The sequence below is a fragment of the Anaeromyxobacter diazotrophicus genome (assembly GCF_013340205.1).
GTDB classification, from domain to species: Bacteria; Myxococcota; Myxococcia; order Myxococcales; family Anaeromyxobacteraceae; genus Anaeromyxobacter_A; species Anaeromyxobacter_A diazotrophicus.
Map to the genome: position 1 here is coordinate 1 of NZ_BJTG01000016.1, position 55,597 is coordinate 55,597.

Annotated in this window: 53 protein-coding genes; 18 read left to right on the forward strand and 35 right to left on the reverse strand. The window is 74.8% G+C overall.

The window, feature by feature from the left end; genetic code table 11:
* Positions 1-462: 462 nt before the first annotated feature.
* A complete protein-coding gene (locus tag HWY08_RS21310) occupies positions 463-1,614 on the reverse strand; it encodes a sensor histidine kinase (protein WP_176069066.1) in 1,152 nt (383 codons plus the stop codon).
* Between the two features lie 181 nt (positions 1,615-1,795).
* On the opposite strand from HWY08_RS21310, the gene tkt reads away from it, so the two are divergent.
* A complete protein-coding gene (gene tkt, locus HWY08_RS21315) occupies positions 1,796-3,787 on the forward strand; it encodes a transketolase (protein ID WP_176069068.1) in 1,992 nt (663 codons plus the stop codon).
* Between the two features lie 84 nt (positions 3,788-3,871).
* Here the strand turns inward: tkt and HWY08_RS21320 are convergent, their stop codons facing one another.
* Positions 3,872-4,219 (reverse strand): LuxR C-terminal-related transcriptional regulator, encoded by a 348-nt coding sequence (locus HWY08_RS21320; RefSeq protein ID WP_176069070.1) that lies wholly within the window; start codon positions 4,217-4,219, stop codon positions 3,872-3,874.
* A gap of 233 nt (positions 4,220-4,452) precedes the next feature.
* Complete coding sequence (locus HWY08_RS21325; protein WP_176069072.1) at positions 4,453-5,400, reverse strand: type 2 periplasmic-binding domain-containing protein; 948 nt, start codon at positions 5,398-5,400, stop codon at positions 4,453-4,455.
* 28 nt (positions 5,401-5,428) lie between these two features.
* Between HWY08_RS21325 and HWY08_RS21330 the strand changes: the two genes are divergently transcribed.
* From HWY08_RS21330 to HWY08_RS21340, 3 genes are read left to right on the forward strand one after another with little or no spacing between them, the layout of a single operon-like run.
* Positions 5,429-7,132 (forward strand): NAD+ synthase, encoded by a 1,704-nt coding sequence (locus HWY08_RS21330; RefSeq protein ID WP_235969745.1) that lies wholly within the window; start codon positions 5,429-5,431, stop codon positions 7,130-7,132.
* Positions 7,133-7,136: 4 nt separating this feature from the next.
* The gene (locus HWY08_RS21335; protein WP_176069076.1) at positions 7,137-7,955 is read left to right on the forward strand and encodes a polyphosphate kinase 2 family protein; all 819 of its coding nucleotides are present in this window, start codon (positions 7,137-7,139) and stop codon (positions 7,953-7,955) included.
* 14 nt (positions 7,956-7,969) lie between these two features.
* Complete coding sequence (locus HWY08_RS21340; protein WP_176069078.1) at positions 7,970-8,413, forward strand: hypothetical protein; 444 nt, start codon at positions 7,970-7,972, stop codon at positions 8,411-8,413.
* On the opposite strand, the gene HWY08_RS21345 is transcribed toward HWY08_RS21340, so the two are convergent.
* The 12 genes from HWY08_RS21345 to bcp form a co-directional block, all read right to left on the reverse strand.
* On the reverse strand, positions 8,414-8,614 hold the full coding sequence (locus tag HWY08_RS21345) for a hypothetical protein (RefSeq protein WP_235969746.1): 201 nt from the start codon (positions 8,612-8,614) through the stop codon (positions 8,414-8,416).
* Positions 8,611-9,174, reverse strand: a complete 564-nt coding sequence (gene frr / locus HWY08_RS21350) for a ribosome recycling factor (protein ID WP_176069080.1) — start codon at positions 9,172-9,174, stop codon at positions 8,611-8,613. The genes HWY08_RS21345 and frr overlap by 4 nt, the downstream gene beginning before the upstream one ends.
* Positions 9,175-9,204: 30 nt before the next feature.
* Positions 9,205-9,963, reverse strand: a complete 759-nt coding sequence (gene pyrH, locus HWY08_RS21355; protein ID WP_176069082.1) for a UMP kinase — start codon at positions 9,961-9,963, stop codon at positions 9,205-9,207.
* A gap of 128 nt (positions 9,964-10,091) precedes the next feature.
* Positions 10,092-11,618, reverse strand: a complete 1,527-nt coding sequence (gene pcnB, locus HWY08_RS21360) for a polynucleotide adenylyltransferase PcnB (protein ID WP_176069084.1) — start codon at positions 11,616-11,618, stop codon at positions 10,092-10,094.
* A 146-nt stretch (positions 11,619-11,764) separates the two neighbouring features.
* Positions 11,765-11,974: a hypothetical protein gene (locus tag HWY08_RS21365; protein ID WP_176069085.1), complete on the reverse strand. Its 210-nt coding sequence runs from the start codon at positions 11,972-11,974 to the stop codon at positions 11,765-11,767.
* Between the two features lie 3 nt (positions 11,975-11,977).
* A complete protein-coding gene (gene rnhB, locus HWY08_RS21370; RefSeq protein ID WP_176069087.1) occupies positions 11,978-12,820 on the reverse strand; it encodes a ribonuclease HII in 843 nt (280 codons plus the stop codon).
* 123 nt (positions 12,821-12,943) lie between these two features.
* Positions 12,944-14,101 carry an MYXO-CTERM sorting domain-containing protein gene (locus HWY08_RS21375; RefSeq protein ID WP_176069089.1) on the reverse strand — a complete coding sequence of 386 codons (1,158 nt, stop codon included), beginning with the start codon at positions 14,099-14,101 and terminating at the stop codon, positions 12,944-12,946.
* 148 nt (positions 14,102-14,249) lie between these two features.
* Positions 14,250-14,765 (reverse strand): hypothetical protein, encoded by a 516-nt coding sequence (locus tag HWY08_RS21380; RefSeq protein ID WP_176069091.1) that lies wholly within the window; start codon positions 14,763-14,765, stop codon positions 14,250-14,252.
* Positions 14,762-15,592 carry a bifunctional DNA-formamidopyrimidine glycosylase/DNA-(apurinic or apyrimidinic site) lyase gene (gene mutM / locus HWY08_RS21385; protein WP_176069093.1) on the reverse strand — a complete coding sequence of 277 codons (831 nt, stop codon included), beginning with the start codon at positions 15,590-15,592 and terminating at the stop codon, positions 14,762-14,764. The genes HWY08_RS21380 and mutM overlap by 4 nt, the downstream gene beginning before the upstream one ends.
* Positions 15,593-15,669: 77 nt before the next feature.
* Positions 15,670-17,574, reverse strand: coding sequence for a S41 family peptidase (locus tag HWY08_RS21390; RefSeq protein ID WP_176069095.1), 1,905 nt, complete (start codon positions 17,572-17,574; stop codon positions 15,670-15,672).
* Positions 17,575-17,786: 212 nt separating this feature from the next.
* Complete coding sequence (locus HWY08_RS21395; RefSeq protein WP_176069097.1) at positions 17,787-19,157, reverse strand: RsmB/NOP family class I SAM-dependent RNA methyltransferase; 1,371 nt, start codon at positions 19,155-19,157, stop codon at positions 17,787-17,789.
* A gap of 33 nt (positions 19,158-19,190) precedes the next feature.
* Positions 19,191-19,646: a thioredoxin-dependent thiol peroxidase gene (gene bcp / locus HWY08_RS21400; protein ID WP_176069099.1), complete on the reverse strand. Its 456-nt coding sequence runs from the start codon at positions 19,644-19,646 to the stop codon at positions 19,191-19,193.
* A 44-nt stretch (positions 19,647-19,690) separates the two neighbouring features.
* Between bcp and HWY08_RS21405 the strand changes: the two genes are divergently transcribed.
* From HWY08_RS21405 to tsf, 3 genes are all read left to right on the forward strand, one after another.
* A complete protein-coding gene (locus HWY08_RS21405; RefSeq protein ID WP_176069101.1) occupies positions 19,691-20,692 on the forward strand; it encodes a competence protein CoiA family protein in 1,002 nt (333 codons plus the stop codon).
* A 324-nt stretch (positions 20,693-21,016) separates the two neighbouring features.
* Entirely contained in the window at positions 21,017-21,955 is a 939-nt protein-coding gene (gene rpsB / locus HWY08_RS21410) for a 30S ribosomal protein S2 (RefSeq protein ID WP_176069175.1), read from the forward strand.
* Between the two features lie 111 nt (positions 21,956-22,066).
* Positions 22,067-22,726, forward strand: coding sequence for a translation elongation factor Ts (gene tsf, locus HWY08_RS21415; RefSeq protein WP_176069104.1), 660 nt, complete (start codon positions 22,067-22,069; stop codon positions 22,724-22,726).
* 78 nt (positions 22,727-22,804) lie between these two features.
* Here the strand turns inward: tsf and HWY08_RS21420 are convergent, their stop codons facing one another.
* A complete protein-coding gene (locus tag HWY08_RS21420; RefSeq protein ID WP_176069106.1) occupies positions 22,805-24,433 on the reverse strand; it encodes a CAP domain-containing protein in 1,629 nt (542 codons plus the stop codon).
* Positions 24,434-24,469: 36 nt separating this feature from the next.
* The gene (locus HWY08_RS21425) at positions 24,470-25,198 is read right to left on the reverse strand and encodes an energy transducer TonB (protein ID WP_176069108.1); all 729 of its coding nucleotides are present in this window, start codon (positions 25,196-25,198) and stop codon (positions 24,470-24,472) included.
* Positions 25,199-25,739: 541 nt separating this feature from the next.
* Here HWY08_RS21425 and HWY08_RS21430 point away from each other — a divergent pair.
* The 5 genes from HWY08_RS21430 to HWY08_RS21450 all read left to right on the forward strand — a co-directional run bounded on the left by HWY08_RS21430 (position 25,740) and on the right by HWY08_RS21450 (position 30,745).
* Complete coding sequence (locus tag HWY08_RS21430; protein WP_176069110.1) at positions 25,740-27,050, forward strand: TonB-dependent receptor plug domain-containing protein; 1,311 nt, start codon at positions 25,740-25,742, stop codon at positions 27,048-27,050.
* Positions 27,047-28,837 (forward strand): TonB-dependent receptor, encoded by a 1,791-nt coding sequence (locus tag HWY08_RS21435; protein ID WP_176069113.1) that lies wholly within the window; start codon positions 27,047-27,049, stop codon positions 28,835-28,837. The genes HWY08_RS21430 and HWY08_RS21435 overlap by 4 nt, the downstream gene beginning before the upstream one ends.
* Before the next feature lie 211 nt (positions 28,838-29,048).
* Positions 29,049-29,816: a MotA/TolQ/ExbB proton channel family protein gene (locus HWY08_RS21440; RefSeq protein ID WP_176069115.1), complete on the forward strand. Its 768-nt coding sequence runs from the start codon at positions 29,049-29,051 to the stop codon at positions 29,814-29,816.
* A gap of 39 nt (positions 29,817-29,855) precedes the next feature.
* Positions 29,856-30,272 (forward strand): ExbD/TolR family protein, encoded by a 417-nt coding sequence (locus tag HWY08_RS21445; RefSeq protein ID WP_235969747.1) that lies wholly within the window; start codon positions 29,856-29,858, stop codon positions 30,270-30,272.
* Positions 30,273-30,274: 2 nt separating this feature from the next.
* Positions 30,275-30,745 (forward strand): ExbD/TolR family protein, encoded by a 471-nt coding sequence (locus tag HWY08_RS21450; RefSeq protein WP_176069119.1) that lies wholly within the window; start codon positions 30,275-30,277, stop codon positions 30,743-30,745.
* Positions 30,746-30,760: 15 nt separating this feature from the next.
* Here the strand turns inward: HWY08_RS21450 and HWY08_RS21455 are convergent, their stop codons facing one another.
* Entirely contained in the window at positions 30,761-31,690 is a 930-nt protein-coding gene (locus HWY08_RS21455) for an RluA family pseudouridine synthase (RefSeq protein ID WP_176069121.1), read from the reverse strand.
* 156 nt (positions 31,691-31,846) lie between these two features.
* On the opposite strand from HWY08_RS21455, the gene HWY08_RS21460 reads away from it, so the two are divergent.
* A complete protein-coding gene (locus tag HWY08_RS21460) occupies positions 31,847-32,434 on the forward strand; it encodes a fumarate hydratase C-terminal domain-containing protein (RefSeq protein ID WP_176069123.1) in 588 nt (195 codons plus the stop codon).
* 9 nt (positions 32,435-32,443) lie between these two features.
* On the opposite strand, the gene HWY08_RS21465 is transcribed toward HWY08_RS21460, so the two are convergent.
* Positions 32,444-33,082, reverse strand: coding sequence for a putative metallopeptidase (locus tag HWY08_RS21465; protein WP_176069125.1), 639 nt, complete (start codon positions 33,080-33,082; stop codon positions 32,444-32,446).
* A gap of 94 nt (positions 33,083-33,176) precedes the next feature.
* On the opposite strand from HWY08_RS21465, the gene HWY08_RS21470 reads away from it, so the two are divergent.
* Positions 33,177-33,446 (forward strand): hypothetical protein, encoded by a 270-nt coding sequence (locus HWY08_RS21470; protein ID WP_176069127.1) that lies wholly within the window; start codon positions 33,177-33,179, stop codon positions 33,444-33,446.
* Between the two features lie 34 nt (positions 33,447-33,480).
* Here HWY08_RS21470 and yhbY read toward each other — a convergent pair whose 3' ends face one another.
* The 5 genes from yhbY to HWY08_RS21495 form a co-directional block, all read right to left on the reverse strand.
* Positions 33,481-33,909 (reverse strand): ribosome assembly RNA-binding protein YhbY, encoded by a 429-nt coding sequence (gene yhbY, locus HWY08_RS21475; RefSeq protein WP_235969748.1) that lies wholly within the window; start codon positions 33,907-33,909, stop codon positions 33,481-33,483.
* A gap of 5 nt (positions 33,910-33,914) precedes the next feature.
* Entirely contained in the window at positions 33,915-35,606 is a 1,692-nt protein-coding gene (locus tag HWY08_RS21480) for a J domain-containing protein (protein WP_176069129.1), read from the reverse strand.
* A 101-nt stretch (positions 35,607-35,707) separates the two neighbouring features.
* Complete coding sequence (locus tag HWY08_RS21485; protein ID WP_176069130.1) at positions 35,708-37,351, reverse strand: acyl-CoA mutase large subunit family protein; 1,644 nt, start codon at positions 37,349-37,351, stop codon at positions 35,708-35,710.
* 74 nt (positions 37,352-37,425) lie between these two features.
* A complete protein-coding gene (locus tag HWY08_RS21490) occupies positions 37,426-37,938 on the reverse strand; it encodes an acyl-CoA carboxylase biotin carboxyl carrier protein subunit (protein WP_176069132.1) in 513 nt (170 codons plus the stop codon).
* Positions 37,935-39,467, reverse strand: a complete 1,533-nt coding sequence (locus HWY08_RS21495) for an acetyl-CoA carboxylase biotin carboxylase subunit (RefSeq protein WP_176069134.1) — start codon at positions 39,465-39,467, stop codon at positions 37,935-37,937. The genes HWY08_RS21490 and HWY08_RS21495 overlap by 4 nt, the downstream gene beginning before the upstream one ends.
* Positions 39,468-39,646: 179 nt before the next feature.
* Here HWY08_RS21495 and HWY08_RS21500 point away from each other — a divergent pair, with 179 nt between their 5' ends.
* Complete coding sequence (locus HWY08_RS21500; RefSeq protein ID WP_176069137.1) at positions 39,647-40,849, forward strand: 3-phosphoglycerate dehydrogenase family protein; 1,203 nt, start codon at positions 39,647-39,649, stop codon at positions 40,847-40,849.
* 12 nt (positions 40,850-40,861) lie between these two features.
* Here the strand turns inward: HWY08_RS21500 and HWY08_RS21505 are convergent, their stop codons facing one another.
* From HWY08_RS21505 to HWY08_RS21520, 4 genes are read right to left on the reverse strand one after another with little or no spacing between them, the layout of a single operon-like run.
* Positions 40,862-41,605, reverse strand: a complete 744-nt coding sequence (locus HWY08_RS21505) for a lysophospholipid acyltransferase family protein (RefSeq protein WP_176069139.1) — start codon at positions 41,603-41,605, stop codon at positions 40,862-40,864.
* A 54-nt stretch (positions 41,606-41,659) separates the two neighbouring features.
* Positions 41,660-42,757, reverse strand: a complete 1,098-nt coding sequence (locus tag HWY08_RS21510) for a porin family protein (protein WP_176069141.1) — start codon at positions 42,755-42,757, stop codon at positions 41,660-41,662.
* Positions 42,758-42,759: 2 nt separating this feature from the next.
* Positions 42,760-44,346, reverse strand: a complete 1,587-nt coding sequence (locus HWY08_RS22115) for a methyl-accepting chemotaxis protein (RefSeq protein WP_176069143.1) — start codon at positions 44,344-44,346, stop codon at positions 42,760-42,762.
* 7 nt (positions 44,347-44,353) lie between these two features.
* Positions 44,354-44,830: a type 2 periplasmic-binding domain-containing protein gene (locus HWY08_RS21520; RefSeq protein ID WP_176069145.1), complete on the reverse strand. Its 477-nt coding sequence runs from the start codon at positions 44,828-44,830 to the stop codon at positions 44,354-44,356.
* 276 nt (positions 44,831-45,106) lie between these two features.
* Between HWY08_RS21520 and HWY08_RS21525 the strand changes: the two genes are divergently transcribed.
* The 3 genes from HWY08_RS21525 to HWY08_RS21535 all read left to right on the forward strand — a co-directional run bounded on the left by HWY08_RS21525 (position 45,107) and on the right by HWY08_RS21535 (position 47,535).
* Positions 45,107-46,276, forward strand: coding sequence for an NAD(P)H-dependent flavin oxidoreductase (locus HWY08_RS21525; RefSeq protein ID WP_176069148.1), 1,170 nt, complete (start codon positions 45,107-45,109; stop codon positions 46,274-46,276).
* Positions 46,277-46,493: 217 nt separating this feature from the next.
* Entirely contained in the window at positions 46,494-46,697 is a 204-nt protein-coding gene (locus HWY08_RS21530) for a cold-shock protein (RefSeq protein WP_176069150.1), read from the forward strand.
* A gap of 169 nt (positions 46,698-46,866) precedes the next feature.
* Positions 46,867-47,535: a DUF2231 domain-containing protein gene (locus tag HWY08_RS21535; RefSeq protein WP_176069152.1), complete on the forward strand. Its 669-nt coding sequence runs from the start codon at positions 46,867-46,869 to the stop codon at positions 47,533-47,535.
* Here HWY08_RS21535 and HWY08_RS21540 read toward each other — a convergent pair.
* The 7 genes from HWY08_RS21540 to HWY08_RS21570 are packed head-to-tail and all read right to left on the reverse strand — an operon-like array spanning position 47,532 to position 55,506.
* A complete protein-coding gene (locus tag HWY08_RS21540) occupies positions 47,532-47,855 on the reverse strand; it encodes an FKBP-type peptidyl-prolyl cis-trans isomerase (RefSeq protein ID WP_176069154.1) in 324 nt (107 codons plus the stop codon). The two genes, HWY08_RS21535 and HWY08_RS21540, sit on opposite strands and share 4 nt — an antisense overlap.
* Positions 47,856-47,888: 33 nt before the next feature.
* Positions 47,889-49,463 carry an acyl-CoA carboxylase subunit beta gene (locus HWY08_RS21545; protein WP_176069155.1) on the reverse strand — a complete coding sequence of 525 codons (1,575 nt, stop codon included), beginning with the start codon at positions 49,461-49,463 and terminating at the stop codon, positions 47,889-47,891.
* On the reverse strand, positions 49,460-51,418 hold the full coding sequence (locus HWY08_RS21550) for a GspE/PulE/PilB domain-containing protein (RefSeq protein ID WP_176069157.1): 1,959 nt from the start codon (positions 51,416-51,418) through the stop codon (positions 49,460-49,462). Before HWY08_RS21550 ends, HWY08_RS21545 begins: the two co-directional genes overlap by 4 nt.
* A gap of 32 nt (positions 51,419-51,450) precedes the next feature.
* Positions 51,451-52,185 carry an RDD family protein gene (locus HWY08_RS21555; RefSeq protein WP_176069159.1) on the reverse strand — a complete coding sequence of 245 codons (735 nt, stop codon included), beginning with the start codon at positions 52,183-52,185 and terminating at the stop codon, positions 51,451-51,453.
* A gap of 50 nt (positions 52,186-52,235) precedes the next feature.
* Positions 52,236-52,961, reverse strand: a complete 726-nt coding sequence (locus HWY08_RS21560) for a 16S rRNA (uracil(1498)-N(3))-methyltransferase (protein WP_235969749.1) — start codon at positions 52,959-52,961, stop codon at positions 52,236-52,238.
* The gene (locus tag HWY08_RS21565; RefSeq protein ID WP_176069163.1) at positions 52,958-53,821 is read right to left on the reverse strand and encodes a 50S ribosomal protein L11 methyltransferase; all 864 of its coding nucleotides are present in this window, start codon (positions 53,819-53,821) and stop codon (positions 52,958-52,960) included. Before HWY08_RS21565 ends, HWY08_RS21560 begins: the two co-directional genes overlap by 4 nt.
* A 32-nt stretch (positions 53,822-53,853) precedes the next feature.
* A complete protein-coding gene (locus HWY08_RS21570; RefSeq protein WP_176069165.1) occupies positions 53,854-55,506 on the reverse strand; it encodes a mucoidy inhibitor MuiA family protein in 1,653 nt (550 codons plus the stop codon).
* Positions 55,507-55,597 lie beyond the last annotated feature (91 nt).

Here is a 55,597-nt window from a genome sequence, read left to right on the forward strand (position 1 = left end):
GAGCAGTTCCGGAAGGGCGCGGACCGGAGCGCTCCACCTACTACCGCCAGCGGAAGCACTTTAGGGGCGTGCGGCGCGGGCGCTGAGACCGCTGGCTCGACGTGAACGCTCGGACGGCGCAGTACCGGATCGTGAGCCGATCTTGCGGACGGCGCCGCGGCCGGGGAGTGACGCCTCGCTGGCGCCGCTCGCCGGACGGTGCCCTGCCTCGACGGGGCGGCGGCCGCGAGACGGCCACGCACCTCTCTGCTGGCTTGGACGGGCCGGGGAAGACTTGTGGCCAATCATGAGTGCTCCGCGGGGCGAGGGAGACCGACACGCTCGAGACACGGGGCGAGGGGCAGGAGCCTTTGCACTCCAGGTCACGGTTTCCTCTTCCAGAGTGACGGTTCCCTCTCCCCCACCGGGGGAGAGGGCAGGGAGAGGGGGCCGCTCCTCGCGCTCCTCTCCGCCGGCCCGCGCTCACCCCCGCCGCCTGGGGAGCGTCACCGTGAAGCACGTCTCGCCGGCGTCGGAGCGCAGGGTCAGCTCGCCCCCGTGCGCGGCGACGATGTGGCGCGCGATGAAGAGCCCGAGGCCGAGGCCGCCGCCCTCGCCGCCCGGGTGCACCCCGCGCCGGAAGGGCTCGAAGACGTGGCCGACCAGCTCCGGCGGGATGATCGGACCGCGGTTCGAGACCTCGACCACGACGGCGTCCGGCTCGCCGCGCCAGCGCACCTCGATCGCGTGCTCGGGCGTGCCGTAGCGGAAGGCGTTGCCCACCACGTTGGCGAGCGCCTGGCCGAGCCGGTCGGGGTCGAGCTCGGCGACCGGGTCGCCCTCCCCCTCGCAGCGCGCCACCCGGTCCGGATCGGCCGCCAGCGCCTCCGCCACCACCTCGCGGCAGACCTGCGCCACGTCCACGCTGCTGGGGCGGATGGGGATGCCGCCGCCCACCCGCGCCGCCGTGTAGTCGAGCAGGTCCTCGATGATGCGCTGCATGCGCCGGGCGGCGCCCTCGATGACCCCGAGCAGGCGCGCGTGGCGCGGGTCCGGGGCGGCGCGGCCGAGGATCTGGGCCGAGATGCGCACCGCCGCCAGCGGCGACCGGAGGTCGTGGCCGACGATGCCCAGCACCCGCTCGTGGAACTCCTGCTGCTGCCGCCGGCGCGTCACGTCCTGCACCACGAGGCCCACGCCGAGGATCCCGGCGGTGCCCCGCAGCGCGTAGCAGGTCGCGACGAGCGCGCGCCGCGCCTCCGGAGGTCGCCCGGGCTCCTCGCCCGCCGCGATCGCGAGCTCCGGCGACGTCTCGCCCGCCGCGACCGCACGGCGCGCGGCGGCCAGGAGCTCGGGGGAAGCGAGCGCGGGCAGCACCACCTCGAGCGGCCCGCCCGGCACGAGCCCCGGCCGCCCGGCCAGGCGCGCCAGCACGTCATTGACCCGGATCACCCGAAGCTCGCGGTCGAGCAGCGCCAGGCCCACCGGCGCGGCGTCGAAGAAGCCGTCCAGGAGCGACGCGGCCGCGGCCAGGACTTCGCCCTCGCCCTGCGGCGGCTCGCCTCGCCCCGGCTGGTCTGCGGGGCCGGAGGGCTCGCCCTCTTCGGCCTGCGCGCGCAGCTCGCTCGCGGTCATGCGCTCGCCCCCCCGCGCGTAGGATGCGGGCCAGCCCGCACGATGGGTATCGGCCGACGGGGCGATACCCAAGCAGCCCCGCGCGCCGTCAAGTCGCGAGCGCGCGGGCGGGGCGGCAGGAACCCCTTGATCTGAAACGCCGCGCCGGGCGATGTTCGCGCGCCCACCGGAGGAGCGACCCGTGCCACAGGCGAGCGCCGAGCTCACGAAGAAGTGTGTCGACACCATCCGCATGCTGGCGGCGGACGCTGTGCAGCAGGCGAACAGCGGCCACCCCGGCATGCCCATGGGCGCCGCCGACCTGGCGTTCGTGCTGTGGACCCGGCACCTGCGGTTCGATCCCAAGGAGCCGCGCTGGCTGGGGCGCGACCGCTTCATCCTCTCCGCCGGCCACGGCTCGATGCTGCTGTACGGGCTCCTGCACCTCTCCGGCTACGACCTCGGCCTCGAGGATCTGAAGCAGTTCCGGCAGCTCCACTCGCGCACCCCGGGCCACCCCGAGTTTCGCCACACCCCCGGCGTCGAGGTGACGAGCGGCCCCCTGGGCCAGGGCTTCGCGAACGGCGTCGGCTTCGCGCTCGGCCAGGCCATGCTCTCCGCCCAGCTCGGGCCCGGGAACCCGCTCGAGGATCACTTCGTCTACGCCATCTGCGGCGACGGCGACCTCATGGAAGGCGTCTCCGCGGAGGCGGCCAGCTTCGCCGGGCACCACCGGCTCGGGCGGCTCGTCTACCTGTACGACGACAACGGCATCACCATCGACGGCAAGACCGACCTCACCTTCACCGAGGACGTGACCGGCCGGTTCGAGGCCTACGGCTGGCACGTCCAGTCGGTGGACGGCCGCGATCACGAGGGCATCGACCGCGCCCTCCGGGCCGCGAAGGCCGAGCTCTCCCGCCCGAGCCTCATCCGCGTGAAGACCGTCATCGGCTTCGGCGCGCCCAAGAAGGCCGGCACCTCGGGGGTGCACGGCGCGGCGCTGGGCGAAGAGGAGCTGGCGGCCGCCAAGAAGAACCTGGGCTGGCCGGAGGGCCCGCGCTTCCTCGTGCCGGACGAGGTGCGCGCCTACTGGCGCGAGGTGCAGGAGGAGAAGCGCATGCTGCGCGCGGCCTGGGACCGCAAGGCGACCGCCTGGCGCGCGGCGAACCCGGCGCCGGCCGCCCTCCTCGACGCGCACGTCGAGCGCAAGGTGCCGGCCGACCTGCGGGCGAAGCTGCTCGAGGGCGCCGACGCCGCCGACGCCACCCGCAAGCTCTCGCAGGCGGCGATCCAGAAGGCGGCGGCGCTCGTGCCCGCGCTGGTGGGCGGCTCGGCCGACCTGGCCGAGTCGAACAACACCGACATCAAGGGCGGCGGCTTCGTCGGCGCGGGCAGCTACCAGGGCCGGAACGTCCACTACGGCATCCGCGAGCACGCCATGGGCGCCATCGCGAACGGCCTCGCCTACGACGGGTTGCACATCCCGTTCTCCGGGACGTTCCTCGTCTTCTCCGACTACATGCGCCCGCCGGTGCGGCTCGCCGCGCTCTCCCGCCTGCAGTCCATCTACGTCTGGACGCACGACTCCATCTTCCTCGGCGAGGACGGGCCAACCCACCAGCCCATCGAACAGCTCACCGCGCTCCGCGCCATCCCCGGGCTGCACGTGGTCCGCCCGGCGGACGGGCTCGAGACGGCGGCCGCCTGGGCGCACGCGATCGAGCGGCGCGAGGGCCCCACCGCGCTCGTGCTCACCCGGCAGAAGCTCCCCAAGCTCGCGCGCGCCTCCTCCGACCCGGAGCAGCTCTTCCGCGGCGGCTACGTGGTGACGGACGCCCCCGGGGCGAAGGTCACGGTGATCGCGACCGGCTCCGAGGTGGGCACGACGCAGGCGGCGCTGGCGCTCCTGGCGGCGAAGGGCGTGCCCGCGCGGCTCGTCTCGATGCCGTGCCTCGCCTGCTTCGAGGAGCAGCCGGCCTCGTACCGCGACGCGGTCGTGCCCCCGGGTCACCGGGTGGCGGTGGTCGAGGCGGCGCGGGGGCTGGAGTGGTGGAAGCTGGCCGGAAAGGACGGCCTCGTCCTCGGCATCGACCGCTTCGGCGCGAGCGCGCCGGAGAAGGCGCTCGCGGGAGAGTTCGGCTACACGCCGGAGCAGGTGGCCGCGAAGCTCGAGGCGTGGGCGCGGGGCTGACCCGCGGCGCGGGGCGGGGGACGAGCCCCCGCCCTACGCGGAGGGACCCTCGGAGAGGACGAGCCGCCTGCGAGCGGCGCCGGACTACCGCGCGGCCATCGCCGGCGGACCCGCCACGGCGGCTCCGGCGGCGGGCTGCGCCGGGGCGACCGGCCGCGGCTCGATGCGCTCGCCCTTCGCCAGCATCTTGAGCGACATCGAGAGCAGGCTCGCGAGCAGCTCGCCCGAGCCCGGCACGTCCAGCTTGCGGTAGATCCTCTTCCGGCGCGCGCGGATCGTCTCCGGGGACACGCCCGCGGCGGCCGCGGAGTCCTTGCACGCGAACCCCTGGGCGATGCGCAGCACCTCGGCGCGCTCGGCGGGGGTGAGGGTCGTGCCCTCGAGGAACTTGGCGGCGAACGGGGTCAGGATCTCGATATCGATCTGCGGCATCGTCTTGTCTCCCCTGGGGAAGCCAGTCAGCCGGGCGTCCGGTCCGCTGGGCGCATGGTCCTGGGGCGCGCCCCTTCTCGGCCGTCTTCCCCGGCGACTCGACGATGACAACGCCCCGCTCGGCTGCCAACCCCCTGTGTGTTTTTCGGGATAAGGCCCCAAGAGGATTGCGTTTTCGTCTCTCTGGGGGCCGGTTGAGCGCGACCCATCGCGATATGGCGCGCCTAATGGGCTTATGGCGGCCAGGCCGCCAGCAGCGGCGCGAGCCTCCGCTTCTCTGCGGCGAGCCGGTCCCAGTCGAGGGGGAGCGCCACGACGTTTCCCGCCGGGCGGACCCCCACCGGCACCGGCACGCCGGCGCGCAGCGGCATGAACCCCGGCGCCCGCGCCGCGAGCAGCGCCTCCGCCTCGGCGCCCACCAGCCAGGTCGCGAGCCGCGCCGCGGCTGCGCCGCCGGCCGCGCGCTGCGCCACCGCCACCGCGGTGGGCAGCACCACCGCTCCGCGGCCCTGCTGATCCGGGACCACCACCTCCAGCGCCGCTGCGCTGGCCGCGCCCGCCGCCGCCTCCTCGCTGCCCAGAAGCGCGACCGCGGCCTCGCCCGAGGCGACGAGCGCCCGCGCCGCGCGCTCGCTCTCGGCGACGCGCGTGCGGTTCCGGGCGAGCAGCGCGAGGAACCGGCGCAGGCTGGCCTCGCCGTAGGTGACGCCGAGCGCGGCGAGCGGGGTGGCCAGGCCCGGCGCGCCGGGCGGCCCGACCGCCACCCGCGCCGCCAGCCGCGGGTCGGCGGCGTCCCGCACGTTCACCGGGTCGAGCGGCAGGGCGGCGCCCGGGGCGACGACCAGCACCAGGGCCCGGGCGCAGAGCGGCGCCCAGCGGCCGCGCGGGTCGCCGAACCGGGAGTCGACGCCCTCGGGGAGCGCGACCGCGCCGGGGAGGAGCAGCGCCTCGGCCTCGACCGCCTCGGTGGGGTCGCCCAGCCAGAGCACGTCCGCGTCGGCCGCGGCCGCGACCCGGCGCACCCGCGCCACGCCGGCCCGCGCCGCGGCGGCCGAGAGCGCGGCCGCGGGCGCGTCACCCACCGTGCTGAAGAGGGCCACCTCGGGCGCCGCGGGGGCCGCCCGCTCGCCGCGGCAGGCGAGCGCGGCGGCGAGGAGGACGCCCACGAATCCGCTGCGCACGGCCCGGAACTGTAGCATGTTCACGGCCGTGCCGACCCGCCGCATCGCCCTCGCGCAGGTGAACACGACGGTGGGCGACTTCGCCGGCAACGCCGCGCGCATCCGGGCCGCCGCCGAGCTCGCGCGCGGCGCCGGCGCGTCGCTCGTCCTCTTCCCGGAGCTGGCGCTGTCCGGCTACCCGCCGCGCGACTTCCTCGACGTCCCGGAGTTCCTGGAGCGCGCCGGCCGCACGCTCCGCGAGCTGGCCGAGCCGGCCGACTGGTCGCGCGGGCTCGCGCTCGTGATCGGCTTCCCGGAGGCGCCCCCCGGCGCGCCGCCGCCGGGCGTCTACAACGCCGCCGCGCTGGTCGAGGGCGGGCGCGTCGCGGCGGTGGGGCGCAAGTCGCTCCTGCCCACCTACGACGTCTTCGACGAGACGCGCTACTTCCTCGCGGCGAAGGACGCCACCGCTGCCGACTCGCCGGCGGCCGGCGCGCGGCTCGGCCTCTCCATCTGCGAGGACATCTGGAACGACAAGCGCTTCTGGCAGACGCCGCGCTACGACCGCGACCCCATCGGCGAGCTCCGGCACGCCGGCGCGCAGCTGGTCGTGAACATCTCCGCGTCGCCCTACGGGCTCGGCAAGCCGGCGCTGCGGGCGCGCATGGTGGGCGCCGCGGCCGAGCGGCAGGGCGTGCCCATCGCCTACGTGAACCAGGTGGGCGGCAACGACGCGCTCGTCTTCGACGGCGGCTCGATGCTGGTCGGCCGGGACGGGAAGGTCCTCGCCCAGGCGCCGCTCTTCGAGGAGGCGGTGGTGGTCGCCGGCGGCGACGGCGCGGCCCCGGAGCTGCTGCGCTTCCCGGGGGCGCCGCGGCTCGCGCCGGGCGAGGGCCCCGACGCCGAGGCGGACGAGGTCTACCGGGCGCTCGTGCTCGGGCTGCGGGACTACGCCCGCAAGTGTGGCTTCCGGAGCGCCGTCATCGGGCTCTCGGGCGGGATCGACAGCGCGCTCACCGCCGCCCTGGCCGCCGACGCGCTCGGCCCGGAGAACGTCTTCGGCGTCGCCATGCCGTCGCGCTACTCGTCCATGCACTCGCGCCAGGACGCCGCGGCGCTGGCGAAGAACCTCGGCCTGCGCTTCCGCGAGATCATGATCGAGCCGATGCACGCGGCCTACCTGGCGCAGCTCGAGGGCGCGCTGGCGCACCCGCTCTGCGACCTCGCCGCCCAGAACGTGCAGGCGCGCGTGCGCGGGCAGATCCTCATGGCGCTCTCCAACGAGGAGGGCTCCCTCTGCCTGTCCACCGGCAACAAGAGCGAGCTCGCCGTCGGCTACTGCACGCTCTACGGCGACATGGCGGGCGGCCTGGCGGTCATCGGCGACGTCCCGAAGACCTTGGTCTACCGGGTGGCGCGCGCGGCCAACGCCCGCGCCGGCCGCGAGGTCATCCCCGAGCGCACCTTCACGAAGCCCCCCTCGGCCGAGCTGAAGCCGGACCAGACCGACCAGGACACGCTGCCGCCCTACCCCGAGCTCGACGACATCCTGGCCGCGTCCATCGAGGAGCGGCTCCCGCTCGAGGCCATCGTGGCGCGGGGGCACGCGCCCGAGACGGTGCGGCGCGTGCTGAAGATGATCATCACCTCCGAGTACAAGCGGCGCCAGGCGGCGCCGGTGCTCAAGGTGAGCGCGAAGGCGTTCGGCGAGGGCCGGCGCCTGCCCATCGCGCACGGCTTCCGCTACGAGTGACCTCATGGCGAAGACCCGGGCGAAGCGCGGCGCGCGGCGGCCGCGGGCGAGGAAGGCCGGCGGCGCGCCGGGCGCGCTGGTCGAGCGCGCCGACCGGTTCCAGGCGTTCGCGCCGGGCACCCTCCGCCTGGACGAGGTGGACCTCTCCGCGCAGGTCGACCGCCGGCGCTACGAGCGGCGCCTGCTCGAGCTGCAGCGGAAGGTCTACGCCCACCAGATCACGAACTACCTCGACGGCCGGCGCACGGTCTTCGTCTTCGAGGGGTGGGACGCCGCCGGCAAGGGCGGCTGCATCAAGCGGCTCACCGCGCTCCTGGACCCGCGCGGCTTCAAGGTGTGGCCCATCGCGGCGCCGCGCGACGAGGAGAAGCGCAACCACTGGCTGTGGCGCTTCTGGTACCGGCTCCCCGAGCGCGGCGAGATCGCCGTCTTCGACCGCAGCTGGTACGGGCGGGTGCTGGTGGAGCGGGTGGAGGGGTACGCGACCGAGGCGGCCTGGAAGCGCGCCTACGACGAGATCAACGCCTTCGAGAAGATGCTCACCGACGACGGCGTGAAGCTGTGCAAGTTCTGGCTCCACATCGACCGCAAGACCCAGCTCCAGCGGTTCGAGGACCGCGAGGCCGACCCGCTCAAGAAGTACAAGCTCTCCTCGGAGGACTGGCGCAACCGCAAGAAGTGGCGCGACTACGCCGAGGCGGTGCAGGACATGCTCGACCGCACCCACCGCCCCGACGCGCCCTGGCTGCTCGTCCCCGCGAACGACAAGAAGTACGCCCGCCTCGCCGTCCTCGAGACCTGCGCGCGCGTCCTCGCGCCCTGACCCCACCGGAACCCATGACCCTCCAGCTCGTGCTCCGCTTCCTGCATGTCCTCGCCGCCGCGGTCTGGATCGGCTCGGCGCTGTTCTGGCCTGGCGCGGTCCGCCGGGCGGTCGCCGCCGCCCCGGCGCAGCCGCCCTCCCCCGCGCTGGCGCTCGCCCGGAGCGGCCTCGCGCTCGACCTCGCCTTCGGGCTCGCCACGATCGCGACCGGGCTCCTCTACCTCGCGATGGGCGAGGTGCCGATCCGGCACGGCATCGAGGCGGGGATGCTCTTCGCGCTCCTCCGGCTGGCGCTCCTCTCCGCGCTGGCGCGCCCGGCGCTGCGCGGGGTCACCGAGGGCCTCGCGGCCGGCGACCTCGAGCTGGCGCGCGCCGCGTCGCGCAAGCTGCCGGCCTACGCCGGGGCGGCGCACCTGCTGTGGCTGCTGGCGCTCATCGGGATGGTCTGGCCGGTGTGATCAGAGCCACCCCAGCGCCGCGGCGGTGAAGAGCCAGGCGGGGGCGCCGAGGAGCAGGAGCAGGATCCAGGCGAGGTCGAGCGCGCGCCGGCGGCGCGGGTCGGGGCTGCGGCGGGCGAGGGCGTGGACGAGCCCGGCGGCCGCGCCGACGAGGAGCAGCGGCAGGTAAAGCGCCAGCGCCTGGCGAATGCCCCCGCTCACACAGTGAGGACTTCCTTCTCCTTGGCCGCGACCATCTCGTCGATCTTCTTCACGCCGTCGTCGGTCTCCTTCTGGACCTTCTCCAGCGCCTTCTTCGCCTCGTCGGCCGAGATGTCGCCGTCCTGCTCCGCCTGCTCGAGCAGCTCCTTCGCGTCACGCCGCTCGTTGCGGACGGCGAGCTTCTGCTCCTCGCCCTTGTGCTTCACCTGCTTCACGATCTCCTTGCGCCGCTCCTCGGTGAGCGCCGGGACCGGCACGCGGACCAGGTCCTTGTCGCTCATCGGGTTGAGGCCCAGGTTCGCGTCGCGGATGGCCTTCTCGATGACCGGGATGAGGCTCTTCTCCCAGGGCTTCAGGGTGATGAGCCGGGCGTCCGCCACCGCCATGTTCGCCACCTGGCTGAGCGGGGTGGGCGTGCCGTAGTAGTCGACCCGGACCGCGTCGAGCAGGTGCAGCGAGGCGCGCCCGGTGCGCACGCCCATGAGGTCGGCGCGGAAGTGCTCGAGCGTCTTCAGGATGCGCGCGCGCTGGTCGTTGAGGATGTCGTCGGCGGCAGACATGGCGCTCTCCGTTCTTTCGTGGTGCGTCGGCTAGCCCGCGGCGCGGGTCTGGGTCTTCCCGACCGTGGTGCCGATGTCCTCGCCCACCACCACCCGGCGCACGTTGCCGCGCGCGGTGAGGTCGAACACGACGATGGGGAGGTCGTTGTCCATGCACAGGCTGATGGCGGTCGAGTCCATCACCTTGAGGTTCTTCTTCAGCACGTCGAGGTAGGAGAGGGAGCGGAACTTGGTGGCGGCCGCGTTCTTCTTCGGGTCGTCGCTGTAGACCCCGTCCACCTTGGTCGCCTTGAGCAGCACGTCGGCGTGGATCTCCATCGCGCGCAGCGAGGCGGCGGTGTCGGTCGTGAAGTAGGGGTTGCCGGTGCCGGCCGCGAAGATGACCACCCGCCCCTTCTCCAGGTGCCGGATGGCGCGCCGCCGGATGTAGGGCTCGGCCACCTGGTGCATCTCGATGGCGGACTGGACCCGGGTGGAGACGCCCATCTTCTCGAGCGCGTCCTGCAGCGCCATCGAGTTGATGACGGTGGCGAGCATGCCCATGTAGTCGGCGCTGGAGCGGTCCATCCCCTCGGTGGCGCCGGAGACGCCCCGGAAGATGTTGCCGCCGCCGATGGTGAGCGCGACCTCCACGCCCAGCTCGACCACGTCCTTCACTTCTTGTGCAATGGCGACCAGCGTCTTCGGCGAGATGCCGTACTTCCCGTCGCCGATGAGCGCCTCGCCCGAGAGCTTGAGCAGGATGCGCTTGTACCGGGCCTTCGGCTTGTCCGCTCGCTCGCTGGGCATATCCGGCGCCTTCTATCGCACGCCGCCCGGAGGGGCAAGGCGCGGAGCTGTCATCATACCGGGCGCGAACGCCCGCGCCGCGCCAAGCGCGGGGGAGGCGCCGGCGAGCGGGCGAGCCGCCGGCCCCGTCAAGCGGGCGGGCCGGAGGAGCCGGCCGGGGCGCCGCCGCCGCGCCGGTGCCGCCGGCGGCCGCCGCGGTGCCGGCGCCGGCGCTTGGCGCCCTCCGCCGCCGGGCCGGCCTCCTGGGCCGGCCGGTCGGCGGGGACCGCCCCGAGGTCGAGGTCGTCCCCGGCCGGGGCTGCGCGGCCCGCCCGGGCCCGCCCGGGCTCGGGCGCGTCGCCGCCCTCGGCGCCCGCGTCGTCGCTGCGCCAGCGGTCGAGCACCTCGCGCCCTTCGCCGGTCGCCTCGACGGTGAGCTCGAGGAGCTGGAGCGCGTCGCGGAAGTACACCTGGGAGGTGAGGCCGCGCCGGCGCCGCCGGGGCGGGCCGCGGAAGGCGCGCTGCGAGGCGAGCGCGAGCCGGACCCGCTCGGCGATGCGCCGGGGTAGCCGGGCCGTCGCGACCAGCTCGGCCAGGAGCCGGTCGCGCTCGCTGGGCGCGCCGGGCTCGGGCGCGGGCAGGTGGAGCAGGAGCGCGCCGAGGAGCACCGCCTCGCTGGGGTCGCCGCCCGCCTTCACCAGCCGGTCGAGCGCGGCGAGGTGCGCCAGGAAGCGGCGGCGCGCCTCGTCGCCGGCGCCGTCGAAGAACGAGGCCAGGGCCGGCAGGATCACCGGCAGCGCGCCGGAGGAGCGGAGCAGCTCGAAGGCGCGCTGGGAGGCGCCGCAGCGCAGGATCTTGAACGTCTCCTCGAGCAGGCGGGGCGGGGCGCAGCGACCCAGCTCGGGGGCGTGCCGCCGCATGGCGGCGAACGTCTCCGGCTCGATGGTGAACCCGAGCCGCGACGCGAAGCGGATGGCCCGCAGCGCGCGCACCGGGTCCTCCTGCATGCGGATCTCGGGGTCCCCGATGGTGGCGATGCGGTGCGCCTCGAGGTCGGCGCGGCCGCCGACGTAGTCGATGACCTCGCCGGCGAAGACGTCGTAGAAGAGCCCGTTCACCGTGAAGTCGCGGCGCCGGGCGTCCTCCTCGGCGGTGCCGAAGACGTTGTCGCGGGTGATGAGGAGGTCGCCCTCCTCGCCCAGGTCCTCGCCGGCGTCGGTGGGGTTCTTCCGGAAGGTGGCGACCTCGATGATCTTCGCCCCGCGGAAGTAGACGTGCGCCAGCCGGAAGCGGCGGCCGATGAGGCGGCAGTTGCGGAAGGTCGCCCGCACCTCGCCGGGGTGGGCGCTGGTCGCGACGTCGAAGTCCTTGGGCGTGAAGCCGAGGAGCACGTCGCGCACGCAGCCGCCGACGAAGTAGGCCTGGTGGCCCACGTGCCGCAGCCGCGCGATGGTGCGGATGGCGTCCGCGTCGAGCCGGTCCTCCGGAATCTCCGGGGGGTGGGCCGGCGCCGGGACGGGCACGTCGAGCGCGAGCCCGCGCTCGGCGTCGAGCCCGCGGTGGCGCGGGTCGCGGTCGCGGACGCGGCCATTGCGGCGTCCGTCGTGGTCGCGGTGCTGGGGTTCGGTGTCGCGGGGGGCTGCGGTCGCTGCGATCGAAGGGTGGGGATCTCGCATGGTTGGCCGGATCGGGGGGCGCCGTCGGGCGGGTCATTCCGCCGCGGACCGGTCGCACCGACACCGTCGGGCTTCGTCCTCGGGGCTCGTTCTATCCTCCGGGATGCTCAGCGTCAAATGCCGCTCGCGCGCGGGCGGCGGGCGGCCTACCGGCCGGCGAGGTACAGGAGCGCGGTCACGGCCAGCTCGCACAGGCCGATGAACGCGACGAGGAGCCCCGCCCGCACCGCCGCCGGCCCCTCCCGCACCACCCCCGAGCGATCGCGGTAGCGGCGGCGGAACGCCTGGGCGAGGCCGAAGCCGAGCAGCGCCGCCGAGGAGACGAGCCCGAAGAGGAGCAGCGCGGTGTGCGCCACCGCCTACTTCTCGCCCTCGGCTCGCGCCGGGAAGAGCTCCTCCTGCACCGGCTCGAGCCCGAGCGCCTGCCGCACCGGCGCGAACGACCGGCGGTGGAGCGGGCTAGGCCCGAGCTTCTCGAGGGCGGCGAAGTGCTCGGCGGTGGGGTAGCCCTTGTGCCGGGCGAACCCGTAGCCGGGGTGGGCGAGGTCCTGCTCCGCCATGAGCGCGTCGCGCGTCGTCTTGGCGAGGATGCTGGCGGCGGCGATGGTGAGGCTCAGCGCGTCGCCGTGGATGATCCCCTGCTGCGGGATCTTGAGCTCCGGCAGCCGCCGCGCGTCGATGAGGAGGTGCTCCGGCGCGCGCGAGAGGCCCTCGACCGCGCGGCGCATGGCGAGGAGGCCGGCCCGGTAGATGTTGATGGTGTCGATCTCCTCCACCGCCGCCAGCCCCACCGCCCAGCACACCGCCGCCGCCTTGATCTCGACCGCCAGCCGCTCGCGCTCGGCCGCGTCCACCTGCTTCGAGTCGTCGATGCCGCGCGGCCGGAACTCGCGCGGCAGGATGACCGCCGCCGCCACCACCGGCCCGGCGAGCGGCGCCATCCCCGCCTCGTCCACGCCGCCGATGTGGAGGACGCCCTGCTCCCACAGCGCCGTCTCGAAGCGCAGGAGGTGGCGCAGCCGCTGCCCCTCGGCGCGGTTCTCGCGCCGCCGGCGCAGCACCGCCTGGTAGACCGCCCTGGCGCCGGCCCGGTCGTCGTCGCGCAGCGCCTCCTCGCACCCCTCGGGCAAGGGCCGCCCGGCGTCCACGAAGCGCGCCTTGAGCTCCGCGAGGCTCATCCGCCGGATGTCGTCGGGGCCCATCGAGGGGGCATCATGGCACCGGCGCCGGTCGGGCGGCAACGCGGCGGCCGCGCCCGCCCAGAAAGGCGAAGGGCGGCGCCCGGAAAGGCGCCGCCCTCGCGAGGCTGCGGTGAGGCTCGGACGCTAGGCGGTGCGGCGACGGCGGGCCGCGAAGACGGCCGCCGCCATCAGCGCCACGGCGAAGAGGCCGCCGGGGCCGCCGCTGCTGCAGCCGCCGCCCTCCTTGCCGATGCGGATGCCGGCCGCGTTGGCGTCGTTGTTGTCGAGGTCCGGGTCGGCGACGCCGCGCTTCGCGCTGGAGAACGGCGGCTCCTTGCCGGCGGCGAACGAGTACGCGTCGAACTCGTACGGGATCGTCGTCTGGGTCACGCTCTCCGGCAGGTTCCCGAGCTTGAAGCTGTACGTCCAGGTGACGGAGGCGCCGGGGGCGATGTCGCCGAGCGGGCAGATGGCGTCGTTGATCGGGTCGGCGGAGGCGCACGGGCCGGTGGCCGAGGCCGCGTCGAAGGTGAGCATCGTGCTCACGTTGATGTTGGGGAAGAAGCTCGCGATGACGTTGGTGGCCGGGCAGGGGCCGCGGTTCGTCACCGTGTGGGTGAACTTCGCGAGGTCACCCGTCTTGCCGGAGGACGGCCCGGCGAGGGTGATCGCGACGTCGGCCCACTGCTTCACCTCCACGGCGGCGCCGGGCAGCGTCACGGGCGTGGTCGTCGGCGTCGAGGTGGCGCTGATCTCGATCGCGATGTCGCCCATGCTGTTGGCGGCCGGGCAGGCGGCGGTCACCGGAGGCACCAGCTTGCCGTCGGCGTCCGTCGGCACCGCCCACTCGACCGTGATCGTCACCTCGGCGACGTTCGCCGGCGTGGCGCCGGTGCCGGGGTCGTTCGTGAAGTCCGCGATGATGGGGCAGGGCTTCGCGCCGGTCGGCTTGCCCTTCGCGTCGAGACCCTGGATGACGCCGGCCGTGTCGACGATCACGAAGCCGTTGGCGTCGGTGTCGCAGGTCGCGCCGTCGACCCCGGCGATCTTGAGGGTGCCCGTGCTCGCCGGCGCCGCCGGGAGGACGATCTTCGAGAGCGCCACCTCGGTGGCGTGGTTCGGGCCGGTGTTGGTGATGTCGACGACGTAGCTGGCGGTGCCCCCGAACCGGATGGACGCCGGCGGGGTCACGGCGGCCGTCAGCACGGCGTTCTGCGGCGTGACCGCCGCCCCGGCGCTCAGCGCCATCGAAAGCACGCCCGCCCCGACCGACGCCCGCAGCACTGCGTTGCGAATACCCATTTGTGGTTACTCCTCTCGACGAGGACACCAAAGGTTGAGCCTGCCTCCCTAGCAGGCTGGCAGGCGGCAGTCAAGAAATGTAGGTGCCTGGCACAGCCGGGGACCCACGCACTCCGAGTCGCGGAGCGCACCGGTCCACGCCCCAGCTTTACTGTCCGACCTGCACGATCCCGAGCAGGGCGTCGCGGTCCACCGTGACCCGCAGAATCTGCCCGCGCCACGTGAGCAGCCGCACGCGCAGCCCGTTGCGGAACGCCCCTCCTTCGAGGGTGGTCCGGTGATAGCCGCAGGCGCCGCTGATGAGCGGCAGGCGGAGCGCCTCGCCCGCCAGCGTGAAGCGCTCCTCGGCGGGCCGCTGCCAGTAGGACGAGAGCCGCTCGTAGTCGCGCACCACGCCCTCGAGCACGCGCCCCTCGTCGTGCAGCGACGCCTGGACGCACGCCAGGTGGTGGCGGTGATGCGCGAGGGAGCCCCACACCACCCCGCCCGCGACGCAGCCCGAGACCGCGAGCGCCAGCGCAGCGGCGAGGGCGCTGCGGCGGCGCAGCACGACGGCCCAGGAGATGCCGAGGAAGAGGGCCGAGGCCGCCCACAGCCCCTCGCCGGCGCTCCCCCACCGGACCGGCTCGGACGCGACGTCCCACACGGTGACCCAGCCGCTCACCGCTGACACCTCGGGCAGAAGAACGTCGAGCGCTGCGCCTGCACGGCGCGCGCGATCTTCTCGCGCCGGCAGCGCGGGCACCTCTCCCCGGCGCGGCCGTAGACGAGGAACGGGTTCTCCGACCCCGGCTCCTCGACGTAGTGCGGCTCGGGGCCGGCCTCGCGCGCGATGGTCTCCTCGATCGACGCGCGCACCGCCTCCGCCAGCCGCTTCACCTCGGCGCGCGTGAGCGCGTCCGCCCGGCGGCGCGGGTCGAGGCGCGCGCGGAAGAGCGCCTCGCTGGCCTGGATGTTCCCCACCCCGGGCAGGAGCTTCTGGTCGAGCAACGCCACCTTCACCGGCACCCTGCGGCGCGCGAAGGCCGAGGCCAGCCAGCCGGCGTCGATCCCGTCGTCGAGCGGGTCGGGGCCGAGCGCCGCCAGCTCCGGCACGGCGTCGAAGTCGGCGCCGGGGACGAGCCGCAGCCGCCCGAAGAGGCGCGGATCGCGGTAGTGCAGCGTCGTCCCGTCGTCGAGCTCGAGCTGCGCCCGCGAGTGGCTGGGCGGCGCCTCGCCGCGCTCGCGCCGGAGCCACTTGCCGGTCATGCCGAGGTGGCTCAGCAGGCCGAGCGGCGCCTTCCCGCCCTCGAGGCGGATGAGGAGCTGCTTGCCGATCCGGCGCACCTCGCCCACGCTCCGGCCGGCGAGCGCGGCCGTGAAGGCGCGCGGTCGGCCCGGGCGGAAGATCCGGCGCGCCTTCTCCTCCGCGCCGGCGGAGAGGACCCGGCGCCCGAGCGTCCACGCGCGCAGGTTGCGCGCCGCGATCTCGACCTCGGGGAGCTCCGGCATCCGCCGGTTCTTACCACGTCCTGTGGCGGAAACGCGCAGGGGGTGTGCGACGAGGCGCACCCGGAGGAAGGATTACGTCAGGGTCCGCCAGCGCCGGCGAGCTGCGGGCGGCCGGCGGCGGCGCGGAGGCCTCCCCCGAAGAGCGCATGGTCCACCTGCTCCAGCCAGCCGCGGTTGTGGTGGGTGACGTCGTCGAGGGTGGTCGCGTACGGCACGTCGGGCTGCACCGGGCGATTCTCGAAGGTCAGCGCCTGGAAGAACTCGTCGGCGGGCCGGTCGCCGCCCGCGAGCGGCAGCGCGCGCTGCACGCCCATGGCGGCGTTCGGGATGGCGAGCGCGAGCAGGCCCTCGGGGTCGCTCCAGCGCACCGGCAGGTTGCGCGCCTCCTGCTGGCTCCCGCCCGCGCCCTCGGTCGGGCCGCCGAGCAGCGTCGCGCGCCCGGCGCTCTTGAGCAGCGCCGCGACGCGGTCGCAGGCGCTCATGCAGGTCGGCGCGACGAGCGCCACCACGCGGCCCTGGTAGCCGCCCACCGCGTCGCTCGCCCGGAGCGGCTGCTCGAGGAAGGCCGGGGTGAACTCGGCGCGCGCGCGGCGGGCGGCGCCGATGGCGTCGGCGATGCGGCGCGGGTCGAGCGGATCGCCGGCGCGGGCGGGCGCGCCGGAGAGGGACGGCGCGCGCTGCTGGTAGACGAGCTGGTTCTGGGTCGAGGCGCGCAGGAGCAGCGCGCCGCCGGGATAGGCCTTCTGGCGCTCGCCCAGCGCCGCGAGCAGCGCGCTCGAGTGGGCGAGGTAGCCCCCCTCGTTCTGGCGCAGGTCGAGGACCAGGTCGAGCTCCTTCTCCTGGCACTCCTTCACGAACGCGCCCAGCACCGCCGAGAACGGCTGGCGACCCTGGCCGCCGGCGAGGTTCTCGGTGTGGAAGGTGAGGATCTGGAGGTAGCAGAAGGCGCGGTCGCGCCGGCGCACCACCTCGCCCAGGCGCACCGCCGGCCGGTCCTGGTCGTCGGCGTACTCGCGCAGGGAGGCGGCGTCGGCGGGCGGCAGGATGGTCTCCGTGCGCAGGTAGCCCTGCGCGGAGCCGAGGTCCTTGTCCCAGGTGTCCTTGGCCGGGTCGTACCGCCAGTTGAGGAGGTCGGTGGTGGCGACGCCGGTGCGGCGCACCCACGCCCGCGTCATGAGGTGGCCCTCGGCGTCGGGCGAGATCCACCACGGCAGCTCGACGGCGCGGCGGGCGCCGCCGGCGGAGACCGTGAGCGCGCAGGCGCGCCGCTCCGGGAAGGCGAAGTCGCGGCGGGTGAGCGCGTCCACGGCGCGCTCGAGGCGCGCCGCGTCGGAGCTGGCCGGGAGGTACTGCGCCAGGCGGTGCAGCTCCTCCTGCACCGGGCGGCCGTCCACCTCCAGCACCTCGTTGCCGACCGCGACCAGGTCCTCGAGGTCGCGCACGCCGGAGACGGTCTTGAGGTACGAGACGAGCTTCTTCTCCCGGTTCGCGATGTAGACGTGCCCGTCCACGGCGCGCAGCCCGAGGCCGAGCGCCACCTGCGGCAGGCGCGCCGGCGCGCCGAGCAGGAGGTGCCCGTCGGCGAAGGCGGCCGTGCAGCGCCGCACCCGGTCGTAGAAGCGCAGCGGGTCGTCCTCGCGCGGGAGGGCGCGCTCCTCCTCGACGCAGGCGTCGAGGTGGCGGCGCGAGTCGAACCCCTTCCCCTCGGCGCCGAGCATCTTCCCCTTCACCGGGAAGAAGACGTAGCGCTTCTCCAGGGCGTCGCGGACCTGGCAGACGAGCTGGACGCGCTGCCGGACGGAGCAGAGCGGCGCGTCCCCGCAGTCCGGCGCGTCGTCGAGCGCGGAGAGCCGATCGCACGGGTCCGGGCGCGCGGCGCCGGCCGCCGGGGCGGCGGTGATCGCGCCGGCGGCGGTGGCGAGGGCCGGGCCCGCCGCGGGCGCCGCGGCGAGGAGGAGCGAGAGGAGGAAGGGCGTGGGCATGCGCGGATCAGGTGTGCGAGCGAGCCCCACCTCGGAGGCTCACCCAGCGCGCGCATCCTAGAGAACCGCCCACCCGGGGGCAGCAGCCGGGCGAGCAGGCGCGACGCCGCCGGGACGGGTGCGAGCGGCAGAACGCCGCGCGCGCGCTCGGAGCACACATCGGCGCCACCGCAGCCGAAAAATGAAGGGGCGGGCGCCTGCCCGATCCCCTGCTAGCGGGCGCGCTGGAAGCCGGCGCAGAAGAAGCCGTCGGTGCCGTGGCGGTGCGGCAGGAGCGAGAGCGCGTCCCCCCCGGCCCCGAGGGCGGCCGCCAGCTCGGTCCCCAGCATGGCCGCGACGCTCATCCGCTCGAAGCCCTCGAGCGAGCGCGCGGCGAGCTCCGCCACGCCCTCGTTCTCGATCCGGCCGACGGCGCAGGTGGCGTAGACGAGGCGGCCCCCCGGCTTCACCAGCGGCGCGAAGCGCGCCACCAGCTCCGCCTGCAGCCGGGCGAAGCGGGCCGGGTCCTCCGGCGTGAGCCGCCAGCGCGCGTCGGGCTTGCGGCGCAGCGCGCCGATCCCGCTGCACGGCGCGTCCACCAGGACGCGCTCGCACTTGCCCGCGAGGTCGGCGAGCGCCTCCGCGGCGGCGGCGCCCTCCGGGATGAGCCGGCTCCGCAGGTTGTGGACCCCGGCGCGGCGCGCCCGGCGCTTCGCCTCGGCGAGCCGCTCCTCGTCCACGTCGAGCGCCACGAGCGAACCCTTGCCGTGCATCTCGGCGGCGAGCGCGAGCGACTTCCCGCCCGCGCCGGCGCAGGCGTCCACCACCGTCCACCCCGGCCGCGCCCCCACCGCAAGCGCGAGCAGCTGGCTGCCCTCGTCCTGGATCTCGAACAGGCCGTCCTGGAAGGCGGGGAGCTGGAAGGCGTTCTCGTGGCCGTCGAGGGTGAGCCCCCAGGGCGAGAAGCGCGTCGGCGCCGCGGCCACGCCCTCCTCGGCGAGGCGCGCCCGCAGCGCGTCGCGCGTCGTCTTGAGGAGGTTCGTCCGCACCGTGAGCGGCGCCCGCTGGTTGAGCGCGAGCGCCAGCGCGCGCGCCTCCTCCGCGCCGAGCTCGTCGAGGAACCGCTCCGCGAGCCAGCGCGGCAGGGAGGCCTCGACGGCGAGCCGCTCCGCCGGATCGGCCACCGCCGCGATGCGGGCGTCGGCGCGGTCGAGCGCCTCCGTCACGATCCGCGCCGGGACGCCGAGGCGCTTCGCGGCCGCCTCGGGCGCCGCGGCGCCGGTGCGGGCGAGGAAGAGCGCGTAGAGCGTCGCCGGCTCGACCGAGGCCGCGGCCCGGCCCGGCCCGCCGCGCCCCGCCGGCGCGGGCGCCGGGTTCCCCCGGATGAAGGCGGTCTCGCCGGCGAGCCAGCGGAGCTGCCCCTCGCGCCGCAGGAGGCCGTAGACCGCCTCGGCCACCGCCCGCCGCTCGCTGGCGTAGAGGCGCGACTCGCGCCGGAGCACGCGCTCCAGGGCGCGATCGGCGAGCCAGCCCTGCTCGCGCACGAGGCCGTTCACCTCCAGCGTGGCGGCGTCGACGAGGTCGTGGCGGAGAGGTCGGGGCACGCCCTCTTATAGCCCCGAAGCGCCGGCCGGGCGCTAGAGCGCGGCCAGCACCTCCGCCACGTGGCCGGCCACCTTCACCTTGGGGAAGATGCGCTCGACCTTCCCGTCCGGCCCCACCACCACGGTGGTGCGCTCGGTGCCCATGACCTTCTTCCCGTACATGTTCTTCTCCTTCCACACCCCCCAGGCCTGCTGGACCTTCGCGTCGGGGTCGGAGAGGAGCGGGAACGGGAGCTGGTGCTTCTCCTTGAACTTCTGCTGCGCGGCGGGCGAGTCCTTCGAGATGCCGAGCACCGCCGCGCCGTGCTTCGCGAACGCGTCGACTTCGTCACGGAAGTCGGAGGCCTCCTGGGTTCAGCCGGGGGTGCTGGCCTTCGGGTAGAAGAAGACGACGACGCGGCGGCCCTTGAAGCCGGAGAGCTTCACGAGCTCGCCGCGCTCGTCGGGCAGGGCGAAGTCCGGCGCCTTCTTGCCGATCTCGAGGGGCATGGTGTCCTTTCGCGCGAGGGTGGAGCGGTAGTAATGAACCCGCCGTGCCGCGGGCAAGGAACACGGGGCGCCACCCCTCCCCGACCCCCTCCGCCCGCCGGCGGGGCGCGGGCGACGAGCCCGAGGTCCTCCTCGCCTGGGCGAAGGACCGCCAGGGGCGGCACCTCCACGTCGGCGCGCTCGACCGCGCCTCGCGCAAGGCGCTCGCGCCCTTCACCTGCCTGGGCTGCGGCGAGGAGCTGGTCGCGAAGCTCGGGCCCATGCGCGCCCGCCACTTCGCGCACCGGCCCGGCTCGACCTGCCCGCTCACCCGGCCGGAGACGGCGCTCCACCTCGACGCCAAGGAGCGGCTCCTCTTCCTGTGCGCCGAGGCGTTCGCCGGGCGGCTCCCGGTGCGGCTCGGCGCGCGCTGCCCGCGCTGCCGCCGCGAGCTGCCCATCGACCTCGGCCGGGCCGGCGACGCGGCGGTGACCGAGGGGGCCGCCGGCGCGCTGCGGGCCGACGTCCTCGTCACCCGCCGCGGGAGGCCGGCGCTGGCGCTGGAGGTGCTCGTCACCCACGCGGTCGACGCCGACAAGGAGGCGGCGCTGGCGGGGCTCCACCTGCCCGCGCTCGAGATCGACGCCCGCGAGCCCTGGGAGGAGGAGCTGGCGGAGGGCGGCGTGGCGGTGCGGGTGGCGAGGACGCTGGGCGTCCCGCCCTGCCCCTCCTGCCAGGCGACCGCCCGCGCCGACGAGGGGCGCGCCCGGGGCGGCGAGGAGGCGGCCGTGGCGGAGCTCGAGGCGTACCGCGCCCGCGGCCTCATGGGCGGCCGGCCCGGCCCGGCGCTGGCCGGCCCGCCGCCGCCCCTCGGCGCGGCCGAGCGCCGCCGCCTGGAACGCGCGTTCACCTGCCCGGAGTGCGGGGGCCGCGCGCTCGACCTCGGGACCCGGCTCGTCCGCCACGCCTGCCCGGGCCGCTCCCCCCGCCCGGTGGCCTGGCGGGGCTACGACGGGGCGCTCGTGGAGCTCGGCTGGTGGAAGGCGGGTCTCCCCCGAAAACGGTGACGAACCGGGACCTTGCGGCGGGCGCCTCGCTCGTGTTAAAGGAGCCGTCCCCATCGATCTCGGCCGATCGCGAGCGACGGGCGTAGCTCAACCAGAAGTCGTCGTAAATTCACACACTTCCCGGCGACGCGCTCCGGTGCCTGACGAGGCCGGTGGAGAGGTCTTCCACGGCGGCAGGCGACGCGCGGCGAGGCGGGAGTGGCGGAACACCAACCGGAGAGACGAGAGACCATGGAGACGCAGCCGCAGGACACGAACCCCACGCCCGAGGTGGCTCCCGCCACCGAGGCGCCCCCCGCCCCCGCCGCCGCGCCCGCCGAGGGCATGGCGGCCGTCATGCAGACGCAGGGCACCGCCATCTCGATGAAGCAGCTGCTCGAGGCCGGCGTGCACTTCGGGCACCAGACGAAGCGCTGGAACCCGAAGATGAAGCCGTACATCTTCGGCGCCCGCAACGGCATCTACATCATCGACCTGCAGAAGACGGTCAACCTCGCGCGCACCGCCTTCCGCTTCGTCTCCGACGCGGTGGCGCGCGGCGGCACGCTGCTCTTCGTCGGCACGAAGAAGCAGGCGCAGGACGCCATCCGCGAGGAGGCGCAGCGCGCGGGGATGTTCTACGTCACGAACCGCTGGCTGGGCGGCACGCTCACCAACTTCAAGACCGTGAAGCAGGGCATCGAGCGGCTCAAGACCATCGAGAAGATGAGCCAGGACGGCACCTACGATCGCCTGCCCAAGAAGGAGATCGCCCAGCTCGAGCGCGAGCGCGAGAAGCTGGAGAAGAACCTGGGCGGCGTGAAGGACCTGTCCCGCCTGCCGGCCGCCCTCTTCATCATCGACACGAAGAAGGAGCACATCGCGGTGCACGAGGCGAACCGCCTCGGCATCCCGGTGGTGGCGGTGGTCGACACGAACTGCGACCCCGAGGGCATCGACTACGTCATCCCGGGCAACGACGACGCCATCCGCTCCATCCGCCTCTTCACGGGCAAGGTGGCCGAGGCGTGCGTCGAGGGCCGCGCCCGCCACGGCGCCTGGGTGGCCGAGCACGGCCAGGAGCAGCGCGAGCTCGAGGACCGCGACGCGGCCAGCGAGCGCGGTGACCGCCGCGATCGCCGCGACCGCGGTGGCCGCGGGCGCGACCGCGGCGAGCGCCGCCCGCCGCGCGAGGACCGCGCGGCCGCCAGCGCCCACGTCGAGGTGGTGCGCAAGGGCGACGTGACGCCGGAGGCCCCGGCCGCCGAGGCTCCGAAGGCGTAGCCAGCCGGCGCCTGGTCACAGGACTGCGGGGCGGGCTCCAGCACGGGCTCGCCCCGTTTCACATCGCGGCGGGGGACGAGCCCCCGCCCTACTTCGAGGAGACGGACGACGATGGCCGAGATCAGCGCGAACGCGGTGAAGGAGCTCCGGGAGAAGACCGGCGCCGGCATGATGGACTGCAAGAAGGCCCTCGCCGAGGCCGGCGGCGACGCCGCCAAGGCGGAGGAGCTGCTGCGGAAGAAGGGCCTCTCCGCCGCCGCCAAGAAGTCGGGCCGCGTGGCCTCCGAGGGCGCGGTGGCGAGCTACATCCACATGGGCGGCAAGATCGGCGTCCTCGTCGAGGTGAACTGCGAGACCGACTTCGTCGCGCGCACCGACGGCTTCCAGGGGCTGGTGAAGGACCTGGCGATGCACATCGCCGCGGCCAACCCGCTCTACGTCCGCCGCGAGGAGGTGCCGCCCGAGGTGATCGAGAAGGAGCTCGAGATCGCCCGCGCCCAGGCCCGCGAGCAGAAGAAGCCCGAGGCGATCGTCGAGAAGATCGCCCAGGGCAAGGTCGACAAGTACTTCAAGGAGGTCGCGCTGCTCGAGCAGCCCTTCGTGAAGGACGACAAGAAGACCGTCCAGGAGACGATCACCGACGCGGTGGCGAAGATCGGCGAGAACATCCAGGTCCGCCGCTTCGCCCGCTTCGTGCTCGGCGAGGGCATCGAGAAGAAGCAGGAGAACCTGGCCGAAGAGGTCGCGAAGGCGGCCGGCGTCGCCAAGTAGCTCCCGCGCGAGGGGCCGCGGTGCGGCCCCCGCTCCCTGCCCTCTCCCCCTGCGGGGAGAGGGCATTTTTTTCGCGCGCTACCTGCGCGTCCCCACCAGGATGATCACGTACGCCGTGTTCCGGCCGAGCACCGGGTTCCCGCCGCCGGCCACCCCGACGCCCATCACCTTGGCCTGCGAGACGACGCCCGGCTCCTCGGCGAACTCCAGCGGCTCGGGCTTGGCGCCGCCCACCAGGCTCACCGTGCGGAACGTCTTGTAGAGCGGCGACAGGATCGCGTCGGCCTGCGCCTTGGGCAGCTCGCCCTTCGCGGCGGCGAGCGCGCTGGCGTACTTCTGGGCCACCTCCTCCAGCGTGGGGTCGGCGGCGAGCTTCTCGGCGCGCGCGTCGGCGCGCTTGCGCGCCACCGCCTCGCGGAGCTTCGCGCGGAGCGCCTCGGCGTCCACCGGCGGCTGCTCGCGGACGAGCAGCTCGGTGACGAAGTAGACGTCGCCCGCGTCGGGGTCCTTGTAGCTCGCGAGCCCCACCCCGGCGTGCGTCGCCTGCGGGTTCAGCATGTTCGAGCGGTGCAGCGGGCTGTGCGCGAGGCGCCAGTGCGCCTCCTCGGGCGAGCGCGAGGCCGCCGGGTTGAGCAGCACGAGCGGGCTCATCACGTCGTTCTTCTTGAGCTGCGCCACCACGTCGAAGCTCACCGTGCTCGAGCTGGTGTTGGCGCGCGTCTCGTCGCGCGAGGCCTCGGAGGCGGCGCGCGCCACCGCGGCCACGCCGTCGTCCCACTGCAGCGCCGGCGCCTGGGCCGCGGCCCGCTCGGCGTTGACGAGGTCGAACACGCGGCGCTCGGCGCCCGGCGCGGCCGCCTGCTTCGCGTCGGGCGGCGCCTTCACCGAGGCGGGGAGCGGCACGCCGCACTGGACGGGGAAGCGCGCCGCGCTGACGGCCTGGCCGCCGCGCTCGGCACGGACCTCGACCACCATCGTGCCCGGGCGATCGCCGCAGCGCAGGTCGCCGGCGAGCTGGCCGCCCGGCGCCGCCGGCACGTCCACGAGCTTCCCGGCCGGGTCGCAGTACGAGATCTTGGGCTTGTCCACCCCGGCGGCGAGCTTGCCGCGGAGCGCCACCTGCCCGCCCGCCTCGACGCGGCGGGGGATGGGCTCGAGCTCGGCGACGGCGTCGTAGACCACCGCCACCACCTTCGTGAAGCCCTTCTTCTCGCGCTGGGTGACCGCGCCGAAGCGCGGGGCCACCGCGTGCTGCGCGAAGCCGTTCACCGGCTCGAGCAACCGCTGCGCGAGGATGCGCGGATCCTCGCTCTCGACCGTCGCGATCACCACCCGGCCCGGCGCGGCCGGCAGGCCGAAGTGCCAGGCGAGGAAGCTCGTCACGCTCTCCGGCGGCGTACCCTGCTCCTTCCAGCCGAGGAGCGTGTCGGCCAGCGCGCAGAGGCGGCCGTCGGGCTGCGGCGCGACGCGGCCGCCGTCCTTGGCGACCTCGGCCACGTCGGAGGTGAGGATGGGGAAGGCGCCGCCCGTCGGGCAGACGTACGCGGGGTTCGGCCCGAGCTGGGCCGCCGCGGGCCGCGCCGGGGCGAACGCGCCCCCGCTGAGCGTCCCCGGCTCGTGCCGGTTGGCCTGGACGGCGGCACACCCCATCCCCAGCGCCGCCGCGGTGAGCGCGGCGGCGAGTCCTCTACGGCGCACGACGGTCATGGGTCCCCTCCCCAGCCGCCCGCGACGCGCGGGCGGTCACTGTGGCAGCTTGAGCTTGATCGTGAAGACGTAGTCGACGTCGAGCGCCTGGCCGCCCTGGGTGGCCGGCTTGTAGCGGCGCCGCTCCAGCACGCTCACCACCGCCCGGTCCATGAACGGCACGCTCTTCAGGACGCGGCAGTCGTGCACCGTGCCGTCGACGCGGACGATGCACTTCACCAGCATGGTGCCCTCCACCTCGCGCTCGAGCGCCTGCTGCGTGTACTCGAGCGGCGGCCCGGCCAGCACCTGCGGCGGCGTCATGGTGGCGTTGAACTCCACGGGCGCCTTCGCGACCGGCGCCGCCGGGGCGCCCCCGGTCACGCCGCCCACCACGCCGCCGACCACGCCGCCGTCCTCGCCCTCGTCGCTGCCCGTGTCCTCCTCGGGCGGCTCGTTGGGATCGGGCGGCTTCAGCTCCTGCGGCATCTCCTTCGGCTGCACCATCGCCGGGCGGGGCTTCGCGTCCACCTTGGGCTTCTGCTGCTGGACGACCTTCCGCTTGGGGGCGGGGGGCGGCGGCGGCGGCGCGGGCCGGGCGGCGGGCGCCTGCTTCACGAACTTGACCTCGACGAGCTTGTCGTCGGCCGCCTTCTTCGCGAGCGCGGTGGAGACCGCGATGAGCCCCACCACCAGCGCCGTCTGGGCCGCGGACGAGCCGAGGATCCAGATCCCGCGCTTCGCGGCCCGCTTGCCGCCTTCCCTCTTCGTCACTTCATCGAACACGGAGGTCTCGTCCCGGTTGACGCCGAAATCAGCGTGCGAAGTGGGCTCTCTAGTACCCGGGGGTTCGGATTGTCAACTCTCGCCGACAGCCGCCCGACCCCACCCTGGACCGCCCCTCCCGCGGCGCCGGCGGCCCCGCCCTCGGGAGAGCAGGCGGGAGGCGCCGCGTCCCCGCGCTGTCCCTTGATCGTGGGGTGACCTCGCGTGAAGCAACCGGTTGCTGCGGTCGGCCCAAGCGGGACCGCCTGGGGCCGCGCGGGCGGGGCGCGCCCGCCCCGGCATCGCAACCCCGCGAATTTGCGCGCCAAAGCTCGAAGTGGCGCAATGGATTGAACAGGTCCGCTCCCGGCACTGCGCAATCGGTCGCCGCGCCACGCCCTTTGGCGGCACTCTCTTTCTTGACATTCGCCTACCCGCGCGCCTAGAAACGCCGATCTTTGCGGTAATGTGTCGGGATCGAGTCAGAACATGCAGCGCGCTCGGGACGCATGAGCCGCTCCACCGTGATTGTCAGGCGAGTATCAACTACTGAGGAGGCGCAATGTCGCTGAGACGCAAACTCATGGCGGCGGCCGTCGCCGCTGGCGCGCTGGTGGGAACCTCCGGGGCTGCCTTCGCCCAGGACCCGAACCAGGCGGCGCCCGCGCCGTCGTCCCCGAGCACCCCGGCCAGCCCCCCCAGCTCCGGCACGATCGAGCCGAACGCCCCGACCCCGGCCCCGGCGGTCCCGCCGTCGCAGGTCGCCCCCAGCAACCAGCCCGGTGAGGCCGCCCAGCCCCCGGCGGCCGAGGTGGTGCAGCCCTCGCCCGCCGAGGAGACGGTGGCGGCCCCCGGCGCCGGCAAGCGCGCGGGCAAGCAGTTCGGCGAGGAGATCGTGGTCACCGGCTCCCGCATCCGCCGCAAGGACCTCACCACCCCCGCCCCGGTCGCGGTGCTCAGCAAGGAGCAGATCCAGGCGTCCGGCAAGGTGTCGCTGGGCGACTTCCTGCAGAGCCTCCCCGAGCAGGCGAACGCGCTCAACACCCAGGTGAACAACGGCGGCTCGGGCGCTACCCGCGTCGACCTCCGCGGCCTCGGCAACACCCGCACCCTGGTGCTCCTCAACGGGCGCCGCATGGTGGCGGCCGGCACCGGCGCCGACACCGGCAACGGCGTCGACATCAACACCATCCCGATCGCGGCCGTCGAGCGCATCGAGGTGCTGAAGGACGGCGCCTCGTCCGTGTACGGCTCGGACGCCATCTCGGGCGTGGTGAACATCATCACCCGCCGCTCCTTCAACGGCATGGAGTTCAACGCCTTCGAGGGCATCTCCAGCCGCGGCGACGGCAACACCGTCGACCTCAACGTCACCGCCGGCACCTCCAGCGAGAACGGCTCGTTCATGTTCTCGGGCGGCTTCTACGACGCGCAGCAGGTCATGGCGCCGGATCGCCCGTGGAGCACGCACCAGCTCGACTACGACTGGAACGGCAACGTCACCGAGCTCGGCAGCTCGCGCGTGCCGAACGGCCGCGTCCTCACGCCGAACCTGCCGGGCACCACCGGCCCGGGCAGCTCGTACACCTACGACCCCACGCTGCCCGGCTGCGCGGTCTCGAACGACCCGACGGTGAAGCCGAAGGCGAGCTGCTTCCGCCCGTTCAGCTCGGCCAAGGACCTCTACAACTTCCAGCGCACGAACTACGACGTCACCCCGAACCGGCGCGTCAACCTCTTCTCGGCCGGTGAGCTGAAGCTCAGCGACACGGTGCCGGTGAAGGCGTTCTTCGAGGGCTCGTACACGAACCGCAGCTCGGCCTACCAGCTCGCCGAGGAGCCGCTCATCATCGGCGCCGGCGCCTCGGCGTGACGGTCTCGAAGGACAACTACTACAACCCGTTCGGCCAGGACCTCACCCAGGTCACCCGCCGCCTCACCGAGTTCGGCCCGCGCCGCCAGAGCGAGCACGCGGACACGTTCCGCGTGGTGGGCGGCCTCAACGGCATCCTGCCGTTCGGCTGGTCCTGGGATGCCGCCCTCATCTACGGCCGCACCGACTGGACCAACGTCAACACCGGCAACATCTGGAAGTCGCGCCTGCAGGCCGCCGTCGGCCCGACCACCCAGACCGTCGACCCGGTCACCGGCAAGGTCACGAAGGTCTCGTGCGCCACCGGCGACGCCGCCTGCGTCCCGCTGAACCTCTTCGGCGGCTCGGGCTCGATGACCCCCGCGATGGCGAAGTACCTCTCCTTCTCCGGCGTCGGCTCCATCGAGAACCAGCTCACCTCCGTCCAGCTCAACACGGCCGGCGAGCTCCCCGTGACGCTGCTCGCCGACCGGCCGCTCGCCCTCGCCGTCGGGTACGAGTACCGCTTCGAGCAGGGCTCCGACACGCCGGACCCGCTCACCGCCTCGGGTGAGTCCTCGGGCAACAACCGCTCGGCGACCACCGGTCACTTCTTCACGAACGAGGTGTACGCCGAGCTCTCGATCCCGATCATCAACCACGTGCCGGGCGTCGAGAACCTCGAGGCCACCGCGTCCGCCCGCATCTTCGACTACAACACGTTCGGGACGGACTGGACCTACAAGCTCGGCGCCCGCTACACGCCGGTGAGCGACATCACCTTCCGCGGCACGTACTCCACCGCGTACCGCGCGCCGACCATCGCCGAGCTGTTCGCCGGGGCGTACGACAACTTCCCGACCATCAGCGACCCGTGCTCCGACCTGAGCAACGCCTCGGCGGACCTCAAGAAGGCCTGCGCGGCGAACGGCGTCTCGAACCCGGCGGGCAGCGGCCAGACCGACACCCAGCTGCGGAGCCAGAACGGCGGTAATCCGAAGCTCAAGCCCGAGACGGCGAAGACCTACACCTTCGGCGCCGTCATCGAGCCGAGCATGGTGAAGAACCTGTCCTTCACCGTGGACTACTACCACATCGATATCACCAACGCGATTTCGGCCCAGGGCGCCGGCTTCATCCTCAGCCAGTGCTACCCGTCGGCCGGCAACTCGAACCCGGCGGCCTGCGCCCTCGTCACCCGTGACGCCTCGGGCTTCATCGACCGCATCAGCGACCTCAACGTGAACGTCGGCGGCACGAAGACGGCCGGCGTCGACATCTCGGCGCGGTACAGCATCCCCACCGAGGAGTACGGCCGCTTCGGCTTCGGCGTGGACGGCAACTTCCTGCAGTACTACGACGTGATCCAGCCGGACGGCACGATCATCCACGGCCGCGGCAACTACGACATCGGCCAGCTCAACAACGGCCTCCAGGGCGTCTACCCGACGTTCAAGGGCATCGCGAGCGTGGTGTGGGGCCTCGGCGGCTTCGGCGCCGGCGGCACGCTGCACTACATCGGCAACATCAAGCAGTGCGCCGCCACCGACGGCACCTCCACCGGCGGCGTCTGCTACGACAACCCGCTCCACATGGAGCGCGACGTCGGCGCCTACGCCACGGTCGACGCCTTCCTGAGCTACGGGTTCAAGTCGACGGCCGGCACCACCTCGCTCGCCGTCGGCGTGAACAACCTGTTCGACGCGGCGCCGCGCACCATCTACGGCGCGCTGACCCCGAACTCCGACCCGACGGCGTACGACTACATGGGCCGGTTCTTCTACGTGCGCCTGGGGCAGCGGCTCTAGCGCGCCACGCGGCGGGTGGGGCGTCTTCGCCCCGCCCGCCGGTCACCTCGCCGGGCCGGCCGGGCGCTCCGACGCCCGACCGGCCCGGCGCCGTTTTGAGGCCCAATCTTCCGAGCCGTGTCGCGTTTCAACGGCTCTGGCGTCCGAGCGCCCCTTGCGCTAGTAAAGGGCGCTCTCGAGCGGTCAGCCGTCTACCAAGGAGATCTCCTCGATGTCGCCTCAGCTCGTATCCGCCCTCAACCAGCTCGTGGTCAGCGCCGAGCCGGCCATGTCCTTCGACCTCGTGTCGATGTGGCACACGATGGGGTTCTTCGCGAAGTTCATCGCGTGCGTGCTCGGCATCATGAGCATCTACTCGCTGGGCGTCATGGCCGAGCGGCTCGTCACCTACGCGCGCGCCAGCGCCGCCTCGCGGCAGTACGCGGAGCAGCTGCGCGCCCTCCTGCCGACCCGCAAGTACTCCGACGCGGTGGCGCTCTCGAAGAAGCTCAAGCGCGGCCACCTGTCGAAGGTGCTCGGCCTCGCCATCGAGGAGTACGAGCGCGGCGTGAAGGCCATCCGCACCCGCGGCCCCGAGGACGTGGGCGACTTCGACGTGATCGCGGCCGTGAACCGCGCCATCGACCGCAGCTCGATGCGCACCGTGGCCGACCTGCGCCGCGGCCTGGGCGCCCTCGCCACCGTCGGCTCGACCGCGCCCTTCGTCGGGCTGCTCGGGACGGTGGCCGGCATCATCACCGCCTTCCAGGCGATGGCGGCCACCGGCTCCGGCGGCCTCGGGTCGGTCTCGGCCGGCATCGCCGAGGCGCTCGTCACCACCGCCTTCGGCCTGCTCGTCGCCATCCCCGCCGTCATGATGTTCAACTACCTGACGAACCGGGTCGAGGACATGCAGGTCGACATCAACGACTCGGCGAACGAGCTCGTCGACTACTTCATGAAGGAAGGGCGCAGCGAGCCCACCACGGCGGCGAAGTAGCGCCGTCCCGACGGCGGGAACCGAGAAGACGCAATGTCGATGGACGTCGGTGGCAAGAGCGTCAAGAGCGACATCAACGTCACGCCGCTCGTCGACGTGGTGCTGGTGCTGCTCATCATCTTCATGGTCATCACGCCCATGCTCCAGCGCGGGAAGCCGGTGCAGCTCCCCCGCGCCAAGATGGTCTCGGAGCTGAAGCACGGCGGCGACCCCATCCTCCTCTCCCTCACCGGCGACGGGCGCACCTGGCTCGACAAGGTGGAGGTGAAGCGGAAGGAGCTCTCCGACGCGCTGGTGGCCGAGATGGCCGTCCGCCCGGGGGCGCCGATCATCCTCAAGGGCGACAAGAGCGTCGACTACCGCACGGTGCGCGAGGTCATCCTCGAGGTCTCCAAGACGCGCGTGGTCGGCGTCTCGCTGGCCGCCTCGCAGATCAAGACCGGGGAGGCCGAGTAGCCATGGCGATGGGACTCGGGACGAAGCGTCCCGTCACGGACATCAACGTCACCCCGCTCATCGACGTCGTCCTCGTGCTGCTCATCATCTTCATGGTGATGACGCCGCTGGCCGAGAAGCAGATGTTCACGCGCGTGCCGGAGTACGAGCCGCCGAACCAGGTGATCCCGCCGGACCAGGTCCCCCCCGACCAGACGGTGCTCACGCTCAAGGCCGACGGCCGGGTGCTGCTGAACCGCCAGGACAAGTCGATCGACGAGGCGATGCTGTACCTGCACGACGCCTACAACGGCCGCCCGTCGAAGGTCCTCTTCTTCAACGCCGAGGACCCGGTGAAGTACGACCTGGCGGTGAAGGTGCTCGACCTCGCCCACCAGGCCGGCGTGAACACCATCGGCATGATGACCGACGCGCCGTCGGGCCCCGGCGCCGCCCCGGGGCCGGAAGCGGCGCCCGCGGCGCCCGCCCAGTAGCCGCGGCGCCCGCGGTCATCCCCCCGCGCCGAGGGTCCCGAGCACCCGCTCCAGCTCCGGCGGGAGCGGGCTCTCCACCCTCACCCTCCCCCCCTCCGGCCGCTCGAAGCCGAGCACCGCGGCGTGCAGGAAGTGCCGCCCGAGGCCCGGGAGCGCCGCCGCCGCGCCGCCGTAGAGCTCGTCCCCGGCGACCGGATGGCCCAGGTAGGCGAGGTGGGCGCGGATCTGGTGCATGACCCCGGTGACGATCCGCACCTCGAGCAGCGTGTGCTGCGCGAAGGCGCGCCGGACCTCGAAGCGGGTCTCGGCCGGGCGCGGCGCGCCGGTGGAGCGGGGCGGCCGCTCGAGGTCGGGCACCGCCACCACGCGCCCGGTGCGCGCCGCGAGCGGGACGGAGCACACGCCGCCCGAGGCCACCCGCCCCGCGGCGAGCGCCAGGTACACCTTCTCCACGGTCCGGGCGGCGAGCTGTGCGCGCAGCACCTCCCAGGCGGCGGGGGCGCGCGCGAAGAGCACGCACCCGCTCGTCTCGAGGTCCAGCCGCTGGAGCGCGCCGCCGTCGCGCGGGTCGGGCGACGCCGCGGCGCACTCGGGGTAGCGCGCCACCACCGCGCTCGCCAGCGTGCCGGTCTCGCCCTCGCGCAGCGGATGGGTCGCGACGCCCGCCGGCTTGTCCGCCACCAGCCAATCCGGCCCCTCGGCGAGGACGCGCAGCGGCAGGTCGAGGTCGGGCGCGATGGGGCCGCCGGACAGCTCGAGGTCGAGCGCGACGGGCGCGCCCGGCTCGGCCGGGTCCGAGGCGCGCGCCCGGCGGCCCCGCACCCGCACCTCCCCCAGCGCGAACGCCTGCTTGACGGCGGCGCGCCCCACCCCCAGGGCGTCGGCGAGCGCGCGGTCGAGTCGGCCGTGGGCGGTGAGGGGCAGGCGGAGCTCGCGGTGGGCCATTCAGGTTCCTCGGCGGGGAGAGCCGTGGGGGCTCCCGCGCGGATGCGACCCATAGGCCGCCACCTCGCCCGCTGGCAAGGAGGACGGAGGAGGGCGCGGGGTGCCGCCGCGGCGCGTCGTCACCAGCTTTTGGATCTGGCGGGGGAGGCGCGGCGGATGCCCAGGATCGTGACGCTGCCGATGGACGGGGAGCAGGCGAGGGAGCTGCGCGTCCGCGACGAGGTGCTCGTCCGCGGCCGCATCGTCACCGGCCGCGCGGCGGCGCGGCGCCGTCTGCTGGAGCGGGACCACCCGGAGATCCGCGCCTTCTCCAAGGGGGCCCTCCTCTTCCATTGCGCGCCGCTCGTGGCGCGCGACCCGGACCGCCGCTGGCGGGTGCGCGCCGCGGCGCCGGCCAGGTCCCTGCGCGAGGAGCCCTACGCCGCGGAGCTCCTGGCGCGCTACGGGCTGCGGGGCTTCCTGGGCAAGGGCGGGCTGGGCGTCCGGACCCTGGCGGCGCTCGCGCTCCACGGCGGAGCGTACCTGCACGCCGCGCCCGGGCTCGCGGTGGCGCTGGCGCGGACCATGGTCCGGGTCGAGGCCGTCCACCTGCTCGCGGAGCTGGGGCCGGCCGAGGCCGTCTGGTGCCTGGAGGTGGAGGACCTCCCGGCGGTGGTGACGATGGACGCGCACGGCCAGAGCCTGCACGCGCTCGGCGGCACCCGCCGCGCCCAGGGCCAGCACGACCGCAACGCGATCGCCTGAGCCTCCTCGCTACTCGCCCTCCTCCTCGTCCCGCCCGCGCCGGCGCCGCCGGGGCCGCGCCTCGGGCTCCGCCTCGCGCGGCGCCCGGGTGCGCAGCGGCATGTAGCCGTGGAAGAGGAGCGGGCCGGCGTCCCGGCCGGCGCCGCGCACGCGGCCGGCGCGCGGCCCCCGCAGCCACATGCGGATCTTCACCACGCCCTCGCCGGAGAAGGGCGCGACGAGCTCCGGCGGGGCGGCGGCCAGGTAGCGCCGCAGCAGCTCCTGCACGTGCCGGTCGTAGCGCGCCCGCGGCAGCCGCGCGTGGCGGCGCTCCCGGTGGAGCGAGCCGTCGAACCGGATCGACGCGTGGTAGAGCTCGTGCAGGAGCGTCGCCACCCGCTCCTCGGCGGTCGAGGCGAGGAACCAGAGCGGACGCAGCGTGATGACGTACCGGAGGTCGCGCCCGCGCAGCCGCAGGAAGCGCCGCTTGCCCCCCGCCCGGGGCGGGCCCAGCTGGCCCCCGCGGATGGTGGCGCGCGACGAGCCCCGCGCCTCGCCGGCCACCACCAGCACCCGCGAGGCCTCCACGTGCGCCAGCTCCGGCAGCCGCCCTGCGAGGTCGCGGATGAGCCGCTTCACCGCCAGCGTCATGTTCGGCCGCAAGGGCACCAGGCACCGTTACCGCCGGCGGGCGCCCGGCACAAGCGCCGCGGGGCCGCGCCCGCTTTACGGGTCGCGCGCGGGTCGCTAGCATGGGATCTCGATGCTCACGGCGCTCGTCAGCGCGGTCGCGATCCTGGCCCTGGCCGGGGCCGCTGCGGCCGGCGCCTGGTGGGCCCGCCGCGAGGCCGAGATCGAGCTGAGGGCGCTGCGGGGGCGCCTGCGCGAGCTGACGGCGCGCCTCGCCACCCTGGAGCAGGGCTCCGCCGGCAGCGGCCGCGTCGGCGGCAGCGCGCCAGCGCTCCGCGCCCAGGCGCGCCCCGAGGAGCCGGCCGCCTCCGAGCCGGGGCACGGGCCGCGTACGGTTCACTAGGAGCGGCCCCCGGCAGGGCCGAGGGGCCGCGGGGTCACCTTCCCTTGCGGAAGCTCCCTTTACGGACCGTGCGCTTGCGCGCCGGCGCCCGCCCGGCGGAGCGCGGCTCGGGAGCCGCGCCGCGCGCGTCCTCCGCCGGCCCCGGCTCGAACTTCGGCTTCCTGGGGTGCTTCCGGTAGAGCAGCAGCGTGCGCCCGAGGATCTGGGCCAGCTGCGCCTGCGCGCCGGCGGCGAGCCGCTCGGCGGCCTCGAACCGGTCCTCCGGGCTCTCGGTGCCGACCTTCACCTTGACGAGCTCGTGGTCGAGGAGCGCCTGGTCGAGCTGGCGCGTCACGGCCTCGGTGGCGCCCTCCTTCCCCACCTGGACGATGGCGGTGAGGTGGTGGCCGGCGGCGCGGAGCGACCGGCGCAGGGGCCCGCTCGGCATGAGCGCCTTCTTCTTGGGGTTCTGGGGTGCGGGCACGGGGTTCACTTTCGCAGGTACTTGAGCTCGCGCGCGAGGTCGGCGTGCGCCGGGTCGAGCGCGAGCCCGCGCTTGAGGTGCTTCTCGGCCAGCGCGAGGTCACCCACGACCTTCGCCATCTGCCCGAGGAAGAGGTAGGCCGCCATGCAGCGCGGCACCTTCTTGAGGGCCGCCTCCATGACCGCGGCGCTGGCGGACTGCTGGCGCTTGCGGTCGGCCGCGGTGAGGAACTCCGCCCAGGCCTTCCACACGCCGAACTCCGGCTCCTCGGGGTTGAGCTTCATCGCCTCGGCCAGCGCCTCGAGGGCGGCCTCGTACTGGCGCGTCCTCACGAGGACGGTGGCGCGCTGGAACAGCTCCTCGGCCTTGAAGATGGCGGAGACGTCCACGTCGGCGGCGCCGCCCGAGGCGAGCTGCTGCAGGTACTCGGCGCGGCGCGCCTCGTCGGAGAGGACGCCCCACGCCTCGCCCAGCCGGGCGAAGACGTCCGCCCGCAGCTTCTTCACGGTCTCCGGCTCGCCGGGCGCGCCGGCGTCGGGGTGGTAGACGCGCGCCAGCTGGAAGTAGGCGGCCTTCACCTGCGCCGCGGGGGCGTCGCGCTTCACGCCGAGCGCCTCGAAGTGATCGGCCTTCGCGATCCGGTCGTGCAGCTCCTGCAGGGCCGCCGCGTCGGTCGGCGGCTTCGGCGCCGCGGGCTTCGCGGGCGCCGCGGGCTTGGCGGCCTGCGGCGGCGGTCGCGGGACCGGCGTCGGCGGCCGGACCGGCGCCGGGGTGCGGGCCGGGATCGGGGTCGGAGTCGGGCTCGCCGCGGTCGCGGTCGCCGTCCCGGTCGTGGTCGCCTTCGCGGTCGCGGTCGCGGCGCTCGCAGCCGGGCCCGGCGCCGCCGCCCCGAACTGGAGCAGCTCCGTCTCCGCGAAGAGGAGCGCCACGCGCAGCAGCACCTCGCCCTCGGCCGGGTGCGCCGCCGCGAGCTGGGCCGGGCTGCTCCGGCCGTCGAAGAGCGCGGAGACGCGCGCCTCCACCGCGGTGAGCTTGAGCTCGGCCACCTCGACGCGCCCGCCGGCGCGCGAGGCGAGCCGCTCGGCGCGCGGGCCGAGGAGCTTGCGCACCGCGAGGCCGTCGAGGCGCCGCACCGCCTCGCACAGGAGGCCCCAGCGCGAGCCGAGCGGGAACGACGAGGGCGGCGGCGGGACCTTGGGCGTGAACCGCGCGGTGCCCTTCTCGGCGGCGAGGGCGCGCGCCAGCACCGCGCCGCCGTGCTCCTGCAGCGCGCGGAAGCTCTCGGCGGGGTTCATGAGCCCGAGGCTCGAGAGCGCGGTCACGAGGTCGCCGCCGGACGCCGCGCGCGCCCCCTCGCCCCGCGCCAGCGCCTCCGGGGAGACCACGCCCTTCGCCACCAGGTGGCGGCCGAGGTCGTCCTCGGGCGCGTCGGACGAGGCGTGCTCGACGGCGCCGCGCTTGAAGTGGAGGGTGAAGCGCGCCCGCTCGGTCGCGAGCTCCAGCTTGCCCTGCGCCTGCGCCGCGGCGGCGAGGTAGTACAGGTGGAGCGGCCGGTTCTCGGAGAGCGGACCGTCCCAGCCCAGGCCGGCGGCGAACGCGGCCGCGGCGGTCACCTCGCGCGCGGCGAGGCCGTGGCTCGCGCCGGGCTTGACCCGCTCCAGCCTGGGGGGCCCCCCTGATCCCGTGTCTGCGCTCACGCCCCGAGGTTACCACGGCGCTGGACGCGTCCGGCCCCGCGGGCGCGCGCCGGCGCGGCGGAACGGCGCGGCGCCGATGTCGCCGCGCCGCGCCCCGCCGCCTACAGCACCACGTTCTCGCGGTACTCGCCGAAGACGTCGCGCAGGGCGTCCGAGATCTCGCCCAGGGTGGCCTGGGCCTTCACCGCCGCCACGATGACGGGCATCAGGTTGTCGGTGCCGCGCGCGGCGCGCCGCACCGCGTCCACCGCCGCCTGCGCCGCCCCCTGGTCGCGCTCGCGCCGGAGCGCCTGCACCCGCGCCGCCTGGGCCACCTCCAGCGCCGGGTCCACCTTGAGCACCGGCACCGGCGGGTCCTCCGACTTGAAGGCGTTCACGCCCACGACGAGCTCCTCCTTCGCCTCCACCCGCCGCTGCCAGGCGTAGGCCGCCTCCTGGATCTCGCGCTGCACGTAGCCCTTCGAGATGGCCTGCACCATCCCGCCCATCTCGTCGATGCGGGTCAGGTACTGCTGGGCGCGGCCCTCGATCTCGTCGGTGAGCGCCTCGACGGCCCACGACCCGCCGAGCGGGTCGATGACGTCGGCCACGCCCGACTCGTTGGCGATGATCTGCTGCGTGCGCAGCGCCACCCGCACCGAGGCCTCGGTGGGCAGCCCGAGCGCCTCGTCGCGCGAGTTGGTGTGGAGCGACTGCGTCCCGCCCAGCACCGCCGCCAGCGCCTGCAGCGTGACGCGCACGATGTTGTTGTCCGGCTGCTGGGCGGTGAGCGCCGAGCCGGCGGTCTGGGTGTGGAAGCGCAGCATCATCGAGCGCGGGTCCTTCGCCTTGAAGCGCTCCTTCATGATCCGCGCCCACAGCCGCCGGGCGGCCCGGAACTTCGCCACCTCCTCCAGCAGGTTGTTGTGGGCGTTGAAGAAGAAGCTGAGCCGGCCGGCGAAGGCGTCGACGTCGAGGCCGGCGCGCACCGCCGCCTCGACGTAGGCGATGCCGTCGGCCAGCGTGAAGGCCACCTCCTGCACCGCCGTCGAGCCCGCCTCGCGGATGTGGTAGCCGGAGATCGAGATCGGGTTCCACTTCGGCATCACCTTCGCCGTGTACGCGAAGATGTCGGTGATGAACCGGATCGACGGCTCGGGCGGGTAGATGTACGTCCCACGCGCCGCGTACTCCTTCAGGATGTCGTTCTGGATGGTGCCCTGCAGCTCGGCGGGCGCGACGCCCTGCTGCTCGCCGATGGCCTGGTAGAGCGCGAGCAGGATGCCGCCGGTCGCGTTGATGGTCATCGAGGTCGAGACCTGGCCGAGCGGGATCCCGTCGAGCAGGGTGGCCATGTCGCGGACCGAGTCGATGGCGACGCCCACCTTGCCCACCTCGCCGCGCGCGCGGGGGTGGTCGGAGTCGCGGCCCATCTGCGTCGGCAGGTCGAACGCCACCGAGAGGCCGGTCTGGCCGGAGGCGAGGAGGTACCGGTAGCGCTTGTTCGACTCCTCGGCCGTGCCGAAGCCGGCGTACTGGCGCATGGTCCAGAAGCGGCCGCGGTACATCGTGCTCTGCACGCCGCGGGTGAAGGGGTACTCGCCGGGCAGGCCGAGCCGCTCGTCGACGCCCTCCCGGACGTCGCCCGCCGCGTAGACGGGGTCGAGCCGGATCCCCGAGGTGGTCTCGAAGGCCGGCCGCCGCTCGGGCGCCTTCTTCACCGCCTTGCCGAAGGTCGTCTCGAGCCACTTGCGCTTGTCGGTCATGGGTACGCTGCCCTCTTTCATGTCCCGGCGCGCGGACGCGGGCCGGGGACGAGACGCTCCGTGCGCTGCAGTTCCTACTCGATCACCGCGAGCGTGGCGCCGCTCTCGACGGCCTGCCCCTCGACGGCGGCGAGCTCGACCAGCTTCCCGGCCTTGGGGCTCCTGAGCTCGTTCTCCATCTTCATCGCCTCGATCACCACGAGGCCCTGCCCTTCCCGCACCTCGTCGCCCGCGCGGGCGAGCACCTTCACCACCTTGCCCGGCATGGGCGAGGCGAGCGTCTGGCGCCCCTCGACCGTGAACTTCCCGGCCGCGCGCCGCATGCGGAGCCGGCGCTCGTCCAGGATCTCGAGCGGGTAGGCGTCGCCGCGGATCCACACCTTCACCGCCGTGGCGCCCTGGTCGAGCTGCGCCGAGTAGCTGGCGCCGTCGACGAGGAGGCTCACCGTCCCGTAGTCGTGGCGGAAGGCGTCGACGCGGTAGCTCTGCCCGCCCAGGCGGACCCGGTACAGCCCCGGGCCGTCGGGCTCGACCTCGACCGTCTCCTCGCGCCGCCCGCCGTCGAGGAGCGCCACGTAGGTGCTCATCGCGCAGCCCCCCGCAGCGCCCGCAGCCGGCCCAGCCGCAGCCAGTTGGAGCGCGCCGGGTCGCCCCCGGACCGCTCGCCGAAGGCGGCGCGCGCGTCGTGGTCGCGCCGGTGGGCGGCCACCGCCGCCGCCAGGAGGGCGACCGTCTCGTACCGCGGGTCGGGCCGGACGAGCAGCTCCTTCGCGTAGGTCTGGCAGAAGCCGGTGTCGTAGTCGCCGGCGCGGAAGGCGGGGTGCTCGAGCACCGCGCGCAGGTAGCGGAGGTTCACGGTGATGCCGTGCACCGTGTACTCGTCGAGCGCGCGCGCCAGCCGCGCCAGCGCCTGCTCGCGGGTGGGGGCCCAGGCGAGCAGCTTCGAGATCATCGGGTCGTAGAACTGCGGCACCACCCACCCGCCGTAGACGCCGCCGTCGTCGCGGATGCCGGGGCCGCTCGGGACGCGCAGGTAGCTGATGCGGCCGGGGCTGGGGAGGAAGTTCCGGGCCGGATCCTCGGCGTAGACGCGCGCCTCGATGGCGTGCCCGCGCCGGACGATCTCGTCCTGGGCCGGCACGCGGCCGCCCTCGGCCACCTCGATCTGCAGCCGCACCAGGTCGAGCCCGGTGCAGAGCTCCGTCACCGGGTGCTCCACCTGGAGCCGGGTGTTCATCTCGAGGAAGTAGAAGCTCCTCCCCGCGTCCACGAGGAACTCGACCGTGCCGGCGCCCCGGTAGCCGACCGCCCGCGCCGCCTTGACCGCCACCTCGCCCATGGCGCGCCGCAGCGCGTCGTCGAGGACGCACGAGGGGCTCTCCTCCACGATCTTCTGGTGCCGGCGCTGCACCGAGCACTCGCGCTCGCCGAGCCACACGCAGCCGCCGTGCTCGTCGGCGAAGATCTGGATCTCGACGTGCCGCGGCCGATCCAGGAACTTCTCCAGGTACATCCGGTCGTCGCCGAACGCGCCCGCCGCCTCGCGCCTGGCCGACTGCCACAGGGCGGGGAAGTCCTCGGCCCGGTCGCACCGCTTCATGCCCTTCCCGCCCCCGCCGGCGGCGGCCTTGATCATGACCGGGTAGCCGAGCTGGCCGGCGAAGGCGCGCGCCTCCGCCTCGTCCGCGATGGGATCGGGCGAGCCGGGGACGGTGGGGACGCCAGCCGCCTGCATGTGGCGCCGGGCGGTGGTCTTCACCCCCATGGCGTCCATCGACTCCGGGGGCGGGCCCACGAAGCCGATCTTCGCCGCCTGCAGGGCGCGCGGGAGCTCCGCCTTCTCGGAGAGGAAGCCGTAGCCGGGGTGGACGGCGTCGGCGCCGGTGCGCCGGGCCGCGGCCACGATCTTGTCCACCGCGAGGTAGCTCTCGGCCGCGGGCGGCGGGCCGAGGTGGACCGCCTCGTCCGCGAAGCGCACGTGCAGCGCGCCGCGATCGGCGTCGGAGTAGACGGCGACGGTGGCGATGCCCATCTCGCGGCAGGTGCGGATGACGCGGACCGCGATCTCCCCGCGGTTCGCCACCAGGATCTTGCGGATCCGCCTGCCTCCGGACATCGAGCCCTCGCGGTGTAGGACCCGTGACGATAGCGGCGCACCCCCGGGGCCGTAAAGGACCAACGCTCCGCCGGCGCGCCGCCGCGCGTCGTTTGGCCACCCCTCGCAAGGAACGTTGCCGCCGCTCGCGCCCCCTCCCTATGCTCCCCGGCGCTCTTCCCCCATCAGCAGGAGGTCCCATGAAGGTCCTCATCGCGGACGCCTTCCCTAAGGAGCGCCTCGCCGACCTCGCCGCGCTCGGGCTCCAGGTCGACCACCGGCCCGAGCTCAAGGCGCAGGACCTCCCGGCCGCCGTCGGCGACGCCTCGATCCTGATCGTCCGCTCGAAGCAGGTGACCGCGCAGGTGTTCGAGCAGGCGGAGGCGCTGTCGCTCGTGGTCCGCGCGGGCGCCGGCACGAACACCATCGACGTGGCCGCCGCCTCGCGGCGGGGCGTCTACGTCGCGAACTGCCCGGGCCAGAACGCCATCGCGGTGGCCGAGCTCGCGATCGGGCTCGCGCTCGCGCTCGACCGGCGCATCCCCGACAACGTCCAGGCGCTGCGCGAGGGACGCTGGGACAAGAAGGCCTTCTCGGTGGCGCGCGGGCTCTACGGGCGCACCTTCGGGGTGCTCGGCCTCGGCGCGATCGGCCGGGAGACGGCCGCCCGGGCGGCCGGCCTGGGGATGCGCGTGCACGCCTGGTCGCGCTCGCTCGACGCCGAGCGGGCGGAGGCGCTGGGCGTCGTGGCCGCGCCCAGCCCGCTCGAGCTGGCGCGCCGGGTGGACGTCCTCTCCGTCCACCTGCCGCTCAAGAAGGAGACGCGCGGGCTGGTGTCGCGCGAGGTGCTCGAGGCGCTCCGCCCGGGCGCGCTCGTCGTCAACACGGCGCGCGCGGAGGTGGTGGACCAGGCGGCGCTCGAGGAGCTGACGCGCGCCGGCCGGCTCCGCGCCGCCGCCGACGTCCACCCGGGCGAGCCGGAGGGCGGGCGCGCCGAGTTCCGCCCGCCCATGGCCGAGCTGCCGGGCTTCTACGGCACGCACCACATCGGCGCCTCCACCGACCAGGCGCAGGACGCCATCGCCCAGGAGACGGTGCGCATCCTCGCCTCGTTCGTTGGGAAGGGCGAGGTGCCGAACTGCGTCAACGTCCTCGACCGCACGCCCGCCCGCTGCCGGCTGGTGGTGCGCCACCTCGACAAGGTGGGGGTGCTCGCGAACGTGCTCACCGCGGTGCGCGAGGCGGGCATCAACGCCCAGCAGGTGGAGAACACCGTCTTCCAGGAGGCGGCCGCCGCCTGCTGCGTGATCGAGCTCGACGAGCGCCCGCCGGCCGAGGTGCTGGAGCGGATCCGCGCCCGGCGGGACGAGATCATCTTCGCCGAGGTCTTCGACGTGGCGTGAAGCGGGCGCGCGCTAGGCCGGGGCGGACGCGGGCGCCTCGGCCTCCCCCAGCTCGCGGGCGATCGCCTCGCGCGCCGCCTGCTTGAGGGAGAGCACGTCGGGGAAGGCGGCCGGGTCGAGGGGGGCGAGCACCTTCACCCGGCCGCGCATGCGCTGCCGCAGCACGAGGCCGTGCTTGGGCACCGTCTCGTGCGTCCCCTGGATGACGACCGGGATGAGGGGCACCTTCGCCTCGTGGGCCAGCCGGAACGCGCCGTCCTTGAACGCCTGCAGCCGCCCGTCCTGCGAGCGCGTGCCCTCCGGGAAGATGAGCACCGGCGCGCCGCGGGCGAGGTGGGCGCGGCAGTGCTCCATCATGGCGCGGATGGACTCGCGGTCGCCGCGCGTGAGCCGGACGTAGTCGTTGATGACCATGTTCCAGCCCACCACCGGCACGCGGAACAGCTCGGCCTTCGACACCCACTTGAACGGTCGGTAGAGCCCGTACAGCACCAGGATGTCCACCAGCGACAGGTGGTTCGCCACGATCACCGCCGGGCCGTGCCACGGCAGGCGCTCGCGCCCCTCGAACCGCACCCGCCAGAGCGGGTTGGCGTAGATGTAGAACGAGGCCCAGAAGCAGGAGTAGAGGTGGAGCGCGACGCGCCGGCGGTCGAAGGCGACGGTGGCGAGGAAGACGAGCAGCGCGCCGGCGAAGAACACCGGCATCGTCGCCACCACGAACACCCAGTAGACCAGGCTGAACGCGCGGATCACGCGCGCATTGTGGAGTGAGGGTCGGCCCGCCGCAAGCGCGGCCTGGGGGCGCCCTCAGAAGGCGAACTGCGCGCCCGCCTCGAGGAGCCGGGTGTGGCGGCTCGCCAGGCCCGCCGCGACGTCGGCGGGGGCCTCCGGCGCCGCGAAGCGGTTCCCGTCCACGTCGTGCAGCGCGGCGCGGACCACGAGGTCGGGCGAGAACCAGTAGTTCACGCCGGCGGCGAGGTCGCGGTGCCGCAGCGCCGGCGAGTCGCCCGCGTACCCGGTGACCCACGTGCGCGAGCCGTCCAGCCGCGCCGCGAGCTGCCAGTGCGGCCCGAGCCGGCGCGCGACCTCGACGTAGCCCGCCCAGGCGCGGACGCCCTCGCGGGGATCCTGCTGGTAGAACCCCTCGGCGCGGACGCTCCAGGCGTCCGTCAGGTACTCCACGGACGGGCCGCCGACCACGATCCCCTTGCCGTCCCCGGCGCCGGTGGCGCGTAACGAGAGCCCCTCGAGCGGCGTGGAGAGCACGAGCCGCCCGCCGAGCTGGCGACCGTGCGACTCGTCCTCCACGATCGGCGCGCCGGGCGGCGGCTGCTCGCGGCCGGTGGCGACCAGCGGGACGAGAGACTCGCGCACCAGCAGCTCGCCGAGGAACAGGTCGTACCCGAGCGCCCACCCGCCGCCGAGCAGCGCGCTGCCGGTCAGGCCGGCGCCGAGGTAGCTCTCGCCCATGAAGTCGCCCGGCCCGTACACGGCGGAGGGGAGCGACTGGAACGGCCGGAGGATGCCGACGTCCAGGATCTCGCCGTAGATGCCGAACGGCTCCTTCACCCGGCCGACCCGGAGCGACAGCGCGTCGGAGAAGCGCCAGGTCGCGAAGGCCCAGTCGAGCGCGGCGGCCTGGGTGCCCTCGCGGCTGGTGAAGAAGAGCTGCGCCGCCACCGAGAGCCGCTCTCCGGGCTGGGCCGCCACCGCCAGCGCGAAGGACGCGTCGTCCCAGCGCCCGCCCACCGCGCCGGTCTGGTACGGGTTCCGGTCGGTGTAGCCGGCCGTCCAGGCGCCGAAGCCGTTCACCGACACCTGCTCGGCGCCGAGCGCCGGCGCGCGCGAGGGCGCCGCGAGGAGCAGCGACGCGGCGGCGAGGGCGAGGAGGAGGCGCGTGCGCATGTTCACACCCGGAAGGACTGGACCACGCCCGCGATGCTGTTGGTCGCGCGCTTGAGCGACTCGGCGGCGCGCTCCGCGCTCCGCTTGCTGCGCAAGGCCTCGCCCATGGCCCGATCGATCTCGACCACGTCCTTCGTGATCTCGGCGATCGCCTGGCCCTGCTCCGTCACGCTGGCGACGATGGCCCGGGCGGCGCGGCCGCTCTTCTGCACCACGGCGGTGATCTCGCGCAGGCTCTCGCCCGAGGTGCGGATCTGCTCGAGGCCCTTCTCCATCCGCCGCTTGTGGCCGTCCGAGAGCGCGCCCACGCTGGCCACCACCGCGTCCACCTCGCCGAGCGCCTTCGTGACCCGGCCGCTCGCCTGGACCAGGCGCGCCGCGACCTCGTGCAGCTGCCGGGCGGAGCCGCTCAGCGGGCCCTCGGAGGCGCCGGCGCGCGCCGCCTCCACCGAGACCGAGAGCGCCAGCTCGGTCGCCTCGGCGCCGAGCCGCTTCATCGCCAGCACCAGCTCGCGGACGAGCTGGGTGTGCGCCGTCAGCCGCCCGATGCCGTCGGTCATGGCGCGCACCTCCTCGCCGATGTCCGAGAGGCCGGTCAGGGTGTCGCGCGCCGCGAGCTGGGCCGCGTCGCCGAACGCCTCCACCTGGCCCGCCATCTTCAGCACCGCCTCGGCGCGCCGCGAGGTCTCCTCCGACTCCCGGTGGATGCGCTCGGCGGTGGTCCTGGAGCGGGCGAGCCCGGCCTGCTGCTTCTCCAGCAGCGCGCCCTGGGTGCCCGAGGCGCTCGCCACGGCCCCCACCGCCGCGGAGAGCTCCTCCACCGAGCCGAGCAGCGAGGCCGGCACCACCCGCAGCTTCTCGACCATCACCTCGAAGGAGCGGGCGAGCTCCCCGAGCTCGTCCTGGGGGTGCACCCCGAGGCCGTGCGAGAGGTCGCCGGCGGCCACCCGCTGGGCCGCGCGCGCCAGCTCCAGGACCGGCCGCGCCACGCTGCGCCCGACCCAGGCCGCCAGCCAGGCCAGGAAGGCGACCGCCGCCAGCGTGAGCCCCCCCATGACGAAGGCCCGGAGCCGCTGCAGCCGGCGCACCTCCTGGAACCCCTCGGCGAGCCGCCGGCGATCGGCGGCGGTGCGCGCCGCCAGCTCGTCCCGCAGGGCGCGGTAGCGCGCCACCGTCTCCTCCAGCACCTGCGGCGCCGTCCGGCGCGCGACGAGCTGCTCGGCCGCGGCCCGGGCGTGGGCGTAGTAGGCCCTGAACTCGGCGCTCACCGCGCGCGGCGGCGACCGGTCGTCGCCGGAGGCGGCCTCGGCGGCGCGCGCCAGGAAGGCGTCGCGGAGCTTCGCCGTCTCGGCGATCGCCTCGAGGTCCTCCGCCGCGACCGCGTCCTGGAGCGCGCGCTGGAGCCGCTCGAGCTGCTCCTGCAGATCGCGGCTCGAGGTGACGATGGGCACGCGCTCCGTCTCGAGCTCCTGGAGCAGGGTGATGGCGCGCGCGCCCAGGGCCAGGTCGGTCGCGCCCATCACCAGCAGCGTCGCCGTGGCGACCGCCGGGAGGAGGAGCACCTTCTGCTTGAACCCGAGGCCGGTCACCGCGCCCTCACTCCTTCACCGAAAGGACGCGGGCGCCCTGGACGTCCGCCGAGGCGGAGACGTAGCCGACCGCGCCGGGGTGGGTGCGGACGTGCTCCAGCACCGCGGCGTCGCCGCTCACCTCGCGCGGCGGCACACCGCGCCCCGAGAAGATGGCGTGCTGCCACTGCAGCTTCACCGCCGAGACCGACCGCCGGTGCACCGCGTGCGTGAAGGCCTCCCGCGCCGCGCTGCCCTCCCGCTGGTCGACCGGGTCCGCCCGCGTCCCGTCGGGCCACTCCGCGGCCTTGCCCAGGAAGAGGCGCGAGAGCTGCTCCCGGGACAGCTCCGTCACCGGGCAGTCCTCGTGGATCACCACCTTGAAGCGCGCGGGCTCCGCGCGCGCCGGCGCCGGGCCGCCGAGCGCGGCCGACGCGAGCGCGAGGCCGAGGGCCAGGGTGAGGCGCCGGCGCGGGAGACGGGGAGTGCGTGCGGAGGGACGCATGTGGGCTCGCGGCGGGCGGCAGCCTGACGCCACGCGTCCTAGCTGCGAGCGCCGTACCACCCCTGGGGGTCAGCGCCGCGCCGCCCGGATCCGCGCCCGCCGCGCCCGGAAGCCCGCGCCGGACACCCGACCCGGCGGGTTCGCCGGCACCGTGGGTCGCCCGGCGCGGCCCGGTCGCACGTTTCGGCAGATCCCCCGGAATACCGGCCCCATGACGCCGCGGTGACAGGCGGCCGGTACGGTGGGGCCCGCTCTCGCTGGACCCCCGGAGAAGTCATGGACTGCGTCGAGACCGCCCCCGCCTCCGCCGTCACCTCGCTCGAGGACGTGCGCCGCCGCGCCCCTCGCCTCGACCGCGGCGCCATCGAGGAGGTCATCCGCTCCGGGAAGCGGCTGCTCGTACAGGGCGCGATGGGCATCCACGCCTCCGACGGCCTCTCGGGCAAGGTGGCGGCCTGGCGCGGCCCGCGCCTCGTCGGCGTGGGGACCATCTCGGCGGTGGTGAAGAGCGAGGCGCACCTGCGGAGCGAGATCCGGCGCGCCCGCGCCGACGCTCCGTCCGGCTTCGTCGGCATGAACCTCATGGCCGCGATCAACCGGCAGGAGTTCGACACCTGCCTGCGGATCGCCTTCGAGGAGGGCGTCTCGTTCGTGGTGCAGGGCGCGGGCATCTCGCGCGACGTGGTGCGCACCTGCCGCGAGGCGGGCATCCCGTTCGCCGGCATCGTCTCGTCCGGGCGGCTCGCCAAGATGTACGAGAAGTGGGGGGCCGAGTTCCTCGTGGCCGAGGGCGCGGAGGCGGGCGGGCACATCGGCGACGTCGGCCACCCGCTGCCGGCGCTCCTCGCCGAGGTGGTGGCGAGCACCTCCCTGCCGGTGATCGCCGCCGGCGGCATCGACGCCGACGACCTGCCCTCGCTCTTCGCGGCCGGCGCCGCGGGCGCGCAGCTCGCGACGCGCTTCCTCGCCTGCGCCGACGGCGACGCGCACCCGAACTTCAAGCAGATGCACCTCGGCAAGCGCGACGACGACGTCGTGCTCATCACGAGCACGGTGAAGGGCATGAAGGCGCGCGCCGTGCGCAACAAGTTCACCGAGGCGCTGGCGGCCGGGAAGGCGTTCCCGCCGCGGTCGAAGGCCTGGGCGTACGGCAAGGAGGGCTACCACGGCCGCCGCAAGGCCTGCGTCGAGTGCCTCGCCACCGACCTCTGCATCTGCCGGGCGACGAACTTCCAGGAGAGCTTCTGCATCACCGACGCGCTCCTGCTCGCGGCGCTGAAGGGCGACATGGAGAACGGCCTGTTCTACACGGGCCAGAGCGTGACCCGGCTCCCGGAGACCGACGCGGGCAAGCTCCCGACGGTGCTGGAGATCATGGAGCTGCTGGAGTCGCGCGTGGCGGCGGCCGACTGGGCCGAGGCGCCGGCTGCCGCCGCCCTGTCCTGAGCCCCGGCGGGGCGGCGCGACGGTGACCCACCGTCACGACCCGTCACGCCGCGCCGCGTCGTCGCCCCCCGTCGGGAAGCGGACGGCACGGCTCTACTTGCGGTGATACTCCGCGCTCGACTTTCGATCGGCTTTTTGAATAGATCGTCTTTGTCTACCCAACCGCACAGGGTTGACCGAGCGCAATGGGGCTCTCGAGCGAAGAAAGTCACACCGAATGGCGACTGGTACTGTGAAGTGGTTCAACGACGCGAAGGGCTTCGGCTTCATCACCCAGGACAACGGGGGTGAGGACGTGTTCTGCCACCACACGGCCATCCAGATGGATGGTTTCCGCAGCCTCGCGGAAGGTCAGAAGGTCGAGTTCGACGTCGTCAAGGGCCCCAAGGGCCTCCAGGCGGCCAACGTCCGCAAGGGCTAAGGGCTGCTCGTCTTCGAGAGCCCGGTCCCTCGACGAGGGGCCGGGCTTTCGCATGTCCGGGCGCAGGAGCCCACGGCGCGCGCCGCCCCGGCCGTGTTGAAGTTCCGCCGCCCGGCCCCCATCGTCCTCTCCTCACGGCCGCGCTCCCTCGCGCGGCGAGGAGGGCGCGATGCCGATGCAGCTCCACGAGCTTCACCCGAGCCTCATCCACCTGCCGCTGGCGCTCCTGCCGGGCGCCGCGCTCACCGACGCGCTGGCCGCCACCTCGCGCGGCCGGCTGCGGCGGCTCGCGCTCGACCGCGTCGGGCGCACGATGTGGTGGGCGGGCGTCGGCGCGGCCGCCCTGGCCGGCGTGGCGGGGATGGCCGCCTCGCAGGAGGTGCGCGCCGACGATCCGCGGGCGCGCGACGCGATGTGGCTGCACGGCGCGGGCAACCTCGGCGTCCTGCTGGCCGGCGCGGGCCTCGCCTCGTGGCGCTCCACCCACCGCGTCACCGCGACCTCAGCCACCATGGGGGCGGCGGCGGTCGCGGCGGCCGTCTACACCGCCTGGCTCGGCGGCGAGCTCGTGTACACGCACGGCGTGGGCGTGAAGGCGCAGCCCGCGGCCGCGGCCAACGGCGCCCGCCCCGCGACGCCGCCCCTGCGCTCCTGGGCGGCGCCGGGCCGGATGCTCGCCGACGCCGGTCGCGGGCTCGCCTGGCTGCTGCGGCGCGGCGGACGCGCCGCCCTCCGCAAGGAGCCGCTCGCCGCCGGCGCGGCCACGCAGCCCGATCGCCCGCTCGTGCCGCCGCCCGGCGGCGGCGCCTGGGATTCGCAGCTCCGGCCGATCGGCTAGAAGACCCCGAGCAGCTCCACCTCGAAGACGAGGGTCGCGCCGCCCGGGATCTCCGGCGGCGCGCCCGCCGCGCCGTAGCCGAGCTCGGGCGGCAGCGTCAGCTTGCGCTTGCCGCCCACCTTCATCCCGGCCACGCCGCGGTCCCAGCCCTCGATCACCTCGCCCGCGCCGAGGCGGAAGGAGAAGGGCGCCCCTCCGACCGACGAGTCGAACTGCTTCCCGTCGGTGAGCCAGCCCGTGTAGTGCACCTCGACCGTCTTGCCGCGCACGGCCTCCGGCCCCTTGCCCTTCACCAGGTCCTCGATCTTCGGCTTTGCCATTCGTCCGTCCGCGCTCCGTGCTCGGTGGTACCGCTACAGGGGCATGTTCCCGTGCTTCTTCGGCGGCAGCTCCTGCCGCTTCGTGCGCAGCATCTCGAGGGCGCGGATGAGCCGCGGCCTCGTGTCCTCGGGCCGGATGACCTCGTCCACGTAGCCGAGCTCGGCCGCCTTGTACGGGTTCGCGAACTTCTCGCGGTAGTCGGCGACGAGCCGCTGCCGGGTCTCCTGCTGCGCCGCCGGATCTGCGCCGGCCGCCGAGAGCTCCTTGCGGAAGATGATGCCCACCGCGCCCTCGGGGCCCATGACCGCGATCTCCGCGGTGGGGAAGGCGAAGTTCACGTCGGCGCGGAGGTGCTTGGAGGCCATCACGTCGTAGGCGCCGCCGTAGGCCTTGCGGGTGATGACCGTCACCTTCGGCACGGTCGCCTCGGCGTACGCGAAGAGCAGCTTCGCGCCGTGCGTGATGATCCCGCCCCACTCCTGGTCGGTGCCCGGCAGGAAGCCCGGCACGTCGACGAAGGTGACGAGGGGGAGGTTGAAGGCGTCGCAGAAGCGCACGAAGCGGGCCGCCTTCACCGAGGCCTTGATGTCGAGGACCCCCGCCAGCACCGCCGGCTGGTTCGCCACCAGCCCCACCGGCCGCCCGTTCAGGCGGGCGAAGCCGATCACCAGGTTCTCGGCGTAGTGCCGCCCCACCTCGAAGAAGTGCCCGTCGTCCACCACCGCCCGCAGCACGTCCTTCATGTCGTACGGCTTGTTCGGGCTGTCCGGCACGAGCGTCTTCAGCGCCGGGTCGCGCCGCGCCGGGTCGTCCGAGCACGGCAGGGCGGGCGGGTCGTCGGCGTTGTTCTGGGGCAGGAAGGAGAGGAGCTCCCGCACCGCCCGCAGCGTCGCCTCCTCGCTGTCGAAGGTGAAGTGGGCCACGCCCGACTTCTGGGCGTGGGCGCGCGCGCCGCCCAGCTCCTCCTTCGTGACCTCCTCGTGCGTCACCGCGCGGATCACCTCCGGCCCGGTGATGAACATGTAGCTCGTGTCCTTCACCATGAAGATGAAGTCGGTGATGGCGGGCGAGTAGACCGCCCCGCCGGCGCACGGCCCCATCACCACGCTCACCTGCGGGACCACGCCCGAGGCGAGGGTGTTGCGCAGGAAGATGTCGGCGTAGCCCGCCAAGGAGACCACGCCCTCCTGGATGCGCGCGCCGCCCGAGTCGTTGAGGCCCACCACCGGGCAGCCCACCTCCATCGCCCGGTCCATCACCTTGCAGATCTTCTCCGCGTACGCGCCGGAGAGCGATCCGCCGAAGACGGTGAAGTCCTGCGCGAAGACGAAGACCTGCCGCCCCTCGACCAGCCCGTAGCCGGTCACCACGCCGTCGCCCGGGACGCGGTGCTCCTGCATCCCGAAGTCGGCGCAGCGGTGGGTCTTGAACTTGTCGAGCTCGACGAAGCTGCCGGGGTCGAGGAACAGCTCCAGCCGCTCGCGGGCGGTGAGCTTGCCCGCCTCGTGCTGGCGCGCGATCCGCGCCGCGCCGCCGCCGCCCTCCGCCTCGGCGTCGAGCCGGTCGAGCCGCGCGCGGCGCGGGTCCGGATCGACGGGCCCGCTCACGGTCCGCCCTCGCGGCGCCGGCCGCGCCGCTCCCGCCACCACCCGAGCCACCCCTCGGCGCCCGCCCCCGAGGCGCCGGTGAGCGCCTCCAGCGCGGCCTCGGCCGCGCCGTGCACCGGCTCGGCGGCGTCGAGCGCCTGCACCAGCAGCGGGATGGCCTCCTCGTCGCCCAGGGCGCCGAGCGCGCGGGCCGCGCGGGCCCGCCGGTCGCCCTCGCCCGCCACCAGGCTCCGGCGCAGCCGCTCCAGCACCGGCCTGAACTCTGGGTGCGTCCGCTGCTGCGCCAGCGCCCCCAGCGCCGCGTCGCGCGCGCCGCGGTCCACGTCGAGCGCCGCGTCCGCCAGCGGCAGGAAGGCGGCCGGGTCGGCCCCGCGGCCGAGCAGGAGCGCCGCCAGCCGGCGCCGCGCCGGATCGGCCTCGCGCAGGAGGTCGATCACGTACGGCGTCGCCACCGGGCCCAGCGCCACCAGGGCGGCGAGGAGCGGCCCGCGCTCCTCGACCGGGATCTCCGCGCCCCGCCCCGCCACCTCGACCGGCCCGGGGAAGGCGGCGCGCAGCGCGGCGGCGGCCTCGGGGCCCTGCTGCGCGAGCCGCGCGATGAGCTCGGCGCGGGCGGGCGAGCCGCGCGGCGCGGCGCCGAGGCGCGCCACCGCCTCCGCCGCGTCGCGCGGCGGCGGGAGAGGCGCCGCGGCGGGCAGGGGCGCGGGCGCGCCGGGGGCCTCGCCGGCCGCGCGCCCCGGCTCGCGGACCGCCCACCCCGCGGACACCTCGCCCGCGGGCGCGGCGGCGCGCGCCTGCTTGCCCCGGACGAGCACGCGCTCCAGCGCGGCGCCCACCGCGCCGAGCAGGAGCAGCAGGTCGCCCAGGCGCGAGGGCGAGACCGGCGCCTCGCCGTTGTCGGCGTAGAGGAGGCACACGGTGCGCTCACGGAGCGAGACCGGGTACACGAGCGCCGTCCTCGGCCAGGCGCGCCCGAGGCCGGCGAGGAGCTTCTCGTTCCCGGGGTCCCGCCCCACCGGCCCGAGGTAGGGGCCGCTCGTGCCCAGCACCGCCCGCAAGAGCCCCGCCTCGTCGCGATCCAGCCGGACCGCGCGGCACCGCTCGCGCGCGTCCGGCCAGCCCACCGCGTCGTGGCCGACGACGCGGGCGCGCGTGACCGCGAGGAGCGCGGCCGCCTCGAAGAAATCGAGGGTGTAGCGGAGCGCCACCGCGACCACCTCGTCGCGCCCGGTCGCCGCCTCGAGCGCCGCGAAGGCCTCGTCGCGCGACCAGCGGGGCGCGGTGCCGGAGGTGGGGGCCGGCGGCGTGGCGTCGCCGAGCAGCGCCTCGAGGTCGCTCTCGAGCGCGTGGGCCAGCGCCGCGGCCAGCGGCTCCTCCGGCTCGGCGAGGCCGAAGGTGAAGGTGATCGCTGGCTCGTCGTCGGGGCTCTCCGCGCCGGGCCCCGCCTCGCCGCCGGCCGCCGGGCCGGGCGCCGGCGCCGGGGCGGGGCGGGCGCCCTTCCGCGAGGCCAGCGCGGCGAAGCGCCCCGCCAGCTCGCCGCCGAAGAGCTGGGCCAGGAGCCGGCGGACGCGCCACTCGGGGGCGACGTGCGGCACGACCTTCAGCGAGAGCATGAACGACAGCTCCTCGAGCGCCGGGAGGTCGAGCGGGTGCGTCACCGCCACCGCCAGCTCGCCGCCGCGCAGGTGGAAGGGCGCGAGGCCGTGCCGCTCCGCCACCCGCGCCGGGAAGACCGCGCGCAGGGCCGGGTCGGCGGCGAGCTCGAGCGGCGCCGGCGGCAAGCCCGAGGCGCGGGCGAGGAACCTGACGAGCTCGCCCTCCTCGACCAGGCCGAGCTCGAGCAGCGCGGTGTCGAGCGCGCCGCCCGCCTGGCGCTGGCGCTCCAGGGCGCGCTGGACGTCCGCCGCGGAGGCCGCGCCCGCTTCGACGAGGAGGGCGGCGAGGTCGAGCGGCACGCCTCCGGTTGTAGGCGGCGAGGTGGAGGGGGTCAAGGCGCGCGAACGACGAAGGTGCCCGCGGCCCGGTCGTGCAGGGCGCGTGGACTCGAGGTGAAGAGCGCGAGCCAGGTGCCGGCGCCCAGCGCCGCGGTGCCGAGGAGCGCCAGCGCGGCGCGCGCGGCCGCCCGCCCCATCCCGGGACCCTCGCCGTCGCGCTCGACCACCGCCAGCCCCAGCAGGCGATCGCCGAGGGTGCCCCCCAGGAGCCCGTGCGCCAGCGCCGCATAGGCCACGAACGCGAGCGCGCCCAGTGCCAGCCCGGCCGGGAAGAGGCCCCGCCAGAGGCTCACCCCATCCGGGAACGCCCAGGCCGCGAGCCCGACCGGCGCGGCGACCCCCAGCGCGACGAGCGTCCCGTCGGCGAAGCCCGCCGCCAGCCGCGCTCCCAGCGGGGCCGTCTCCGGCTCCTCCGCCGCGCCGCAATCGCGAGCGTCGAGGTCCTGGTCTCCCTCGCGGTCGCGATCGCACTCACCGTCGCGGTCGAGGTCGCGGTCGCACGCGCGCTCGCGGTCGAGGTCGAGGTCGAGGTCGCCACCGCCCGCCCCCTCCCCTTCGTCCGGCGCATCGGGGAGAGGGTCGAGCCTCCCCCGCGCTCGCCGGTCGAGGTCGAGCACGCGGTCGAGCCGCGCCGGCCGCGGCTCCTCGCCGAGGCGCAGCGGCGCCGCGCAGACGGCGCACGCCAGGGCTGCGGGCGAGGCGAGCTCGTGACAGCGGGGGCACTCCACGGGCCGACGCTAGCCCCGCCGGACCCGGTGTCAAAGATCCGGCCCGGCGCCTAGCGGAGGTCGCCCGCGAGGTGCTGGACGAGCGCCGCCGCGACGATCGCGGCCGTCTCGTTGCGGAGGATGCGCGGGCCGAGCGTGGCGAGGCGCGCGCCGGCCGCCAGGGCCGCCTCGACCTCCTCCGGCGCGAAGCCGCCCTCCGGCCCCACCACGAGGAGGTGTCCCGCCGCGCCCGGGTCCACCACCTCCGCCACCGGCTCGCCGCCCGCCTCGTAGAAGAGCACCGTCCGGAACCCCGGCGGCGCCGCGGCCAGCGCCGCAGCGAGCGTCGTGGGCGGGTCCACCACCGGCACGTCGGCGCGCCCGCACTGGCGCGCCGCCTCCGCGGCGATGCGCTGCCAGCGGCGCGCGCGCTCCGCCCCGCGCTGCGCGTCGAGCTTCACCACCGAGCGGACCGCCTGGAAGGGCGTGAGGCGCGCCACCCCCACCTCGGTCGCCTTCTGCACCGCCACGTCGCTCCGCTCGCCGCGCGCCAGGGCGAAGGCCAGGTGGACCTTGGCCGCCGGCGCCGGCGCGTCGCGGCGCGGCCCGAGCTCCAGCGCGAGCCCGGACTCGGTCGCGGCGAGCCGCGCCTCGCGCGCGCCCCCCTCGCCGTCGAAGACCTCCACCGTCGTGCCCGGGCCGAGCCGCAGCACCGCGGTGAGGTAGTGCGCCTCGCTCGCCGTGAGCGCCGCCCGCGCCCCGCCGAGCCGCGCCAGCGGGATGAAGAGCCGCCTCACGGCGCCGGCCTCGCGAGCGCCAGGAGGCGCCACTCCGCCTGCGACCGCTCCCGCGCCGGGTCGGGCACGAGCCCCTGCGCCAGGTAGGCCGCGCGCACCTCGTCCTCCTGTCCGGCCAGGATCCCGGAGAGGAGCAGCGCGCCGCCCGGCGCCAGCCGCGCCGCGATCCCCGGCGCCAGCTCGACGAGCGTGTTGGCGAGGATGTTCGCCACGACGATCGGGAACCGGCCCTGGACCTCGTCCGGCGCGGCCAGCTTCAGCTCGAGCTGCACGCCGTTGCGCTCCGCGTTCTCTTCCGCCACCCGCAGCGCCACCGGGTCGTTCTCGGTGGCCGCCACCCGCCCCGCGCCGAGCTTCCGCGCCGCGATGGCGAGCAGCCCCGAGCCCGTGCCCACGTCGAGCACCGCCGCCCCCGGCGACGCGGCCAGGAGCTCGTCGAGCCCCGCCAGGCAGAGCGCCGTGGTGGGGTGCGTGCCCGTCCCGAAGGCCATGCCCGGATCGAGCACCACCTCGACCGTCCCCGGCGGCGGCGGTGACGGCGTCCAGGAGAAGCGGATGAAGACGCGCCCCACGCGGAACGGCGCCAGCCCCGCCTTCCAGGTCTCGCTCCAGTCCTGATCGGCGAGCTCCGCCACCGCCCCCTCGAGGCCCAGCTCCGCCGCCGCCTCGGTCGCAGCCTGGCGCGCCGCGAAGAACGCGACCACCAGCGCCCGCCCGGCGGAAGGCCGCGGCGTCCCGGGCATCGGCGCCACCGAGCCGTCGCGCACCTCCGCCCCCGCCGCCCCCGCGTCGAGCAGCAGCGCCGCCGTGTCGTCGGCCTCCGCCTCCGGGACGTCCACCGTGAGCGCGTAGCTGGGCATGGCGGTCGTTTAACACGGAATCCGCGGCTCGCTCACTCCAGCCCCGCGATCGGGAAGCCCCGCGGGTAGCGCACCTCGTAGCGCAGCTCGACCACCTTCTGCTCCCGCGCGCCGAGCGCGAGCTCGTGGATGCGGACGCCGGGGCGCTCGGGGTCCTCGCGCGTCGGGGCGGTCGTGCCGTCGAGCACCGCCACCGCGATCTTCTCGTCGCGGCTCACCGGCACGAGGTCGAGCAGCCTCACCGCGACCGGCGACGCGTACCGGTTCTTCACGCCGATGCGGACCCGGAACCGGTAGACCTCGTCCTTGGTGAGCAGCCCCGCCGTCTCGTGCCTGCGCTCGAGCACCTTGCGGTCCACCTCGATCCGGTCGTCCGCGCCGAAGGCGAGCTCGAGCTCGCCGCCGGCGGGGGTGAAGGGGAGCGCGGTGCGCCCGGCGAACTGCTCGCCCACGTACACGCCCGCCGTCCCGCCGAGGAGCGGGAAGCCGGTCTCGTTCACCGCCTTGGCGGTGAGGAAGGCCGCCCCGTCCACCCGCGGCGCCGCGGTGCGGACCACCTCCGCCTGGAGCGGGAAGCGCGCCAGGGAGATCTTCCGGGCCTGCCCCGAGCCGTCCACGGTCTCGCGCCGCGGCGCGGTGAAGGCGGTGGCGAGGAGCCCGTCCTCGACGGTGGCTTGCGCCGCCTCCACCTCGTACGACTCCGCCTCGCTCTTCTCGGCGCGCTCCGCCGGCGCCGGCGCGGCCGCGCTCGGCGCCGCGGCGGAGCGCCGGAGCGCCTGCGTGGCCACCATCGGCCTCGGCGGCTCGGCCCGGTGCAGGTAGAGCGGCTCGAGGCGCGGCACGAACAGGCCGCGGGCGGGCTGCGCGGTGGAGACCGAGAGCGCGACGCCGCTCCAGTCCTCGCCCGTGCGCTGCCAGACCGAGCCGAGGAAGGAGAGCTCCATCCTGGAGGCCTCCGGCAGGAGGCGCGCGTCCCAGACCGGCGTCCAGCCGGCGGAGGGGACCGCGTACGACACCGCCAGCTCGAGCGCGCCGTCCCGCTCCGCCTCGAGCTCGACCGCGACCGTCTTGGTGGTGACCGCGCGCTTCGCCTGGACCTTGTCCAGCTCGGCGCGCGCCTGCGCGACCCGCCGCGCCAGCTCCCGCCGCGCCGCCTCGGCCTTGCGCGCCTCGCCGGTGGCCTGGGCGGTCTCGGCGGAGACGAACGCGGCCAGGTCGCCCCACTCCTTGGCCGAGACGCCGCGGACCGCCAGGTTCTTCGAGCGCTCCTCCGAGTAGGTCGAGCGCAGCGACTTCACGAACTCGAGGCGCGCCTGCGCCGCGCGGATCCGGTCCTCGAGCGCGCGGTCGTCGTCCTGCAGCCGCTCGAGCCGCTCCTCCGCCGCGCGCCCCTCCGCCGCCGCAGCCTCCGCCGCCGTGACCCGCTCGACCGTGACCCCGAACACGCGCGCCCGCGCGGTCCCCTTCCCCTCGACCCGGATCGAGTCGTCGTCGAGCTGGTCCGGCAGCCCGGCCAGCAGGACGCGCGCCGCTCCCGCCGCGAGCTCGACCCGCGCCGCGCGGGTGACCCGCGCAGACGAGCGGTAGACCGTGACCGCGTCGACGCGGGACGGCGCCGTCACCGCGGCGGGCGCGGCGAGGGCGAGGGCGGGGAGCAGGGTGGTGAGCAGCAGGGCTGGGCGCATGGTCGTGGCCTCCTCCTCACAGGGACGCACGAACCTGGAAAAGGATCTACCGACCTCTCCCCACATCCCCGCCGCCCGCCTTTTCGCCCGC

Excerpts from the sequence above, each read along its gene's own strand:
- HWY08_RS21430 (WP_176069110.1), top strand. The coding sequence starts at position 25,740 with ATGTCGCTGAGACGCAAACTCATGGCGGCGGCCGTCGCCGCTGGCGCG.
- HWY08_RS21460 (WP_176069123.1), top strand. The coding sequence starts at position 31,847 with ATGCCCAGGATCGTGACGCTGCCGATGGACGGGGAGCAGGCGAGGGAG.
- HWY08_RS21510 (WP_176069141.1), bottom strand. The coding sequence starts at position 42,757 with ATGCGCACGCGCCTCCTCCTCGCCCTCGCCGCCGCGTCGCTGCTCCTC.
- pyrH (WP_176069082.1), bottom strand. The coding sequence starts at position 9,963 with ATGCCCAGCGAGCGAGCGGACAAGCCGAAGGCCCGGTACAAGCGCATC.
- rpsB (WP_176069175.1), top strand. The coding sequence starts at position 21,017 with ATGGCGGCCGTCATGCAGACGCAGGGCACCGCCATCTCGATGAAGCAG.
- frr (WP_176069080.1), bottom strand. The coding sequence starts at position 9,174 with ATGTCTGCCGCCGACGACATCCTCAACGACCAGCGCGCGCGCATCCTG.
- HWY08_RS21520 (WP_176069145.1), bottom strand. The coding sequence starts at position 44,830 with ATGCGTCCCTCCGCACGCACTCCCCGTCTCCCGCGCCGGCGCCTCACC.
- pcnB (WP_176069084.1), bottom strand. The coding sequence starts at position 11,618 with ATGCGAGATCCCCACCCTTCGATCGCAGCGACCGCAGCCCCCCGCGAC.
- HWY08_RS21525 (WP_176069148.1), top strand. The coding sequence starts at position 45,107 with ATGGACTGCGTCGAGACCGCCCCCGCCTCCGCCGTCACCTCGCTCGAG.
- HWY08_RS21420 (WP_176069106.1), bottom strand. The coding sequence starts at position 24,433 with ATGACCGTCGTGCGCCGTAGAGGACTCGCCGCCGCGCTCACCGCGGCG.
- HWY08_RS21495 (WP_176069134.1), bottom strand. The coding sequence starts at position 39,467 with ATGTCCGGAGGCAGGCGGATCCGCAAGATCCTGGTGGCGAACCGCGGG.
- HWY08_RS21440 (WP_176069115.1), top strand. The coding sequence starts at position 29,049 with ATGTCGCCTCAGCTCGTATCCGCCCTCAACCAGCTCGTGGTCAGCGCC.
- HWY08_RS21530 (WP_176069150.1), top strand. The coding sequence starts at position 46,494 with ATGGCGACTGGTACTGTGAAGTGGTTCAACGACGCGAAGGGCTTCGGC.
- HWY08_RS21375 (WP_176069089.1), bottom strand. The coding sequence starts at position 14,101 with ATGGGTATTCGCAACGCAGTGCTGCGGGCGTCGGTCGGGGCGGGCGTG.
- tsf (WP_176069104.1), top strand. The coding sequence starts at position 22,067 with ATGGCCGAGATCAGCGCGAACGCGGTGAAGGAGCTCCGGGAGAAGACC.
- mutM (WP_176069093.1), bottom strand. The coding sequence starts at position 15,592 with ATGCCGGAGCTCCCCGAGGTCGAGATCGCGGCGCGCAACCTGCGCGCG.
- rnhB (WP_176069087.1), bottom strand. The coding sequence starts at position 12,820 with ATGGGCCCCGACGACATCCGGCGGATGAGCCTCGCGGAGCTCAAGGCG.
- HWY08_RS21490 (WP_176069132.1), bottom strand. The coding sequence starts at position 37,938 with ATGAGCACCTACGTGGCGCTCCTCGACGGCGGGCGGCGCGAGGAGACG.
- HWY08_RS21500 (WP_176069137.1), top strand. The coding sequence starts at position 39,647 with ATGAAGGTCCTCATCGCGGACGCCTTCCCTAAGGAGCGCCTCGCCGAC.
- HWY08_RS21450 (WP_176069119.1), top strand. The coding sequence starts at position 30,275 with ATGGCGATGGGACTCGGGACGAAGCGTCCCGTCACGGACATCAACGTC.
- HWY08_RS21540 (WP_176069154.1), bottom strand. The coding sequence starts at position 47,855 with ATGGCAAAGCCGAAGATCGAGGACCTGGTGAAGGGCAAGGGGCCGGAG.
- HWY08_RS21455 (WP_176069121.1), bottom strand. The coding sequence starts at position 31,690 with ATGGCCCACCGCGAGCTCCGCCTGCCCCTCACCGCCCACGGCCGACTC.
- HWY08_RS21470 (WP_176069127.1), top strand. The coding sequence starts at position 33,177 with ATGCTCACGGCGCTCGTCAGCGCGGTCGCGATCCTGGCCCTGGCCGGG.
- HWY08_RS21390 (WP_176069095.1), bottom strand. The coding sequence starts at position 17,574 with ATGCCCACGCCCTTCCTCCTCTCGCTCCTCCTCGCCGCGGCGCCCGCG.
- HWY08_RS21485 (WP_176069130.1), bottom strand. The coding sequence starts at position 37,351 with ATGACCGACAAGCGCAAGTGGCTCGAGACGACCTTCGGCAAGGCGGTG.
- HWY08_RS21535 (WP_176069152.1), top strand. The coding sequence starts at position 46,867 with ATGCCGATGCAGCTCCACGAGCTTCACCCGAGCCTCATCCACCTGCCG.
- HWY08_RS21565 (WP_176069163.1), bottom strand. The coding sequence starts at position 53,821 with ATGCCCAGCTACGCGCTCACGGTGGACGTCCCGGAGGCGGAGGCCGAC.
- HWY08_RS21335 (WP_176069076.1), top strand. The coding sequence starts at position 7,137 with ATGGCGAAGACCCGGGCGAAGCGCGGCGCGCGGCGGCCGCGGGCGAGG.
- HWY08_RS21320 (WP_176069070.1), bottom strand. The coding sequence starts at position 4,219 with ATGCCGCAGATCGATATCGAGATCCTGACCCCGTTCGCCGCCAAGTTC.
- HWY08_RS21310 (WP_176069066.1), bottom strand. The coding sequence starts at position 1,614 with ATGACCGCGAGCGAGCTGCGCGCGCAGGCCGAAGAGGGCGAGCCCTCC.
- HWY08_RS21570 (WP_176069165.1), bottom strand. The coding sequence starts at position 55,506 with ATGCGCCCAGCCCTGCTGCTCACCACCCTGCTCCCCGCCCTCGCCCTC.
- HWY08_RS21340 (WP_176069078.1), top strand. The coding sequence starts at position 7,970 with ATGACCCTCCAGCTCGTGCTCCGCTTCCTGCATGTCCTCGCCGCCGCG.
- HWY08_RS21445 (WP_235969747.1), top strand. The coding sequence starts at position 29,856 with ATGGACGTCGGTGGCAAGAGCGTCAAGAGCGACATCAACGTCACGCCG.